The sequence below is a fragment of the Dyella sp. KRB-257 genome (assembly GCF_049445995.1).
In the GTDB taxonomy this organism is placed as follows: domain Bacteria; phylum Pseudomonadota; class Gammaproteobacteria; order Xanthomonadales; family Rhodanobacteraceae; genus Dyella_A.
The window spans coordinates 1-57,671 of sequence record NZ_JBMSDZ010000005.1 but is presented as its reverse complement, the minus strand read 5'-3'; the positions used below and the strand labels follow the sequence as shown (position 1 = coordinate 57,671).

The following is a 57,671-nucleotide window of genomic DNA, read 5'->3' as shown; positions in this document are numbered from 1 at the left end:
CGTCGGACACGTCGAAGCGCGTGGTCAGATCCAGCCCGGTACGGAACAGCCAGCCATCGCGCCCGTCGACCAGCACGCGAAAATCGTTGAGGAACTTGGAGCCGGCATAGACCTGCGGGTTGGAAGCCAGCGGACACAGCTGGCAGCACGGCTGGACCTCGTAGTGCGGCGCTCTGGCGCTCAGCGGCGTCGGCACCGGCACCGGCGTGTTCGCCGGATCGGCTGGCGGCGTGCGCGCGTCGGCCGACGTGCCGGCCGACAGCGCGACCAGGACGGAGAGCAGCGTATGGATCGTCCTGCGCATGGCGCGCCTCAACCGTTGATCCAGATCAGCACCGGACTGCTGCGGGTGCCGGTGACGAACAGACTGTAGGTGCTGCCGCGCGACAAGGTCACCGGCTTGGCATCGGCCAGCTTGCCGGAGCCGTCGTACACGGCCAGGCTGGCCTTGACCGGATTGACCTCGCGCTCGCCGCTGGCATTGGCGGCGACCTGATCGATCACCTTTTGCCCGTCGGCGGTGCGCAGACTCAGCGTACTGCCGTCAATCATGTTGTAGACCGCCACCAGCGCCTTGAGCTGGCTGTTGAAGCACGGCTGGTCGAACAGGTGCACCTGGCTGCCGCCCTCCAGCACGGCGGTATAGCAGTGCGAGCCCTGCAACTGCGCGCCCTGCGAGGCGCCGCCGATCTTCACCGTGTACTGCCCCGGCGGCAGGAACTGGTACGAACTGGCCTCCATCGCCGCAATGCTGCCGAGGTCCTTGCTGCCGACCTGCGCCGTCACCTTCGGCTGGCTGCTCGCGTTGAACACGCGGATGAAGGCCGAGCCCGGCGGTGCCGCGGGCGGATACAGGCCGGCCATGGCAATGGTGACGCTGCCGAGCAGGGTCACGGCGAGCGCGGTGCGGACCAGCCGCGGCGACCGCGAGGGGCGTTCAGGGATTGGCTTGAACATGGCGGGAAGAACCTCCTTCTCCGGCTAAAGGCCGCCGCTGGCGGCCGGGGTCGCCGCATGGACGGCGAACGCGTCCGGCGGCAGGTGATAGGCGGCGAGTGTGGGCTGCGGGAGCGGCAGATAGCGCTCCGGCACTTCCCACACCACCAGTTTCGGCGGCGCGACGCGGAAGTCGGCCGAGCCGAGATAGGCCAGCATCGGCGTGAACGGACCCTCGCCGGCCTTCGCGTAATTGAGCACGTCGGCCTGCAGCGCCTGCTCCAGCGCACCGGCGAAATTCCACTGCGGTTCGGCGCTGTAGCTGGTGCCGACCAGCGCCACTGCGGGCGTCGACGTGCCGCCGAGCAGGCCGCCGCGCGCGTCGGCGATCGTGCGCACCTTCCGCAGTTGGTCCGGCGGCGGCAGCAGCGAGCCGAACCACGGATCCAGCGGCAGGAAGTTGAACAGGTCGCCGCGATGCACCTGCGTGCCGAGCGTCTCGGTGTGGAACGTGCCGGTCGCGTCGACGCTGTCGCTGAGGCGCGCGGCGATCGCCCGCGCCGCCTGCCGTGCGCCGTACGGCGTCCAGTGCGTGTCGGTGCGCAGGAAGGTCGGCTGCTGCCGCTTGCCGTCGAGCAGCACCGGCAACAGGCCCATCGCGGAAACGCCTTCGGCGTGCAGCGTGTCCAGCGCCTGCGCATAGAGCCTGCGATGCAGCGCGGGCGGCTGACGCCGGCCGAGGTGTTCCGGGTACACCCGTGCCTTGGCCGGCACCACCACCACCAACAAGGCGACGTGGCGCTGCGCCAGCGTGCGGCGCACCCAGTCGATCAGCGCGAGATGGCGCACGACCAGCGCCGGCGAGTCGTTGTCGAGCTTGAATTCCTCGTCGGTGTACAGCCAGCCGTCCCGGCCGACGACGACGCCGGGACGGCCTTCGCCGAATAGTTCGTAGTCGGCAGCGGCCCAGAGATTCACGCCGAGGTTCTTCAACGGGAAACGTTTGTCGTAGTGTGTCTCGAAGGCGTGCGCGAGCTTGCCCTTCCATACGTCCGGGTGGTCCTTCGCTCGGAAATCGAGCGAACGCGCCAGCCCGACGATGCCGAGCACCAGCACCAGCGCGAGGAACAGCACAGCGTTCCACGCCAGCACCCGGTGCGCCGGTCCCATCGCATGCAGCCACGCCGCGCGCAGCCGCTGCGCGACGGCGGCGGGCCATGGCAGGCGGCGCGGCTTCGGCCGCGGCCGCGCACGGACGATGTCGAGCGGCGGCCGGTACGACAACGCCTCACGTTCCCCCGTCTGCGGCCTGGTCGCTGGTCTTTGCATCGAATGCCTCGTCCTCGCAGGAAACCTGCGGCGCTAGAACTGGAAGTACAGGAACGGCGAATAGCTCTGCGCCGACAGCTTGAGCACCGCCAGCACGAACACCGGCCACACCAGCCACTGCAGCGCCAGCCGGCCGTGCGCGCGCACCGGCGGCAGCGGCGCCGGCCGCAGGCTGGCCGCGCCGGTGGCCGCGGCTACCACGATCGCCAGCAGCAGGGTCGCCACCTGCAGCGAGGTGATGCTGCCGGCGTAGACGTCGGACAGCCCGGCGCCGTGGAAATCGAACATCGCGCGGTAGATACGCAGCGCGTCACCGACGCCGTTGGCGCGGAACATCACCCAGCCCAGCACCACCAGCAGGAAGGTCAGCGCCCAGCGATGCCAGCGGAACCGTTCCACGCTCGCCTTCACCCCGCGCGCACGCTCCACGCACAGGATCAGCCCGTGCCAGCCGCCCCACAGCAGAAAAGTCCAGTTGGCGCCGTGCCACAGGCCGCCGAGCAGCATGGTCAGCATCAGGTTGCGGTAGGTCTTCACCGTGCCTTTGCGGTTGCCGCCCAGCGCGATGTACAGGTAATCCCGCAACCACGCCGACAGGCTCATGTGCCAGCGCCGCCAGAACTCGGTGATGCTCTGGCTGATGTACGGCTGGTTGAAGTTCTCGACGAAGCGGAAGCCCATCATCAGGCCCAGGCCGATCGCCATGTCACTGTAACCGGAGAAGTCGAAGTACAGCTGCGCGGTGTAGGCCAGCGCGCCCAGCCAGGCGTCGGCGGTGTGCGGATGGGTCAGCGCGAAGGCATCGTTGGCCAGTGGCGCGATCGAGTCGGCGATCAGCACCTTCTTGATGAAACCCTGCATGAAACGGATCGCGCCCTCGCCGAATTTCTGCCAGCTGTGCTCGCGCTGCACGAACTGGTCGGCGAGGTCCTTGTAGCGGAACACCGGGCCGGCGATCAGGTGCGGGAACAGCGCGACGAAGGTGGCGAAATCCACCGGATGATGGGTGGCCTCGGTGTCGCCGCGATACACGTCGGCAATGTAGCTGATCGACTCGAAGATGTAGAACGAGATGCCGATCGGCAGAATCACGTGCAGCCACGACACCTGCCCCGCGCCGGCCATGCCCAGCACCTCGTTGAGGCTGGAGACGCCGAAGTTGGCGTACTTGAAGTAGCACAGCGTCGCCAGGTTGCCGGCCACGCCGAGCACGACCCGCAGGCGCGCCGCGCGGCTGCGCCGCGGCTGCCGCGCGATCGCCAGACCGATCAGGTAGTTCCACACCGTAACCGTGGCGAACAGCAGCAGGAAATCCACCCGCCACCACGCGTAGAACGCGTAGCTGCCAATCAGCACCACCAGATTGCGCGCACGCCCGCGGTTGGGCGTCAGGTAGTACACCGCCAGGAACAGCGGCAAGAACAGGAACAGGAACACATTGGAGGAAAAGACCATGGCACGTCCTCCCTCACGGATCCGCCGAGCTGACGTCGAGCGACACCGGTTTCACCACCACCGGCAATCGCTGGCGCACCAGGATGTCCAGCACCTTCTCCTGGTGCCGGCCGAGCACGCCGCTGAGGTCGATGCCGAGCGCGCGGCGCGGCTCCAGCAGGTCCACGTCGTAGAGCTCCAGGCTCAGTGGCTGGTCGATAGTCACCGGCCCGGAGCCGTTGGACACCAGCTTGCCGCCAACCACGGTGAGCGAAATGCTCGGCTGGAATGGGTCCAGCTTGAGGTTGCGGCCGGTGTCGCTGAGATCCTTGATGTGCCCGTAGATGCCCGACAACTGGTTGCCGACCGCGACGTTGTCGCGCAGTTGCACTTCAATGCTGTTGCGCACGCGGATGCCGTGGCGGTTGTTGGCCAGCACCAGGTTGCGCCAGATCAGCGTGTTCGGGCTCTCGTAGATGGTGATGCCGTCGGAGTGATTGCGGTACGACTTGTTCAGCGCGATCACGTTGCGCACGCTGCTGCGGTCGACCACGATCCCCGACAGGCCGTTGTCGTACGACTTGTTGTCGATGATCCAGCTGTTGGTGACCTCGCGCGAGACGATGATGCCGTGCTTGATTCGCGTGTCGTGCACGGTGTTCTTGGCGATGATCAGCCCGTGCGAGCGATCGTGCGGATCGATGCCGTACTTGATGTTGTGGTGATAGGTGTTGCCACGGATCACCACGTCCCTGGCTTCGTAGCAGTAGAAGCCGAACCAGTTGTCGAAGAACTCCGAATCCAGCAGCCAGCCGGTCGGCTCCCTGCGCTTGAGGATCGGCGCCAGCGACGGGCTGTACTGGCTGATCGAGATGCCGTAGGCCTTGCTCGCCGCGTAGCCCAGGTGCGCCACCGTGCTGTGAACGATGTAGGTACGCGAGCCGCCCCAGGACAGCAGGAACGGCCGGAAATCATCCTCGCTCTCGAACCACGCCGGCTTGTCGTGCGCTTCGTCCCAGCCTTCCAGCCGGCTGTGGGTGATGAACAGGTCGCCGTCGTTGATCAGGAACGCGCCGCGATCCAGCGACAGGCGGAAGTCCTTCGCCTCGCGGTCGATGTGAAGCGTTGCGCCAGGCTCCACATGGATCGGCAGCCGCGCCACGAACACGCCCGGCTGCGTCTGCGCGAAATATTCCTTCGGCAAGGCGCGCGCCATGTCGCTCGGGGTCACGTAGCCGCCGCTGATGAAGATCACCTTGGGCATCGAACGCTGGCGCAGCGCCCACTCGCGCATGCGGCCGTCGCGGCCCATGAAGTTCTTGAAGGCGGGCTGGCCGAACATGCTGCCGACGTGCACCCGCCCGGTAGGCGTGCGCCGCAGCTTCTGCATCACCGCCGCTTCGGTGTAGCCGGAAAGGTCGGGCAGCTTCGGCGGCTTCCAGGCGTCCAGGGGCTTTGCCGAGCCGGCGCTGACGACATAGGATTTCACCCGTGCGGTGGCGGTGGCGGCCTCGTCGACGTCCGCGTCCGGATGATCCTCATCGGAGCCGTCGGTCTGGTCGCTGCCGTCGGCCACGTCGTGGCCATGTGCCGGCTTCGCCTTCGCATGTCCTTGGGCATGCTGCGCCGCGGGCGCTGCCGCCGCCCAGCCCACACCGCCGCCGATCAGCAGCGCGATGGCCAGCACGCTTGCAAACCTCAGCGCCATAGCACCAGCTCCAGCATCACGCGGTATTCATTGCGCGCGTTGGCCGCATAGGCCGCGCCCGGATGAAACACCGAGCCGCGCAGGCGGACCGAGCTGGCCGGCTCGTCGCCGGACAGCAGATCGGAATGCGCCACCTTGCCGCCGAAGAAGCGCGTGAGCATCACGTCGTAGCCCTCGCCCAGCGAGCTGTTGTCATTCACCGGCTCGATGTTGACGGCATCGACGTAGACCGGCGCGCTGCTGTGCACGCGGTTGAAGCGGTTGTAGATCACGCTGGCGTTCCAGCGCCCCAGGTTGACTGAGGCGTACGCAGTGGACACCTTCAGGTTGCCCAGTTCGGCACGATAGGCATCGGTGAAGCGCTGGGTCAGCGAATCGGTACCGGTGAAGCGCGAGTAATTGCTCTGCAGGCCGGTCTGGCTGTACTGGGTGGACAGGTTGTCGCCGCGGCCGCCGCTGCTGTAGACGTAGGCCGCGCCGAGCTGCAGCGGGAATTTCTCGATCGGCAGTCGATAGCGCAGTCCCAGGTCGGTCGCCCAGGCGCGTACATGGCGGTTGCTCATGCCGTCGACCACGCGGGTGACCGGGTCGATCAGTGCCGTGCGCTGGTGGCCGCGGACCCAGTTGAGCGAGGCGTTGTATGCCAGCGGTGGCGCATCGGCGCCGTCGTAGTAGTGGTTGTGAAAGAACAGGCCGACCCACAGCAGGTTGGCCGAGGTCAGCTTGGTGCCGAGGTCGGTCGGCGCGCCCAGCGGCGGCAGTTGTCCGTGATCGTCGACGTAGATGGTGCGCACACCGAAGCGCTGGTAGGCGCGCCACTCGCCGCCGAGCGTGCCGAACACGTAGGTGCGCTGCTTCTGGTCCGGCGGCAGGCCGACGCTGTCGGTGCGGTACGTGCTGAACTCCTTGCCGACGCCGAACTCGGATTGCACCAGGGTGGTGTTGAAGATCCAGCGCACGGCGTCGACGTCCTGGTCCACGTACATCGCGTCGTCCTCGCGCACGCGCTGGCGACCCAGCCGGATCGACTCACCCGGGTAACGGAAGCCGGCGTAGTCGACCCAGGCCTCCTTCAGCCCGAGGAACGTCTGGTCGGTCGGACCGACGTTGTTGTTGTCGTTGGCCCCGGTCTGCACGCGGCCGGTCGGCGCGAACAGGCGCACGCGGACGAACGCGCTCCACGCCGGCGAGAACTGGAAGTGCGCCCACGGCGTGGCGTCCAGGTAGGCCTGCTGCGAATGGCCGCGGCCGAGCAGGCCGAGGTCGCCGTTGGTCCCGTCGACGGCGCCCATGTCGGCCTTCAAGGCGTAGTCGGTCTGCGTGGCCGCGGCGGGAACGGCGGCCAGCGCCAGCAGGACACCACATCCGGTCAATGGAAACGTACGCATGGCGGTCTCCTTCATGGATTCGACGGGCCGGCCTCGGCGAGGCCGGCCTGGGTTGGCAGCAACATCCGTCGCGCCGCCTGTTCTTCGCGCAACAGGCTCTGCGCGGCCTGACGCTGTTGCGCGGTCAGCGCGCCGTTCAACTGGCTGGCGAGCCGGCGAATGCTGCTGCCGCCATTGCGCCCGCCGAGCTGCGCGAACACGTAGGCGTAGACGTGGTTCGGACACACGCCCTTGCCGGACGCATAGAGCCGGGCCAGCGCGCCGTCCGCCGAGACGTAGCCGCGACGCGCCGCATACAGCAGGTGATCGACCGCCTGCCGCGGCGCCACCTCATCGAGATAGCCGAACTGGTACAGCCGGCCGAGGTAGTACTGCGCATCGAGCGCGGTGGCCGGCGTGCGTGCGGCGCGGCGCAGAAGGTCCTGCGCCTTGCGCGGATCGCGGGTGGCGCGGTCGCCTTTCAGGTACAGCTCGCCCAGGTACAGCACGGCGTCCGGCAGGCCGGCCTTTTGCCCAGCCTGCAGCGCGGTCTCGGCGTCGAAATCCGGCGCCAGGAACGGATAGCGCACCACCAGTCCGGCGGCCTCCACACGCGCGTCGACCGAACCATCGGCGAGCCGCGCGACCACGTTCTCGGCCAGGTCGGTCTGCGCGTTGATGGCGGTCGGCGGTAGCTGCGAGGTTTTGTCGTTCCCACCCACCTTGGCGACGTCGACCGGATTCTCCGCACAAGTCCGCGCGGCACCGGTCAGACCGAGCGGCGGCGTTGCCGCGGCGGGTGCCATTTCGTCCGCGTCATTCTCGGGCTGGTCGGATACCGCCACCGGCGCGCCTTCCGCGTCGGCGTCGTCGGGGGTCTCCACCAGCGCACGCACGATGCTCGCCGCCGTCTCTGGCGGCAGCAGACCTTGGCCAAGTTGCGACATCGCCGCAGCGACCATCCGCTGCATGCCCTGCTTGTCGTTGCGCGCGCGCATGTCCCGCAACAGGTCCGCATAGCAGGTCGGTGCCAGGGCCAGCGACTTGCGGCACATCGCCAGCAGGCGCTCGCCGTGTCCCGGCACGTCGCGCGTGTTGCGGTACCAGGCGATCAACGCGCCATTGGTCACCGGCTGGTCGAGCTGCTCGGCCCGGGCGACCAGCATCGGCATGCGTTTGCGCGTGTCGTAAGCGGGGTTGCCCGCGTACAGCTCGATCAGACCGGCCAGCGCTTCCGGATCCTGCCGCTCGTCCCACGCATGGGTGAACAGCTGATCCGCTTCGCCGAGCTGCTCCGGAGCGTCCTGCTGCAGCAGCAGCCGCGCCAGCGGCACCTCGGCCTGCAGCGGCGCCTTCACCGCTGCGGTCCGATACCAGTGGATCGCGTCCTGCACCGACTGCGGGGTGTGCCGACGCGCATACAGGCTGGCCAGCGCCAGCTGCGCCTCGACATAGCCGTGCCGGGCCAGCGGCAGGAAATTGGCCTCCGCCTCGGCGTCGTCGCCGTTGCGCATGGCCAGCTTGCCGCGCGCCAGGTCGGGCATGCCGCCGCCTTCGACCTGCGTGCCGGTTGCACGGGCTGGCACGGTCCGTGCGGTGGCCGGTGCATCCTGCGCACGCGCCGCCGCACCGACCGACAACGCGGCGGCCAGCAGCGTGCAGATGGCGCCCGCGGTTCTCATCGGATGCTGGCGACCAGTTCGCGCACGCGGCGCACACTCTGCCCGACCATGCCGGCGACGTCGTTGCGCGGATCGCCGAGCTGCACGTCGACCGGGCGGTCGATCAGCCCGCGAGGCAACGGATCGTTGGGTTCGATCTGCGTCAGCACGTCGGCGGTGGTGCCGTTCGTAACCAGTCCCTGCATATCATTGGGGCCGCTCTTCTCATCGGCGTTTGGGTTCGGCATCAGGCGTACCTTGCTGATGCGCCCGTAGCGGTCGTGGCTCTCGCCGCTGACGTGGAAGGCGACGGTGCGGCCGATGTGGATGTCGCTCATGGTGTCGAAGTGGAAGCGCGCCAGCACGTACGGCTGGGCGTCGTCCGGCAGCAGCCGTACCAGCGGCTGGTTGCGGTTGACGAACTGCGAGTCCACCACGAACTTCTGCGCCACCGTGCAGTTGCACGGGCTGGACAGCGTGCCCTTGAGGGTTTCGCCCATCAGCTCGGAGAGCTGCTGCGGGGTGAGGTGCAACGAACCTGGGTCGTTCTGCACCACATCCAGCATGGCAGCCTGGAAGGTGCCCAGCGGCTGACCCTTCTTAACCTTGCCGTCCGGTGGGATCAGGCTGAAGTAGGTGCCGTCGCGCGGCATGGTGATGGCGAAGCTGGGCGCGGCTACCTTGCCGGCCACCGCGTGAGTGACGAATATCACGCCATAGAGCTTGGAGAACGCGAACGCGAAGGCGGCCAGGCCGACCAGGAAAAGCAGCCCGGTCATGGTCACTGCGCGCGGCCGCACGCGTTGCGGCTGCCGTCGGGAAATTTCCTTGGCGTTGCGCGGGGTAGAGAAGTTGTTGCGCGACAACGTGGTCAGTACATCGCCAACGCTGACCAGCTCGCCGGCCATGTAGGCATGGATCACCTGCCGCAACAATGCGATCTGGCGGTCGTCCAGATCCTCGAACGCGCAACCAACTCGACCGTGCTGCGGATCGACATTGCAGACACGGAAAGCGATCGGCAGGGTCAGGCCCATCGGGTCCATCGCGAAGCGCAGTGTCGCGCGGTGGATTTGGCCGACGCGGTAGTTTTCGCCGTGCGCATCGAAGCTGAAGCCGCCAGCGGAGATGTCGAACAGCCGATAGCTCTGCTGCTGGCCGCCTGCCTCCATATGCAGGGTGGCAGGTATGCGTACTCTGGGATGCTGGCGCGCGACTTCCGTTTCGTGCACGACTTTGCGGGTTTCGGTGACCATGTTCGGGTTTCCTCGTAGCCTTGGATGGTTGATCGGCCCTACAGGTCGAGCAGGCACATCACCGCCGCGGCGAACACGCTCGCCGCGGAGAAGGTCATGGCCCATGACGACCAGCGGTTGAAACGGTGGTGGAACGCGCTGAGTTCGCGGTTAAGGGTGGTCTTCTGGCGTGTCCAGGACTGCTGGTCGAGACGAAAGAACACGAAGATCTTCACCAGCGAGCCAACCACTTGGTTGTAATAAAGCAGCAGCGGGAACGCCGGCCCGATCCGATGTCCGGAAACCAGCAGAAGCAGCGACATCACCAGCCGCGTGATGCCGACCCAGAGCAGGAAAGTCAGCATGTACACCATGCTGAACTTGATGCTCGCCGCGATCGCCATCGCCAGCCCGAGCAGTCCCGTCCACATCAGCACGCGCTGGTCCAGCAACACGTAATAGGTGAACCAGCCGAGCTGGTGCGGCCCCAGCTGCAGCGCACGACCGTTCTGCCGCAGCGAGTTTCCATACCAGCGGAACATCAGCTTGCGGCTCGCCTTCAGGAAGCGCGGATCGGGTGGGCTTTCCAGCGTACGCACCATGGCATCGGGCACGTAATACGTGTCCCAGCCCAGGCGCATCAGGCTGTACCAGGTGCTCTTGTCGTCGCCGGTGAGAAACTTGAAGCGACCCAGCCGCCAGTGCTCGAGCGCGTCGTTCTGCACGTCGTCAATGAAACTGGGATCGGTGACGATGGAGGCGCGAAACATCGACATGCGCCCGGTCAGCGTCAACACACGCCGGCCCAGCGCCATCGAGCACATGTTCATGTGCCGCTGGGCGAACCGCAGCTTATGCCACTCGCTCATGACGTAGTTGCCAGCCACCTCGCAGTGTTCGTTGGTGGTGAGCCCGCCAACGCTGGGCATCAGCTTGAGGAATGGCGCAGTACGGGCGATTACGCCTTTCTCCAGCACGGTGTCGCCGTCAACCACTGCGACCACTGCCTCCTCGTCAGGCATGTCACGCGAGATGCAGCGGAAGCCCTGTGCCAGCGCATCGCGCTTGCCGGTGCCGGGAATGCGCACCAGCTTCAGGCGTATCCGGTCGGGCGGATCCATGTGCTCCCACAGAGCGAGGATCAATCGCTGGTCGGCCATCTCCACGATCGATGCGACAATCGTTGCCGGTCGGCCGCACTCGATCGCCTCCTCGATCGCCGCCTGATAGACCATGGCAGTGGTGAAAGTCTCGATGCGGAAGCTGGTGATCAGCAGGTAGACATGGGACGGCATCGCTGCATCCCCCATGCGCGCCACCTGGCGACGCGCACGGGGAAATGCCCAGTGCAGGAACAGCATCGCGCGCATGAAGTGCAGCACGCGCAGGCTGTAGCGCCACAGCCCGAGGACGCCAAGCGCAAACACGAAGACGTGCGTGCCCGGAGTAAACGCCTCGCCAGGAAGCATGAGCACCAGCCCTATCAAGGCGCTGATGTAAAGCAGCCATCCGCCAAGGTCGGACAGGAAACGTCTGGCGGCATGCGTCGGCGGACCGCCGGAGAATGCGGACGGATCGAAGAAGCCGCGGGTCGTGTTATGCATGGATGGCACGGCGGCGTTACCAGCAGATGCCTTGCATTTCCGCGGTCGACCGATGCGTCATCAGGCCTACCAGGTCGACCACCTTGCGCTCTCCACGCGAGCCGTTCAGCACCTTCTCGAAGTTGTGGTCGCGCTGACCCACCACCAGCACATCCGAGCCTTCGATGACCTCGTCCAGGTCCGGGTTAAGCAGCGAGGAGATATGCGGAATACGCCCAGTGATGTATTCCCGGTTGGCGCCGTGCACGCGGGCGTACTCGATGTTCTCGTCGAAGATCGACAGCTCGTAGCCCTTGCCGATCAGCATCTCGGCCAGTTCCACCAGCGGGCTCTCGCGCAGGTCGTCGGTCTGTGGCTTGAAGCTCAGGCCGAGCATGCCCACGCGACGGGTGCCGAACGAGGTGACCAGCTCGAAAGCACGCTTGATGTGGACCTCGTTGCTGCGCATCAGCGAGTCGATCAGTGGATGTGGCGCGTCGACCTGGTTGGCGCGGAAATTGAGCGCGCGTACGTCCTTGGGCAGGCACGAGCCACCGAAGGCATAGCCGGGCTTCATGTAGTAACTGGATATGTTGAGCTTGTGATCCTGGCAGATCACGTCCATGACCTCGCGCCCGTCGACGCCGAGCTCCTTGGAGATGTTGCCGATCTCGTTGGCGAAGGCGATCTTGGTGGCATGCCAGACATTGCAGGTGTACTTGACCATCTCGGCGACTTCGACCGGCTTGCGGATCACCGGCGCGGGCAGTTCACCATAGAGCTCCTGCAGAACGTCGCCGGATGCCGCATCCCATTCGCCGATCACGGTCATCGGAGGGGCGTTGTAATCGGCGATGGCCGTGCTCTCACGCAGGAATTCCGGATTCACCGCAAGCCCAAAGTCGCGACCGGCACGCTTGCCCGAGGCGTATTCCAGCAGCGGCGCCACCACGTTCTTCAGCGTGCCGGGAAGCACCGTGCTGCGGACAGCCACGGTATGTCGCCCTGGCTTGTCTCGCATCGCTTCGCCGATCTGCCTGACCACGGTCTGCACGTACTGCAGGTCCAGATCACCGTTCTTCTTGCTGGGCGTGCCGACACAGACCATCGACAGTTCGCTGTCGCGTACCGCCATGGCGGCATCGGTGGTGGCAAGGATGCGACCAGCCTCGACACCGCTGCGAATCAACTCGCCCAGCCCGGGCTCCACAATCGGTGACTCGCCGCGATTGATCAGGTCGACTTTGGTCTGCGCGATGTCCACGCCGATCACGGTGTGGCCGCGGTCGGCCAGACAGGCCGCGCAGACCGCGCCTACATAGCCCATGCCGAAAATGCTGATGCGCATTGCTGATACCTCCAGATCGTGGTCGATGATTGATGGCTATTGCTGTGCTGCGATACGCTCGATTTCACCCGTTCGTCGCCGCATCAGCGCGCTGTCAGCGCGCGCCTCGACGTTCAGGCGCAGCACCGGCTCGGTGTTGGATGCGCGCAGGTTGAAGCGCCAGTCGGCGAATTCCATGCTGAGTCCATCGATCCAGTTCGTTTCCAGCGCGGTGGTCGCGTAGCGATCCGCGACACGCGCCAGCGCAGCATCGATGTCGCGCACCACCATGTTGATCTCGCCGCTGGCCGGATAGGCCTGCATGCGCGCGTCCAGCAGTCGCGAGAGCGGCTGGTCGTTGTCGCTGAGCAACGCGGCGACCAGCAGCCATGGAATGTTTCCGTTGTCGCAATACGCGAAGTCGCGGAAGTAGTGATGCGCACTCATCTCGCCGCCGTAGATGGCGTCCTCGGCGCGCATGCGCTCCTTGATGAAGGCGTGGCCGGTCTTGGACTGGACGGGGATGCCGCCCCCGCGCTCGACGAGCTCGCGCGTGTTCCAGATGAGGCGGGGGTCGTGGATGATCTTCGCGCCGGGATATTGGCGCAGCATCGCCTCGGCCAGCAGGCCGACGATGTAGTAGCCCTCGATGAACCGGCCGTTCTCGTCGAACAGGAAGCAGCGATCGAAATCGCCGTCCCAGGCGATGCCGAAGTCCGCGCCGTGCGCGCGCACGGCCTCGGCGGTTGCCTCGCGGTGCTCCGGCAGCAGCGGGTTGGGCACGCCGTGCGGAAAGGTGCCATCCGGGCGGTCGCGCATGCGCACCAGGCGCAACGGCAGTTGCGGCGCCAGCGCATCGAGCACCAGACCGGCACAGCCGTCGCCGGGATTGGCCACCACCTTCAGCGGACGCAGCCGGTTCACGTCCACGTAGCCGAGCAGGTGTTGCACGTACGCCTCACGGAACGAGGTCGGCGTCATCCGCGCCGCCCCGCCTGGCACCCGCGCGCCGGAACGTTCCACCTCGGCCTGCAGCTCACGCAGGCCGGAATCACCGGAGATCGGCAAGGCGCCGCCACGCACCAGCTTCATGCCATTCCAGTCGGTCGGATTGTGGCTGGCGGTAATCATGATGCCGCCGTCGCAACCGGGCTGGAACGCAGCGAAATAGATCTCTTCGGTGCCGCACAGGCCAAGGTCGAGCACCTCGGCACCGCTCTGCGCCAGGCCGTGCGCCAACGCATTCTGAAGTTCGGGACCGGACAAGCGTGCGTCGCGACCCACGGCAACGCGCTTGGGCGCGAAACGCTTCGCATAAGCCAGTCCCAGGCGATATGCCAGATTGGCATCCAGTTCGCCGGGCACGCGTCCGCGCAGGTCATAGGCCTTGAAGCAGGACGCAGAACGGGCCGGCGTCACCGCCGATTCCAGTACTTGAGCCATGATGATTTTCCCGCGGCCGGATCAGGCGATGGTCATGGTGGTTTCGTCAGACGGCGCGTCGGCGGCTGCGGCCGACTCGATGCGGCCGTAGACATCACTGAAGCGCACGATGTCGTCCTCCCCCAGATACACCCCGGTCTGCACCTCGATCAGCTCCAGCGGAACCTTGCCGGCGTTCTCCAGCCGGTGGGTATTGCCGAGCGGCACATAGGTGGATTGGTCCTCGCTGAGGATGAAAGTCTCGTCTGCCACGGTGACGCGCGCGGTGCCCTTGACGATCACCCAGTGTTCGGCGCGGTGGTAATGCATCTGCAGGCTGAGCTTGTGGCCCGGCTTGACCCGGATGCGCTTGACCTGGAAGCGCTCGCCCTGCGCGATGGTCTCGTACGAGCCCCACGGCCGGTACACGCGACGGTGCGCCTCCACCTCCACGCGCTTGGCCCGCTTGAGTGACTGCACCACCTTCTTGATATCCTGCGCCCGGCTCTTGGGCGCCACCAGCACGGCGTCGTCGGTCTCCACCACCAGGTGATCGTGCATGCCGACCATTGCCACCAGCCGGCTGCTGGCGTGCACCAGGTTTCCGCTGGAATCCTCCAACAGCACATCGCCGTGCGTGCGGTTGTCGTCCGCGTCGCCGCCCGGCATGCGGTCGAGGTAGTCCCAGCAACCGACGTCTTCCCATCCGGCATCCAGCGGCACCAGGGCGATCCGCTGAACTTTCTCCATCACCGCGTAATCGATCGATTCGTTGCGGCAGCGCCCGAACGCGTCTGGATCCAGTTCGTAGAATCCGTTCTCGCGGCGCGCATTTCGCAGGGCAAGTCGTGCCTGCTCGAACGTCTCCGATTCGAGCAGGCGCAACTCGTCGAGGAAGCGCCGGCAGCGAAACAAGAACATGCCGCCGTTCCAGAAATAGCCGCCCGAAGCGAGGAAGCGATTCGCGGTAGCGACGTCGGGCTTCTCGACAAACGCGTCGACTTCGCGCGTGTGACCGACCCCCAGCGGTTCACCGCTGCGGATGTAGCCGTACCCTGTCTCCGGCCGTGTGGGCGTAATGCCGAAAGTGACGATGAAGCCGTCGGCTGCCACCCGCGCCGCCTCCTGCACCGCGCGCTGAAACGCGGCAGGATCCGCAATGTAATGATCAGCCGCCATCAGGAACGCGAGTGCGCCGTCGCCGTGCTCCTTGGCGATGTGGTGTGCCGCGATCGCGGCGGCAGCCAACGTGTTGCGACTTTCCGGTTCAAGCAAGATGGCGGAAGGGTGTACCCCGATGTCATGCAACTGTTCGGCGAGCATGAAGCGATGATCATGCGAGCCGAGCACGATCGGCTTGGCTGCATGCTCGATTCCGGTGATGCGCTGCACCGTTTGCTGGAACAGACTGAGCGGACCTAGCAACGGAAGGAACTGCTTCGGGTACTGCTCGCGCGAGAGCGGCCAGAGCCGCGAACCCGTGCCGCCCGCGAGCAGGACAGGCACAACGGTGGGTATGGGGGCGGAATTCTTCGGCAGCTTGTTTTGGGGTGTGTCCATGCACGCGCCTCTCGATTGGTCGCGGTGGGCCCCCTGTGGCTCCGGCAGATTTTTTTGCAGACATTCCTCGGACGGGAAAAACCGCACCCGTCTTTCCACGATGTCGTCCGTAGCAGAGCGGATGCCATCCGTTGCGGAGCGCCTGCCAGGCGCTCCTCGTTTTAACGCTTTTCCACTGTCTAGCTAACGCTTCTGCGGGCTACATAGAGAAGCCTCGCCGGTGATTTCCAGATGAATTTTTCCTGGGGCGTTGTAGCGATATTCGAGCAGGGTTCAGTGATGTGGAGAATTCGTCTACATGCACCAGCCGGCCCTGGACATTTCCTCAACCGCATTCAGCGCCGTGTCGCGCGACCGAAGAAATGCAGCGCTCGGAAAACCCGCTTCACTGACGGCGCGGCAATGTTCAGCACAGCTCCATCGAAAATTTCCCGATGGATTTCCGTGATCAGGTCGCCTCGAGGACTTGTTGTTGCGCCCCAGGAAGTCGCCACTCAGTTCATCGGCGTGAGCGGCCACGGTCGGCATGGCGGCAGCACGGCAAGTAAAAAGATCGATGCACTGGCCCCGCACCCGCGCTCCGACGCCATGAAGCGCGGGTAACAAGGGTATCGAGCTCGCGATCGCTCAGTGCGCGCGGTTGCGCGAGCGTGTCCGCGCAGCCTTCTTCGCGGCGGCAGAACGACCCGCGGCGCCCTTCGTGCGCGCCGCCTTCTTGGCTGCGTCGCTGCGATCGGCCGCGGAGCGTTTTGACGCTGCCTGATGCCCCTGGCGTGACAGCGCGCGTTTGGAAGCCGCCGCGCTTCCTTCCTTCTTCAGCGCGTCGGTGGCGGCGCGGCTGCGGGTGGCCTTTGTCTCGGACGACTTGCGCGCTGCTGTCTTCCTGGTCGCCGACTTACTGGTGGCGGGCTTCTTTTTTGTTGCTGACTTCTTCGTCGAAGATTTCTTGGTCGCTGCTTTTTCCGCGGCCCTGCCTTTGGCGGGGACATTCACCCCTGCCCTGCGGGCCTCCGACAGGCCGATCGCGATGGCCTGCTTGGCCGATCGCGCACCGTGCTTGCCCTCACGCACGTGCTCGATCTCCTCGCGAACGAACTCCCCCGCCTGCGTGCTGGGCGACTTGCCCTCACGCTTGTCCTTGCGGGCTCGCTGGATGGCGCTCTTGCTCGGCATGGTGCTCCTCCGCGTCGATGGAAGGCACGATGCTGCGACGCGCAGCGTGAACCGTCAGGCAAGAAACACCTCAGGCCGCGCCATGCCAGGCAGGGCGTTCAGGCGTTCGATATAACGACTTTCTGTAATCGATCAGGCCGCGCGGCATGGATGAATACGTATGCAGCCGCTGGTTGTTGCACTGCGATACTGCATACCTTCGGGCGGCTTCGTATCTCCAGGAGAATTCCCATCCGCCCGTCCAGCTCATCCAGCCATGTCCCCGTAACCACGCCAAGCCGGCGCCACCCATGAGGAGCCGGCCCGATCTGTCGTTCAGCCAGATATGGAACATGTGCTTCGGCTTCCTCGGCATCCAGTTCGGCTTTGCGCTGCAGACCGCCAACATCAGCCGCATCTTCCAGACCCTGGGCGCGCCGCTGGAGCAGATTCCCGTGCTGTGGGTGGCCGCGCCGATCACCGGCCTGGTGGTGCAGCCGATCATCGGCTACTGCTCCGACCGCACCTGGACCCGGCTGGGCAGGCGCCGACCCTATTTCCTCGGCGGCGCGCTGCTTGCGACGCTGGCGCTGCTGTGGATGCCGCATGCCGGCACGCTTTGGACGGCTGCCATGCTGCTGTGGCTGATGGACGGCACCTTCAACGTGGCGATGGAGCCCTTCCGCGCCTTCGTCGCCGACCAGCTCCCGGAACGCCAGCGTCCGCAGGGCTACCTGCTGCAGAGCTTCTTCATCGGCGTGGGCGCGGTGATCGCCTCCATGCTGCCGTGGCTGCTCGCACAGGTGGGCGTGAACAACATGGCGTCGGGCGATGGGCTGCCTGACACCCTGAGATACGCGTTCTACACGGGCGCGGCGGTCATGCTCGGCGCCGTGTCGTGGACCGTGCTGCGCACACGGGAGTATGCGCCGGAGGAATTGCAGGCGTTCGACACGGTGCCCGCCATGGCGCTGCCGGATCTGCGCGGCATATGGCGCAACGGCGCCACATGGCTGCTGACCGGCATCGGCGCCGCGTTGGCGATCCACCATCTCGAACTGCGGCAGGAGGCCTATCTGCTCGCCGGCGGCCTCGCCGTCTACGGTCTGCTGCTGATCGGCTACAACGCCGCCCTTGCGCTGCGTCCCGCGCTGCAGTCGCGGCGGGGCATGCTCGGTCACGTGCTGGGCGACCTGCATGTCATGCCCGCGGCAATGCGCCAGCTCGCCTGGGTGCAGCTGTTCTCGTGGTTCGCGCTGTTCTCGATGTGGATCTACGCCACCGCCGCCGTCGCGCAGGTGCAGTACGGCACCACCGATCCGCACTCGGTCACCTTCAATGAGGCCGGCAACTGGGTCGGCGTGCTGTTCGCCGCCTACAACGGCTGCGCCGCGCTGGCTGCCTTCGTCATCCCGCGCATGGTGCGCCGGTGGGGCCTGCGCGCCAGCCACCTGGTGAACCTGTGGCTGGGCGGCGCTGGGCTGGCGTCGTTTGTATTCATTCGCGATCCGGACTGGCTGCTGCTGCCGATGGTGGGCGTGGGCTTCGCCTGGGCGTCGATCCTGGCGCTGCCCTACGCGATGCTCTCGGACAACCTGCCGGCGGCGAAGATGGGCGTGTACATGGGCATCTTCAATTTCTTCATCGTGATCCCGCAACTCGTGGCTGCCAGCGTGCTGGGCGAATTGCTGAAGCGGTGCTTTCACGATGAGCCGGTGTGGGCGCTGGTAGTCGGCGGTGCCAGCCTGTTCGTGGCGGGGCTATGCACGTTGCGGGTGCGGTGCGCGTCGGGCTGATCGCGGTGCAGGAGCCCGCCCTGCGGGCGATAAATGAGGCAACGAAGCGAAGAGCATTCGCGCACAGGGTGCGCTCCTACGGGTCCGGGCGCAGGTCATGAATCCGATAGTTCCCCGTCGCCATTCGACACGCTTTGCCGATGCGCGGCGGGAGCGCGCTTCCTAGCATGGTTCCATCGCGCGGGCCATCGCTCGCCTGGCAGGAATCCCGCATGACCATCGGCCTCGATCGCCCGTATCCGCTCTCCCCGCAGCAGGTCGCCGACTACCGTCGGGACGGCTTCATCAAGCTCAAGAACGTGTTCGACGCCGACGAGCTTCGCCACTACGGCGAGGAGATCACCCGTCTCACCATCGCGCTGAACACGCAGACCAAGCCGCTCGAAGAGCGCAGCACCTACGACCGCGCCTTCCTGCAGGTGATGAACCTGTGGGAGCAGAGCGACACGGTGCGCGAGTTCGTGTTCGGCAAGCGCCTGGCCGGCATCGCCACCGCACTGATGGAAGTGGACGGCGTACGGCTGTACCACGACCAGTCGCTGTACAAGGAGCCGGCCGGCGGCATCACCCCCGCGCACGCCGACCAGTACTACTGGCCGCTGGACAGCGACCGCACCATCACCGCCTGGGTGCCGCTGCAGGCGGTGCCGCAGGACATGGGTCCGCTGGCGTTCTTCGCCGGCAGCCAGCACGTGGAATTCGGCCGCGACCTGGGCATCTCCGACGAGAGCGAGAGAGCGATCACCGCGAACATGGAGGCGCACGGCTTCCGCGTGGTGGACGAGCCGTTCGAACTCGGCGAGGTGAGCTTCCACTCCGGCTGGACCTTCCACCGCGCCGGCCCCAACCGCTCGACCCGGCCGCGCTCGGTGATGACGGTGATCTACATGGATCGCGACATGCGCCTGAAGGCACCGGACAATCACATGCAGCAGGCGGACTGGGAGCGCTGGTGCCCGGGCGCGGTGGTCGGCAAGGTGATCGACACGCCGAAGAATCCTGTGCTGTTTGAAAACGGGCTGCCCGAGCACATCGCATGAGCACCGACGTCGTCCGCGGCCGCGCGATCATCGCCGACGGCGAGGGCCGTTTCGCCATCGACACCATCGAGATCGACCCGCCGGGACCCGGCGAGGTACGCGTGGCGATCACCGCGGCCGGCGTCTGCCACACCGACCACGCGTCGCTGCACTGGCCGGGACCGCTGGTGATGGGCCACGAAGGCGCCGGCTACGCCGAGTCCATCGGCGAGGGTGTGGAAGGTCTGCAGATCGGCCAGCCGGTGCTGCTGAACTGGGCAATCCCCTGCGGCCACTGCTTCCAATGCGAGCGCGGCGCCGCATCGCTGTGCGAGCGCACGCTCGAGCTGGACGTGCCGCGCCTGGGCAGCAGCCGCGCGCATGCCGGCGCCACGCGCTGGCGCGGACGCCCGGTGGAGCGCGCGTTCCACCTCGGCACCTTCGCCCACTACACCCTGGTGCGCGCCGAGGCGGTGACGCCGCTGCCCGCCACGCTGCGGCTGGATGTGGCCTGCATCCTCGGCTGTGCGGTGATGACCGGGGTGGGCTCGGCGGTGAACGTGGCCGCGGTGGCGCCCGGCGACACCGTGGCCATGCTCGGCTGCGGCGGTGTGGGACTGAACGTGATCCAGGGCGCGCGCATCGCCGGCGCCCGCACCATCGTCGCCATCGACCGCGTACCGGCGCGACTGGAACGTGCCCGCGCATTGGGTGCCACGCACACGCTGGCACCGCACGAAGGCGACCACGATCACGCGCGACTCATCGCCGAGGTGCGCGCGCTCGCCGACGGCCACGGCGTCGACCACGCCTTCGAGGCCACCGGCGTGCCGACGCTCGCTTTCCTGCCGCTGAAACTGGCCCGCAACGGCGGCAATGCCCTGCAGCTGAGCGGCGCGCACGGTCCGGCCCCGCTGGAACTCACCGACCTGTTCTGGAACAAGCGCTACCTCGCGCCGCTGTACGGCGGCTGCGTGCCTGCGCGCGACTTCCCGCGGTTGTTCGGCTGGATCGGTGAAGGCCGGCTGGAAGTCGATGCGCTGATCAGCCACCGCTACCCGATGGACGCGCTGGAAAGCGCCTTCGACGACATGCTGCAGGGGCGCAGCACCAAGGGCGTGCTACGCATCGCATGACAAAGTCCATGACAACCCCACCGCCCGGGCCCAGCGCCCGCGAACCTCGCCGAAGCCGCGTAGGGGCGCACCCTGTGCGCGAATGCTCTTGGCCGGATCTTGCGGAAAGCCATTCGCGCACAGGGTGTCCTCCTGCGAAAGCTGGCAGCGCGAGGCCATGAGCGATAACGGTTTCCGCACCATCGAGTGTTCCGATCCCGCCCTCTGCGCCGACGGGCTCGCTTTCGCCACGGCGAAGAGCCCGGCGCTGCAGCGGCGTGCCGACGTCACCCTGTTTGTGCCGCCCGCGGCGCACGGTGTTGCCAACCTGCCGATCGTGGTGTTGCTGCACGGCGTTTTCGGTTCGCATTGGGCCTGGGCGATGAAAGGCGCGGCGCATCGCACGACGGCGCGGCTGATCGACGAGGGTGCACTGCCGCCGGTGGCCCTGCTGATGCCCTCCGACGGCCTGTGGGGTGACGGCTCCGGCTACGTGGCGCACACCGACCACGATGCCGAACGCTGGATCATCGACGAGATCCCCGCGCTGGCGCGCGAGGTGGTCCAGGGCTGCACGAGCGCGTCGCCGCTGCTGGTGGCCGGCCTCAGCATGGGCGGCTTCGGCGCATTGCGGCTGGCCGGCAAGTATCCGCAGCGCATCACCGCGGCCGCAGCGCTGTCGACGGTCACCGAGGCGTGGCAGTTCGATGCGCTGATCGAGGAAAGCCGCCGCGACTGGAGCAGCGCCCACGCCGACCGCAGCGTGCTCGCGGCACTCACCGGCGCACCCGGCCAGCTGCCGCCGCTGCGCATCGACTGCGGCCTGGACGACCCGTACCTGGAATCCAACCGCGCGCTGCACCGTGACCTGCAACGCGCCGGCATCGCCCACCATTACGCCGAAACGCCTGGCGACCACGACTGGGCCTACTGGTCGACCACGCTGGAACACACGCTGCGCTTCTTCGGCCACGTACTGAACGCCCAGAAGGACTCCGCATGACCCTCGCCCGCCCGCTGCTCGGCTGGCTCGCCGGCACCCTGCTCGCCCTGGTCACGCCGCTCGCCGCCGCTGCACCGGCGACTCCGGCCGCACCGGCCGCCGACGGCGGCCAGGTGTTCTACCAGATCTTCTTCCGCAGCTTCCGCGACTCCAACGGCGACCGCATCGGCGACCTCAAGGGACTGACCTCGAAGCTCGGCTATATCCGGCGACTCGGCGTCACCACGATCCTGCTCACGCCGCTGCAGCCCTCGCCGTACTACCACAACTACTTCGCCACCGCGTTCAAGGCCATCGATCCGGGCTACGGCACGCTGGACGACTACTTCGCCTTCATCCGCGCCGCCCACGCGAAGGGGCTGAAGGTCTACCTCGACGAGGAATTCCAGTACGTCGCCGAGGGGCATCCATGGTGGCGCGACTCGATCTGCAAGCCACACGCGAAGTACGCCGGCTACCTGCTGTGGAAAGACGCGCGGCACTGCGTGGCCGAACCCTTCCTCGACCGCGCGACCTGGCGCGGCTACGACGGCCGCGACATCGGCATCGCCATGGTCAACCTGCATGACCCCGCCGTGAAAGCCTACTTCCGCGACCTGCTGCTGTACTGGGCCGACCCGCACGGCGACGGCAGCGGCCGCGACGGCGTGGACGGCTACCGCATCGACCACATGATGGACGACCTCGACCACAAGGGGCTGGACACGCACCTGTTCGCGGATTTCTGGACGCCGATCTTCCACGCGCTGAAGGCGCGGCGGCCCGCGCTGCGCATCCTCGCCGAGCAGGCCGACTGGGGTTACGGCACCAAGTGGTTGATCGACGGCCACGTGGACATGGTGTTCGCCTTCCCGCTGCGCGGCGCGCTGCTGTCGTTCGACAAGGCCGCCATCGTCAAGGCGATCCGCGCCACCGACGCGGCTACGCCGCCGGGCAAGACGCAGGTGGTGTTTCTGGAGAACCACGACGTGGACCGCTTCATGTCGCTGATCCACGGCGACGCTGCCAAGGCACGCGCAGGCGCCGCCATTGCGCTGCTGCTAAAGGGCGATCCGCTGATCTACTACGGCCAGGAACTGGGCATGCGCGGCGCGCAGCCGAAGAACGTCGGCGCCTCCAGCGGCATCCCGCTCACCGACGCCGTCGGCATCCCCTCGCGCGAAGCCTTCCGCTGGCAAGCCGACCTCGACGCGCCCGGCTCAGCCATCTGGTATCGCGGCGACCAGTGGTTCTGGAAAGACCGCTTCAACCGCTCGCACGACGGCGTCTCGCTGCAGGAAGAGGAAGCCCGGCCGGACTCGCTCTACCACTGGTACCGCAGGCTGTTGGCGCTGCGCCATGCGCGTCCGGAAATCGACCACGGCGCGCAGCGCATCCTCTGCGACGACGGCAGCGCGGTGCTGTGCATCCTGCGCGGGGACGGCGCGCGGCGCACGCTGCTGCTGGTGAACCTGGGCAAGACCGACACGAAGCCGCGGCTCGACCCGAGGCTGGTCGCCGGCAACGCCTGGGCCGACCTGCTCGGCAACGGCGCGCCGACCTCGCCCGACGCCACGCTGTACCCCATGCAGGTACGCATCGTGGGCACGCCCGCGCATCCCGGAGACCATTCGCCCTGAGCGTGGGCCCGAAGGGTCGAAGTCGAAGATCCGCCGACAGGCAGCGAGGCGTCTCGACTCCGCCCGCTGCGCGGGCTACGTTCAACGCGAACGGGTGAGGGTAACCAACCGAAGCTTCTCTCTCGAGGACCGAGTCCATCCAATTACCTGGGGGAGACGAGCGAGGGTGGGATTTCGGGCAGGCTCTTATCGGGGCGCCAGCAGGAACGTCAACGGGATGGCCAGCCGCGCGGCCCAGGATTTCTCGCTGTGCTCGGCGCCGGGGAAGACCCGGCTCTGGTAGTGGCTTCCCGTCCAGCCTTTCGACTGCAGCAAACGATCGACGCGTTTCTGGATCGGGTCGTACCAGGCATCCAGAGTCCTGGTGCCGTGGTCGAAGTAGATCCGGTGGCCGGCCGGCGACGGGAAGTCGTGCCGGATGTAATCCACGAAGGCGTCCGGCACGGGGTCGTCGGTGGCGGCTTCCAGCGACAGGTAGGGACCGGGCCAGTGCGTGGACAGGCACGCGGCGCCGGCAAAGGTGCCGGGGTATTCGGACAGCGCATACCAGGCCATCAGGCCGCCCATGCTGGAGCCCATCACAAAGGTCGACGCTGGCTTCGGATCGACATTGAAACGGCGATCGATGGCGGGCTTGAGTTCCTGCGTCACGAACTTCAGGAACGCGTCGGAAAAAGGCGCCACCGGCAGTATCTGGAAATCCCCCAACTGCCGCGAGAATAGCGCCTGCCGCTGCGCGGGCGTCAGTGATTCCCAGGGTTTCTGTGGAAAGTACTCGCTCATCCGCAGGGATTGCGCGTTTGCGATGCCGACGATGACGAACGGCCGCGTCTTGCCCGCGGCGATGAGTTTCGCGGCGGTCGAAGCCGCCTGCCAGCTCGGCAGCTTTGAGCCCGGATGGTCGCCAAACAGGTTCTGCCCGTCGAACATGTACAGCACCGCATACGGCGCCTGCTTCGGATAGCCGGGCGGCAGCCAGACGTCAACGTCGTGCGGCGCCACGTATTGCGAGGGAACCCGTGCCATGTGCACGATCTGTCCCGCGGGAACGCTGGGCGGCGCCGGCTCGGCGCTGCGCGAGCGCGCGCTGAAACCCAGCGCGGCGAGGCCGGGGAGGAGGATGGCGAAGATCGATCGGAAGGAGCGCAATGCGCGGTGCATGGGCTTGTCGCCTGTAGGTTGGCCAATAGCGTGTTGCTGGTTCATGCGAAACGATGATGGGGCGTCATCCCGGCGCAGGCGAGCATCCAGTGGCGACTGTTGAAAAGCGCCTCCGGCCTGCGCCGGAATGACGAGCAAAGAGCATGGCATCAGGCACCGGCGACGGCCTCGGCAACCTGTATGTCAGCCGGCTGTAGCGCGTCGATGTCGGCGAAGAACGCACTGTAGCCGGGTAGGTGAACCCGTCCGCCTTCGAGGCGTCCGCACGGCAGGCCATGGTCGTCGTGGACGCGCACGCCGCTGGCCGGCAGCGGCAGCGCCATGGCCGTAGCGCCCAAGTTGAACACGGTCAGCAGGGTCTCGCCGCGGAACGTGCGCACGAAAGCCAGCAGCGGTTCCGGTGCATCGAGGAAGCGGATCTCGCCCCACTTCAGCGCGGGCCGCGACCGCCGCCATTGCATGAAGCGGCGGAACCGCTGCAGCGGCGAACCTGGCTGGACTTCCTGGACGTCCACGCTGAGCTCGCGGTTGCGGTCGTCGAGCGGCAGCCACGGCGTGCCGGTGGTGAAGGCGCCGTGCCCGGCGGCGCCCCACGGCATCGGCGTGCGGCAACCGTCGCGGCCCTTCGATTTTGGCCAGAAGGCGATGCCGTAGGGATCGCGCAGCGCATGGTAGGAAACCTCGGCCTCGGGCAGGCCCAGTTCCTCGCCCTGGTAAACGCACACCGAGCCGCGCAGGGCGCAAGCCATCGCAGTGAACAGGCTGGCGGCGTGCTCGGGCGCGTCGGGTGCGGCCCAGCGCGAACGCACCCGCACGGAGTCGTGGTTGGAGATGGCCCAGCAGGGCCAGCCGTGCGGCATCTGGCGCTCCAGTGCCTCAACGGTGCCGCGGACGTGCCGCGCCGAGCCGTCGTCGGTCAGCAGCTCGAAGCTGTAGCTCATGTGCAGGCGCCCGTCGCCGGTGTACTCGGCCATGGTCGCCAGCGAATCGTCGGACGACACCTCGCCCAGCGCGACGGCGCCCGGATAGTAGTCGAGCAAGCGGCGCAGCCCGGCCAAGAAAGCCAGGTTTTCCGGCTGCGTGTTGTTGAAGCGGTGGTACTGGTAGGCGTAGGGGCTGTCCGACGAGAAGCCGCGACCCACGCGCTGGTCGGCGGGCCGGGCCGGGTTGTCGCGCAGCAGGCGGTCGTGGAAGCAGAAGTTGATCGAGTCCAGGCGGAAGCCGTCGACGCCGCGGTCGAGCCAGAAGCGCAGGTGGTCGAGCGCGGCATCAGGCACCTCGGGATGGTGGAAATTGAGGTCGGGCTGCGCCGCAAGGAAGTTGTGCAGGTAGTACTGTCCGCGGCGCGGCTCCCATTGCCAGGCCGGGCCGCCGAAGATGGACAGCCAGTTGTTGGGCGGCGTGCCGTCCTCGCGCGGGTCGGCCCACACGTACCAGTCGGCCCTGGGGTTGTCGCGGCCCTGGCGGCTTTCCTGGAACCAGGGGTGCTCGATGGATGTGTGGCTGGGCACTTGGTCGATCAGCACCTTCAGGCCCAGCGCATGCGCCTTCCGCAACAGCGCATCGAAATCGGCCAGCGTGCCGAACACCGGGTCGACGTCGCGGAAGTCGACGATGTCGTAGCCGAAGTCGGCCATCGGCGACTTGAAGAACGGCGAGATCCAGATGGCATCGACGCCGAGGCTGACGACGTAGTCCAGGCGCGCAGTGATGCCCGGCAGGTCGCCGATGCCGTCGCCGTTGCTGTCCTGGAAGCTGCGCGGATAGATCTGGTAGATGACTGCGCCGCGCCACCAGGGGGCTTCGTTCATGTCGCGTCTCCGGCATGGGGCATGCGCCGCCGGGCGGCGCATGCGGAAATCAGAAAGGTCGGAATACACCCCGATGTCCCAAGCTTGAGAACCGTCATTCCAGCGAAAGCTGGAATCCAGCGCCTTTAGCTGCATGTCATAAAGCCGGATCCCGGTTTTCACCGGGGTGACGGGCGCAACAACCGCTTGAGTTCCAGGCATTGGAATGCACCCATGCGCCCAAGCCTACGCGGCCCGAATACGCAATAGGAGAGACCGCAAACGTATTCACCAAGAAAATCCGGTTCGCATGCATGCCGCTCGCAAAAGGGCCGATGAAAGACGCATGCCGAACGATCGGTCGCGGTGCTGCACTGCACCAAATAAAAGCGGCTACGCCGCATAAATGACTGACCGTCAAGTAGCGCGGAATCTATTGCAATGCGAAACCGCCCGCCGACGGCACCGCCGCGGCCATGGCAGGGATTTCCCGCGGCTTGCCCGCCGATGGAACCAGGGCCGTCATCCCGAACGGTTTTCACATACGTATTCGTTGATCGCATACGTATGCGGAAGTTGTCCGTGTCCAAAACGCCTGCCTAGTATCCCTGCCAGGAAACAGTCATGGCATGCCTTCCCTGAAAAGGCGTGTCATTCCAAAAAAACAATGGCCTGACGAATGGCCACTCGGGGAGGACGGGATCATGAGTTTCAAGCGGAATCTGCTCGCACTGGCGATGGCCTCGGCAGGCATCGGCCTGTTTTGCGAAGCCCACGCCTCCGGCCCCGGGCAGGATCTGCAACCGCCCGCCTCCGACCATGCCGCCGCGTCACCTCAGGGCACGCGGAACGGCGAGGCAACCGCCGGGAAGAAAGCGGCAGGCGACGCCAAGCCAAAACAAAAGAGCGACAAGGACAAGCTGGTCCAGACCCTCGGCACGATCACCGTGACCGGGTTCAGCCGCAGCCTCGAATCGTCGATCGACTACCAGCGCTACTCGGACAAGATCGAAAACGTGGTCACCGCGGCCGACATCGGCGGCCTGCCGGACCAGTCCATTGCCGACGCCCTGACCCGGCTGCCAGGCGTCGCCGCGCAGCGCATCGGCGGCGAAGCCTCGCAGATCAACATTCGCGGACTCACCGGCAACTTCATCCAGACCACGCTAGACGGCCGCGTGCAGCCGTCCACGAGCGGCAGCAATTACATCCAGTTCGACGACTACCCGTCCGAGCTGATCCATCAGGTCTCGGTCTACAAGTCCTCGCAGGCCGACCTCATCGAGGGCGGCGTAGGCGGCACCATCGCGATGGAGACGGCCAACCCGCTGGAGAACCCCAAGGACCAGAGCTTCAACGTGGACGCCCGCGGCAGCTACAACTCGCGGGCCAACCAGGTGTACGGCGCCAACCCGCGCGCCTTCCGCCTCAGCGCGGCCTACCAGGGCAAATTCCTCCACGACACCTTGGGCGTCGGCCTGGGCTTTGCGGAGCTTTCCCAGCCGCATGTGGCCGAGCAGTACGTCAACGAGTCGTACTCGAACACGCCAGCGACCCTGGGTGGCCGGCCGGTCTACGTCAACACCGGCGTGCAGATCAACCAGGACGGCGGGTCGGAGCGCCGCCACGGCTACATGGGCACCGTCGTCTGGCAGCCCGACGAACATTTCACGCTGACCGGCACGGGGTTCTACTCGAAGTTCCACGCCGGCTCCTTTCAGCATGGCCTGCGCGCGCAGTTGTTCACCAACGGCGGCGCGGTCATCACCGACCCGGTGGTGTCGCCCGGCGGTGCGCTGATCGGCGGCACCGCGAGCAGCATTCCCGGCGGCTTCTTCGGCATCCCTGGCCTGCAGGCGTTCTCTGTCGCGACCACCGCCAACGACCAGTCCAACGATGCCAACGTGTTCTCAGGCGGCCTCAACGCCAAGTGGCACGACGGCCCGTGGACTGTGACGGCGGACTTCTCGGCCTCGCATGCCGCCAGCCGCACGGTGGGCTCCGACGTGACGGCCGACCCGTACGACGGCCTGGGCTCGGGGCTGCCGCTGATCGCGGACCAGTCGATGTCGTTCGCCCTGCACGGTCTCGGCGTGGGCGACTTCTCGGTGGCCAACCCGGGCATGTATACCGACCTCGGTCGCATGGCGCTATCCAGCTACGGCGTCTACCCGACCATCTACCACGACCGGATGAAGGCCTTCCGCACCACGGTGAAGTACGAGCTGGCCGACAACCCGGTGTTCTACGCCATCGAGGGCGGTATCTACCTCAACAACCATGACTACAGCGCCGACCGCAAGGTCTGGCTGTACGGCTCCGCCTGGGGCCAGTACTGGCTGTCGACGCCGAACCAGCCGCCGCTGGCGCTGGACGGCTCCACCGCGGTGAAGACCTGCTGGAAGGGCAGCCAATTCGGCAAGTTCCCCTGCTTCCTCGCGCTGGACGCCAACGCGATCCTGGCTGCGAACGGCATCGTGCCCAATCCGCAGAAGGATTGGTCGCAGAACTGGACCGAGACTCAGAGTGGCGGCGTCAACGTCAAGGTGAGGGACGCTTTCCTGCAAGGCGATATCGACACCACCGTGTTCGACCGTGAGCTGACCGGCAACGTCGGCCTGCGCGTGGTGCACACCTCGCAGTACAGCCCCGGCCTGCAGCAGGTCGGCAATGGCGCGGGCGAGCCGATCGCCGACGGGCGCGGCGTGATCAGCACCGACTACATCCGCGTCAATCCGGGGCAGACTTACACCGACTACCTGCCGTCGCTGAACCTCAACCTGCACTTGGATGACGACAACCAGGTCCGCTTCGCGGCCGCGAAAGTGATGTCGCGCCCACCGATCGACCTGCTCAAGTCCGGCGTCGCCTCGTTCATCCTCAACGGCACCTACAACCTCAGCAGCGGCACCAATCCACTGCTCGACCCGATGTACGCAACACAATACGACCTGACCTTCGAACACTACTTCCCGGATTCCAGCGGCGCCTTCGTGGCCGACGTGTTCTACAAGCACATCGACTCGTTCGTGCAGACGATCACCGACTACAACTACGACTTCGCCGCCCACGGCTACACCGTGCCCACCAATCCACAGACAGGCAAGCCCTATCTGAACGGCGAATACCAGACCGCCTACAACAACACCAAGGGTGGCTACGTGCGCGGCGCCGAGCTGCAATTCATGAAGACGCACTTCCTGCCCGGGGTCTGGTCGGGACTGGGCGTGGCCATCAACTACGCCTATACCCAGAGCGGCACCAAGGTGGAGTCCGACCTGGGCGGCTTCCCGCAGAAGCAGAACCTGCCGGGACTGTCGAAGAGCGTGGCCAGCGCCGCGCTGTTCTTCGACCACGACAAGTTTTCCACGCGACTGGCGGCGAATTACCGCTCGCCGTTCGTGTCCGCAGCGCAGGTGTCCTTCACCTACCAGACCGTCTATTTCGCCGCCGAGAAAGTGTTCGACTACCAGGCGGCCTACCACTTCAACGACCACGTGAGCGCGCTGTTCCAGGTGCTCAACCTGACCGACCAGCCGACCCGCACCTACTTCGGCAACGCCACCCAGACCAGCACGATCCAGTACTTCGGCCGCACCCTCTACGCGGGCGTCGGGCTCTCGTTCTGAGCGATGTTGTCCAGCCAACTTCGCAAAGTTAGGAGCCTCGCGGGCGATGCTTTCACCATGGCATCCAGAAAGCCAAAACATCGTGGCTAAAGCCGCTCCAACAGGTGAAGCGACCGCAAGCATGACAGACGGGAAAATACGAAAGACCCCGGTTCGGCGGCAACCACAGACAGGCTCCAGTCCGGCTCCAGTCCGGATGCCGGCCACGTGAACACATGGCCGACCGATCAGATTCGCAGAGGACGTTTCATGACACACGCGTTCCGCAACCGCCTCATGAGCCTGCTGGCTCTGGGCATGCTCGCCCTGCTTGCCACCATCGCCGCATCGGCCGCATCCACCGCGCCGGATGGCCCGACGACAATCCACGTGAACGTGGATGCGCAGGCCAAGGGCAACGCCTTCCCGCACTTCTGGGAACAGATGTTCGGCTCCGGCCGGGCGGCGCTGGCCCTGCGCGCCAGCTATAGGCGCGACATGCGCATGGTGAAACAGGCCACCGGCTTCTCCTACGTGCGCGCCCACGGCATCCTCGACGAGGACGTCGGCGTGTTCACCTTGGACAAGCAGGGCCGGCCGGTCTACAACTTCTCCTACGTCGACCAGATCTACGACGGCCTGCTCGAGCTGGGCGTCAAGCCCTACATCGAGCTGAGCTTCATGCCGCCGGACCTGGACAGCCATCCCGACGCCGCCAAGCCGTTCTTCTACAAGCTGCGCGCCTCGCCGCCGAAGAGCTACGCGCTGTGGGACGACCTGATCAAGTCGTTCGCGCGGCACCTGGTCGAACGCTACGGCATCGACGAGGTGTCGAGCTGGTACTTCGAGGTCTGGAACGAACCGGACATCGCGTTCTGGAACGGCACGCCGGCGCAGGCCACCTACTTCAAGCTCTACGACCACACCGCGCGCGACCTGAAATCGATCAGCCCACGGCTGCGGGTAGGCGGCCCTTCGACGTCCGCCGTGGCCTGGATACCGGATTTCCTGCGGCACGTGCACGAGCAGCGCGTGCCGGTGGACTTCGTCAGCACGCACGCCTATGGCAACGTCTGTCCCGACGTGGCGAAGGTGCACCGGCAGATCGCCGAGTCGCCGTATCCGCACCTGCCGTTCATCCTCAGCGAATTCAACGCCTCGGCCTTCAACCGCCCCGCCATTACCGATACGTCCTACATGGGTCCCTATCTGGCCAGGACAATCCGTGACTGCGACGGCAATGTGGACCTGATGAGCTTCTGGGCGTTTTCCGATGTGTTCGAGGAACAGGGCGTGGTGAAAACGCCGTTCTACGGCGGCTTCGGCCTGGTCGCCGAACGCGGCATCCCGAAGCCGGCGTTCAACGCCTTCGCCATGCTGCACGAGCTGGGCGATACCCGCCTGCCGGCCGGCGACGGCCCGGTGCTGGTCACCCGGCGCGGCGATGGCAGCCTGGTTCTGGCGCTGTGGAACTACGCGCCGCCGGTGAGCACCGGGACGTCCTACGTGCCCGGCAAGCCCAAAGGCGAGACCCGTCGTTTCGAGGTGGACGTCGCCCATCTCGCCGGTACCCGTCAGGCCGCGGTCTGGCGGCTGGACCGCGATCACGGCGACGTCATCCCGACGTTCGACGCGATGGGCCGGCCAGCCTACCCCAGCCGGAAACAGATCCAGACGCTGCGGCAGGCCGGCCGCATGGCGCCACCGGAACACATGGCGGTGCAGGACGGCCGGTTCAGCGTGGAGATTCCGCCGCAGGGGCTGGTAGTGGTGCGGTTGCCATAGCATCCCCCCCCTGGCGGCACCGGAGGACGGTGAAGGAGCGCGCTTGCCCGCGATGCTCTTGGTCGTTGACCAGCGTCCGAAAAATCAGGGGGCAAAGGCATCGCGAGCAAGCTCGCCCCTACCTGCCGGCCAGCATCGGGGAAAGGCGAAGGCCCGCCCGCTCAGGCCGCCGCGGATCCCGCCGCGGCGCTGGAATGCCGCACGATCAGGTGCGTGGGCAGGCGAGCGCTGTGCACGGGCTTGCCTTCGATCAGGTTGATCAGCGCCTCCACCAGCAGTCGGCCGGCGCGGCGCGTGTCCTGCACCACCGTGGTCAGCGACGGGGTGACGCTGCGGGCCATGGCGATGTCGTCGAAGCCGACCACCGCCACGTCGCCGGGCACGCGCAGCCCCCGCTCGGCCAGCGCGCCCATCGCACCGATGGCGATCAGGTCGCTGGCGCCGAAGGCGGCGTCGAAGGCCACGCCATGCTCGAGCAGCGACAGCACGGCATCGTGACCGGACTGCTCGGTGGTCTCCGCGTCGATGCGCAGCACCGGGTCGATGGCGATACCGGCGGTGCGCAGCGCCGCCTCGTAGCCGCGATAGCGCTCCATCACCTCCGGCGAATGCTCCGGTGCGCCCAGGAAGGCGATGCGGCGGCGCCCCTGCGCGACCAGGTGCTCGGTCACCATGCGGCCGCCCTGCAGGTTGTCGCTGCCGATGGACAGGCCGAACGGCTCCGGCAACATCGGTCCCCAGCGCACGAAGCGGGTGCCCGATCGGACCAGCGCCTCGAGCTTGCCCTGGTAGGTGATGAAATCGCCATAGCCCAGCAGGATCAGCCCGTCCGCCTTGTGGCTACCGGTGTATTCGGCATGCCAATTGCGCGACATCTGCTGGAACGAGACCAGCAGGTCGTAGCCGCGCTCGGAGCACACACGCGCGATCGAGCCCTGCATCGACAGGAAGAACGGGTTGATATTCGACTCGTCGCAGGTCGGGTCCTCGAAGAACAGCAGCGCCAACGTGTGGGTCTGCTGCAGGCGCAGGTTGGAGGCGTTCTTATCAACCTTGTAGTCGAGCTGGCGGGCGATGTCGCGCACCCGGTCGCGGGTCTTCGCGCTGACCATCGGGTCGCCGCGCAGCGCGCGCGAGACCGTGGACTGCGAGACTCCGGCCAGTTGGGCAATGTCCAGCGAAGTAGCCATTCGCATGTTCTCCGTGCCTGCCGTGTACAGGCAGTCCCTCGCGGCAGTGTAAGAGGGCCGTCACGGGGTCAGCTCACGAAACGGAAAAAATCGTACGTTAGGAGTGAGACGATGCCGGAATCCAGCGATACAGCGTGGGCACCGATACTCCGAGGTTCCTGGCCACGTCGCGTGGCGGAATGCCTTCGGCCAGCAGCTTTCTCGCTGACCGGATCTTGCTCTCGGTCATCTGTCGTTTGCGGCCACCCGTGCGACCCAATTGGCGCGCCACCTCCAAACCCGCGCGCGTGCGCTCCACGGTCAGTTCCCGCTCCATTTCGGCGAGGCTGGCCATAACATGAAAGAAAAACCGCCCCGACGGCGTGCTGGTGTCGATGGCGTCCGTGAGGCTTCGGAATTGGACCTCGCGTGCGTGCAACTCGCCAACCAGATCGACCAGGTGCTTCACGCTACGGCCGAGTCGATCGAGCTTCCAGATGACCAGCGTGTCGCCCTCGCGCAGCATCTCCAGCGCCTTGGCCAGCCCCGGGCGATCGGCACGGCTGCCGCTGAGCTTGTCCTCGAAGACTTTCTTGCAACCAGCTTTGCGCAGCGCCTCGATCTGAAGATCCAGGTTCTGGTCCTGCGTGGAAACACGGGCATAGCCGATCAGCATGGCGCCGCACTCGGGGTCATGACGCCGGCTTCAGCGCGACGCGATCGCGAGTCAGGTCCAGATAGCGGATGGCGCTCTTGCATACCCAGTTGAGCACCAAGCCGGGTGGTTCGGGATCCCGAGCAAACTGGGCCAACGCAGATAGATATTGTATTTCGGTGGTGGTGGAGCCTTGGAGACGGTCGTAGTTATCGGTTAATCCCATCAAGAGATCGCGTTCGATGTCGGAGCGGAAGGTGGTGACGCCGCCGGCGGGACCCAGAGCCAAGAAGAAGTAGTCGCCGCTTCCCGTCATGTTGGCCAAGACGGTCTGAACGATCGGGTTGTTCGGATTGACCAGCGCGTGGTACGTGGCGAATCCATAGAAGTGGAACGAGAACTGGATGACTTCATACGAAGCCGTGCCGAGGACGGCGTGACCGAAGCTAAAGCCCGTTTCGGTGACCCCGGGTGGAATCTCCTCCGGTGGTCGCAACGCCAGGCACGCATAGGACTGCCCGTGCTCTTCAATCAACCCCAGTGCAAAGCACGGGCCGGGCGCGTCGACGAATTCACGGATCCAACCGCCGTGAAGGGTCAGCACGGGCAAAGCAGGCATGGGACGACTCATGGGTGAGAAGCGTCGTCGTTGTTGCGCACGGTGCTCAGTAACTGCAACAAGTTGGGGAGCGCGGTTTGTACCGTCTCCCACACCACATCGAGGTTGATGTCGAAGTAGCCGTGGGCGATGCGATTACGCATCCCGCGCATGCTCCGCCATGGTACGTCGGGATGGTCCTGGGTGAACACAGCGTAGCCATCCATGACTTTGGTGGCGGCCTCACCGATGATGATGAGGCTCATGACCACCGCCTGCTGGGTGCGCTTATCGGCAAGGAAGTCGTCCTTGTTCAAGCCGTCCACAAACCGACACGCATCGGTCGCTGCCTGTCGCATGTGATCCAGGTAGTCATCCAGGCGGTGATCGCTCATACCGGCTGCGCTTCCGCGAGCACCTGGGCACGGAAAGAGGCCGGCAGATCACTGGGCGTCAGGAGATCGACGGGGATGCCGAGCAAGGATTCCAACTCGACCTGCAAACCACCCAAGTCGAACAGCGTCGCGCCTGGCAGCGCGTCGACCAGCAAATCCAGATCGCTATCCTCCTGATCCGTGCCGCGCAGCACCGAACCGAATATGCGTGGGTTCGCCGTGCGAAAGCGGCTGGCCGCCTCGCGCACGGCACTTCGCTTGAGATCGAGCACGATCGACGGGCGCATCTGGCATTCTCCTTTATCGAAACTCATGGCTAGGGTAGTCGTGCGAGAATTGGGTTTCAAGAACTGTTTTTGAGAATCGCAAGGCCTTGAGCCACGGTACCGGGCGCGATCCCCGCCCGGGTTATCACAAACCTGCGTTTTCAAGAGGAGCTTCGCTATGCCCCGTCGCTCGATCTTGTCCGGCGCCGAGCGCGACAGCGTGCTGGCGTTACCGGGCTCCGATGATGCATTGATTCAGCACTACACCTTCAGCGATGCCGATCTGGCGGCCATCCGGCAACGCCGTGGCCATCACAACCGACTCGGCTTCGCGGTGCAGTTGTGCTACCTGCTCCATCCCGGTTTCGCGTTGCCGCCCGATGGCGAGCCGCCCGCGGCGTTGCTGATGCACGTCGGTCGACAGTTGCGCATCGAGCCGGCGGTGTGGCCGCAGTATGCACAGCGGCCGGAAACTCGGCGCGAGCATCTGGCCGAACTGCAGACGTGGCTCAACCTGAGACCGTTCTCGGCGGCCGACTATCGCCGCGTGGTCCACCAGCTCAGCGAGCTCGCCCAGCAGACCGACCGTGGCATGGTGCTGGTCGAGGCGCTGATCGACTCGCTGCGGCAACAACGAGTCATTTTACCGACGGTCGATGTCATTGAGCGGGTCTGTAGTGAAGCCCTGACACGCGGCACACGTCGCGTGCATGAAGCGCTGACGTCGCCCTTGGCGGATCAGCACCGTCGCGCTCTGGATGGTTTGCTGACCATGCGCGAAGGCAGTAAAGGCAGTGGTTTGATCTGACTGCGACAGCCGCCCGGTCCACCGAAACCCAAACACATCCTGGCGCATCTAGCGCGGTTGAAGGTTCTACGCGAGCTGTGGCTACCGGACGGATTGGAGCACGCCATCCATCAGAACCGCCTGTTAAAGCTCGCCCGTGAGGGCGGCCAAATGACCGCCCAGCATCTGCGCGACCTGGAGCCCCGTCGTCGCTACGCGACGCTAGTGGCCGTGATCCTGGATACCCGCGCCACGTTGATCGACGAGATCATCGACCTGCACGACCGCTTCATGGGCGCGTTGTTTAGCCGGGCCAAGCGGCATCACGCCGATCGCTTCCAGGAGGCGGGCAAGGCGATCAACGACAAGGTGCGCTTGTACTCGCGCATCGGCCGCGCCCTACTCGATGCCAAACAATCGGGCGGTGATCCGTTCGCTGCTATCGAGGCGATCATCCCGTGGGAGGTGTTCCGCGAAAGCATTGTCGAAGCCGAACAACTGGCGCGGCCGGCCGACTTCGATTTCCTCGCTCTGGTGGGTGACAGTCTTCATCAACTTCGGCGCTATACACCGGCGCTGTTGGAAGCATTGACCTTGCGCGCTGCACCGGTGGCGCGCGACCTGCTCGCTGCGGTCGAGTTGCTCAAGGACATGAACCGCCGTCAAGCACGCAAGGTACCGGACGACGTGCCCGCCTCGTTTGTGCGCAAGCGTTGGGAGCCGTTGGTCTGTACGAACGAAGGGATGAACCGGCCGTTCTACGAGTTGTGTGTGCTGGCCGAACTGAAGAACGCGCTGCGCTCGGGTGACATCTGGGTGCAGGGCTCCCGTCAATTCAAGGATTTTGAGGACTACCTGTTGCCGCCACCCCGCTTCGCGGCACAGCGCGACCAGCGCGAGCTGGGTCTGGCCATCGAGACGGACGGTGAGCAATTCCTCGCCTCGCGCCTGGCCGTACTGGAGCGCGAGTTGGCGACGGTGGAGCAGCTCGCCGCCGCCAACGAGCTTCCCGACGCCGCAATCACCGCGACGGGCCATCTGAAGCTCTCGCCGCTGGACAATGCCGTGCCGGAGGCAGCCGAAGCATTGATGCAGCAGGCTTATAGCCGCCTGCCACACCTGAAGATTACCGAGCTGCTGCTGGAGGTCGACGACTGGACCGGATTCACGCGGCACTTCAAGCATCTGAAGAGCGGTGCGGCCGCCGAAGATCGTCATCTGCTTCTGACCGCCATCCTGTCTGACGCGATCAACCTGGGCCTCTCCAAGATGGCGGAATCCTGCCCCGGCACCACCTACGCCAAACTGACCTGGTTGCAGGCGTGGCACATCCGCGACGACACCTACGCGATGGCATTGGCCGAACTGGTGAATGCGCAGTTTCACCAGCCGTTCGCATCATATTGGGGCGACGGCACCACGTCGTCGTCGGATGGCCAGAACTTCAGGGCGGGTGGCCATGGGCACGCCGCTGCCCAGGTGAACCTGAAGTATGGTCAGGAACCGGGTGTGCAGTTTTACACCCACATCTCGGACCAGTACGCACCGTTCCACACCAAGGTGATCAATGCGACGGTGCGGGATGCCACCCACGTATTGGACGGTTTGCTCTACCACGAATCGGATCTGCGCATCGAGGAGCACTACACCGACACGGCCGGCTTCACGGATCACGTGTTCGCCCTGATGCACTTGCTCGGTTTTCGCTTCGCACCGCGCATCCGCGACCTCGCTGACAAACGCCTATACATCCACGGCGATGCCAAGTCGTACCCGACACTCGCTGCCCTGATCGGTGGCAACGTCAATGTGAAACACATCCGGGCACACTGGGAGGACATCCTTCGCCTTGCGGCCTCAATCAAACAGGGCACCGTCACCGCATCGCTGATGCTGCGCAAGCTGGGGAGTTACACCAGACAGAACGGCCTGGCTATCGCGCTGCGTGAACTCGGTCGCATCGAGCGTACGCTGTTCGTGCTCGATTGGATCCAGCACGTCGAGCTGCGCCGCCGCGTGCAGATCGGCTTGAACAAGGGCGAGGCCAAGAACGCGCTTGCCCGTGCAGTGTTTCTCAACCGGCTTGGCGAGATCCGCGATCGCAGTTTTGAAAACCAGCGCTACCGGGCGAGTGGTCTCAATCTGGTGGTGGCCGCGATTGTGCTGTGGAACACCGTGTACCTGGAACGGGCGATTCAAGCACTCCGCGATGGCGGCCACGTCGTTGACGAGACGTTGCTGCCGCATCTGTCACCGTTGGGATGGGAGCATATCAACCTGACTGGCGACTATATCTGGCGTCAGAGCCGGCTGCTCGGGCAAGGCAAGTTCCGACCCTTGCGCACTCCAGGCGAGCTGCGTATTCCAGTCTGATTGACCGCTCGTTCCGGTAATCGCTGGCCACTGTACCGGTGTCGACCACTTAGCAACCCCAAGTGCCCGATCAAGCCGGTCGTGGCAACTGTCACTATCAACCCTAAGCTGACGGCCGCTACTATTTTACTGAAGCAGCATTCGCGCGTTGCTTCGTCAGTTGTGCCTCGAAACTTTCGCGTGCATCTGTCGCGTAAGCGCGGCATCCCGTGGGATCTATCAGCGCATCCGCATCACCTTGTTTACGCTTGGTCACACGTTCCCAAAAATTCACCATGCCCGGATGCGGAGCGAGCGGGATGTCGCAAGGCAACGCCGCGACCACTCCGAAACTGTGCTCGAAGTCCTTCACGATATTCGGGTACTTCGGATTCCCGATCAATTTGAACCCGGGTGTCGACAGGCTGCCGACATCAACCATGTGTAGACAGCGTTTGCCCTCGCATGACATCCACGTCCACGACGTGTTGCCTTTGGTGTGTCCGGGTGTCGAGTGTGCGGTCAGCAACAGATCACCCAAGTGCAACTTCTCGCCATCGGTCACAGTGCGCGCCACATGCACTGGCGGAAACGGAAATCTGCCGCCGTACTCCGGGTCGTCGTGACCGCCGCTTTCCAGCAACGTGGCGCCCGCAGCACCCGCGATCACCTGCGCACCCGTGGCATGCGCGAGTTGCGCCATGCCGCCGGCATGGTCGGAATGTTCATGCGAAAGGAGAATCCATTTGATGTCGCGCAGATTGATGCCGAGATCTCGGATATTCGCTTCGATCAGTGAAGCGTCTCCCGGCACACCGCCGTCAATCAGAATATCGCCAGTACGCGCGGTGATAAGGAAGACGCCGAGGCCTTGAGGCCCGACATACCATGTGTTGCCATAGATGCGAAACGGTTTCTGCGGAGCCGTCCATGAGGGATTGTTTGCAATGTTTTCTCGCTCGGATGCTGGCATGCGGAACGGTTTTTGCAGATCCGTCCACGAGGGGTGATTCGCGGTGTTCTTTTGTCCCGATGCCGGCACCTGGGCACGCGCGCTCTGCCCGACTAAACCGCAAAGGAGCATTGCAGCTATCAACAAGCGCATATGGAACTCCGATCTGGGGAAAGGCGTAGGTTGAACGTCCCACATGACACGTCGCGGGCACAACCATGAAATTTTGCGGGCCGAGGCAGCTGGTCGCCATGATAATGCCGGATGTAGCGGCGCGATTTGAACCGCAACGAACGGTTTTTGGCCGATCTCGACTCTCAGCCAAACAACGTAGAACCTGGTTAACTCCAGAGCCGCGATCGCTCGTTGCCATTAACTCCAAACTACCCGTAAGACTGAGGCAGCCACGCACCAGACGACAACGGCCAGTGCGGACCAACGCGCGGCCACGAGCAGCGTGAACGCGATCAGCGCGATGGCAAAATCCTGGGCGTCATGCACGGCGTTGACCCACACCGGATTGTAAAGCGCGGCCGCCAACAGGCCGACCACCGCCGCATTGACACCCGCCAGCATGCGGGCGGCGCCGTCGCGGTTACCCAGCGTCCGCCAGAACGGCAACGCGCCGGCGACCAGCAGCAGTCCCGGCAGAAAGATCGCCAACAGGCTGACGGTGGCACCGAGCGCACCGCCCTGACCGCCCTGCAGACGTTCGCCGAGAAACGCGGACAGCGTGAACATGGGGCCCGGCACGGCCTGCGCCGCGCCATAGCCGGCCAGGAACGTATTGCTGCTGATCCAGCCCGGATCGACCACCGCTTGCTTCAACAGCGGAAGCACGACGTGCCCGCCACCGAACACGAGCGCGCCAGCGCGATAGAACGCACCAGCCACCTGTGCCAGCGGCGGGAGGCCCGGCGCCACGAACAGCGCCGTCGCCAGCAACGCGCCAAAGATCAGTAACAAGACGCCGCCGGTGCGCCGACCGTAGTGCAGCGCGAACGACTCCCCACGCTTCGCCGCGACCTGTCGGCACAGCCACGGCCCCAGCGCGGCGCCGATGGCCACCACCAGTAATTGCATCAAGGCACTGCCGCTGATCGCAATCAGTCCCGCCGCCGCGGCAGCCATCAAGGCGCGGTTGCGATCAGGCGTCAGCGTGCGTGCCATGCCGAGCACACCTTGGGCGACCACCGCCACAGCGACCAGCTTGAGACCGTGCACCGCGCTCTGACCTAACGGCCCGGCCAGATAGCTACTCATCGCGGCAAACGCGAACAACAGCAACGCCGAAGGCAGGGTGAAGCCGAGGAACGCCGCGATCGCACCCCGCCATCCGGCACGCAACAGACCGAGCGAAAAGCCAAGCTGGCTGCTGGCCGGCCCGGGCAGGAACTGGCACAGCGCGAGCAACTGGCCGAAATGCTCCTCGTCCAGCCAGCGACGTCGCTCCACGAACTCGCGATGGAAATAGCCCAGATGGGCGATCGGGCCGCCGAATGACGATACGCCGAGTTTCAGGAACGCGGCGCCGACCTCCAGCGTACTTCCACGCGGCTCATGATTGGACGCGACACTTGCCCTGGTCGGCACCGGTTCCTGTTCGCTCATGCGCAATCGAACAGCACCATGAAGCCGTAATCCATGTGCAGTTGCGAATGGCAGTGGAACAGCGTCAGCCCCGGCTGATCCGCCGTGAAGTCCAGATCCATGCTCTGGTAGCCGCCCAGCAGCGCGACGTCCTTGATGACACCGGCGGTCGCATGGCCGGCAATGCGCGTCAGCTCGAAGCTGTGCCGATGCAAGTGCACCGGATGGATGTCGTCGGTGGTGTTGTGCAGGCGCAAACGGTAGCGCCGGCCGAGTGACAGTTTTCGGGTGACTGGCATGGTGTGCATGTCATAGGCGATGCCGTTGACCGTCCAGCGGTTGAAGCCGTGATCGGCGGCGTTGTCCTTGGCGAAGGTCATCTCGATGACTTCGTCCGGCTCCGGGACGTGTGCTTCCGGCTTCCCGAACATCCGGTAATCCCAGCGCGAGGCCGGTGGCTTTTCCCAGCGTGGCGTGCCCTTGGCCCCGGCGTATTCGACGACGATGCCCATGCCGTTGCCGCGATCATCGTCGGAAAGATCGCCTAGCACCCAGACACCCGGCCGATTCATCGTCACGATCGCCGACACCCGCTCGGCCGTGCCCAACCAGAGCACGGGCACCGGCGCTGGCGTGGGCACGGGATTGCCGTCCAGCGCGACCACGGTGAACGTGTGACCCGGTAGAGCGAGGCTGCGGATTTCGGTCGCGCTGCCGTTGACCACATGAAACAGTACGCGCTCGCCTTGCTTGACCCGGATCGGCTCACCGTGACCCAGCATCTTGCCGTTGATGGTGAACACGCGGTAGCCGACCTCGTAGCCGTGCGGCATCCCCTTGGCCAGCGACGCCTTCATCGCCGCTTCGCCCACGGCTTTCAGCGCCGGATCGACATCCGTGGGGGTGAGAAAATCCTGCGCCATGTCGCCACCCTGACTGAAGGACGGCTCGAACTCCTTGAGCACCAGGAAGACCTCGCGATCGTACGACCCCGGATCGTTCTTCGGTTCGATGTAGACCGCGCCCACCTGGCCGTTGTATTGGCCACGACTCAAGTCGCTGCCGGCGCGCAAATGCGTATGGTAGAAACGCAAGCCCGACGGTCCCGGCACGAACACTTCACGCCGCAGGCCATGGGCGGTGATGTACGGCGTGCGCTCCTCCGCCGCGCCATCAATGGCATCAGGAACAAACTGGCCATGCCAATGCAGTTGTTCGGGGGTATCGGTGTCGTTGCGTATGTCCACGATCACCTTCCGGCCCGCCTTGAAGCGCAGCAAGGGACCGGGGAACTGCCCGTTGTACGTGGTCGTCGAAATGATCCGGCCCGGCGCCACCTCGACCAGGCCGGTACCGATGGTCAGCGCCACGTCAGCCTTTGTTTGCGGCAGGACCGCCACAGGCGGCTCGTCAGTGGCATACCCGATACTCGGCAGGCTGCTCGCGAGCGCCGTGAATCCGCTGAGCTTGAGAAAGTCGCGACGATCGATCGGCATGATCCTTACTCCCGAAGAGATGATGGGATAGTGGTGAGCGAAGTCGGCCGACGGCGACAAAGCCACCCATCCACCGACCAGCGGCCGCCCCCGGTGATGAGCAAAAACAGCGCACCCAGCAGCATGCACAAGTCGGTGCGCGCCTCGTGCGCCATGCCCCAGAATCCGTAGCGGGCGCCGCTCGGCACATGGAAGATCCACACATCGTGCCCGAGCATGAGCGGCAGTTTGGTCGAGACAAGCGCCACGATCATCACGATGATCAGGGGTATGGCCGCGAAACGGGTCAGCAGCCCCAGGACGATCAACAAGCCGCACACGGTCTCGACCACACCCACAAAAGGGCCCATGACCTCGGGCCACGGAATGCCGATCTTGACGAAACGGCCGGCGCCGAGGATGGCCGGGAAAAGAAGCTTCTGCAGCCCCTCGGGAAAGAACACCACACCGCCGACCAGCAGGCGTATCAGCACCGTCCAACCGGTGGTCCGCGTATCGAGCCAACGTGAAATCATCATGGGCGTTTTGCCTTGGTGTTCTCATGGAAAAGTTCGCCGAACAGCTCCTGGACCTTGCGCTTGGCGCCGGTCAGGGCACGTCGCCCCAGCGGCGTGATGCGATAGAAGCGTCGATTCATCTTGCCGGCCTGGATCTGCGTCGACGTCAGGTAGCCCTTCTTCTCAAGCCCATGCAGAATCGGGTAGAGCGTGCCAGGGCTGAGCTGGTAACCGTGATGGGCCAGCTCGTCGATCATCGACTGGCCGTAGATCGGCGCCTCGGCGGCGTGGTGCAGCAAGTGAAGGCGCACAAGACCCGCATAGAGATCGCGATCATCCATCACTGTAACCTCGGCGGCGCGAACCATTATCGAAACTCGATAACGTATGCCGATAGGATGGACTTGGCAAGTCGTGGGCGGTCAGTGGCAAGCAATGACGCGGGACGATCAGACTTTCAGATAGTCATCACAAGCGGCGATGAGCTGCTGTACGTCGGGGTTGGCCACGTCGGGACGAGCGACCAAGATGGCGCGCAATTCGGCAATCTGTGCGTTGTCTGGGATCAACTCGGATGGACTTTCCCACATCCAGTCGATCACGATCGGGTAAAGCACGGCAGCGGAGCACGTCGCCACTTCGTTTCGGGTCGGCACATACATGCCCGTACGAAATACCGGACTATCGACGCCGTGACTTTCGCGCGCCGCCTGGAATGCACTGGCGGGCATGCCGAAACGATCATCAGGATCGATCATGACGCATCTCCGTTCTGCTGAACTTGGCCTTGAGCATCGATTCGTGACCTCGGCTCGACCATCTTAACGTACGGTTTTGTCCGTTTCGTGAGCTGACCCCGTCACCGGCATGGATAGCCGCGCTTGGGCCGTCGCAATCGGGGCAACGAAATCGGGGCAGCGCCATCGACCCGCATCGAGCGCGCACATCAGCGCGATGCGGCACCTGATCAGCGACAATCCGGACTTACCGCAACAGCGCAAGCAACAGCATGGCACTGCCCCACCTCGATCGCCCGATCAGCGAACCGGTCGAACTGGCCCCCGGCGCGCCATTGCGTGCCGAGCGCATCCGCCAGGGCCGCGAGGTTGCCGCCAGTGAACCGTTCGTGCACTTCCACGACGTCCACGAGCTGGTGCTGTTCGGCCAGGTCGCCGGACACTTCGACACCGAGGATCGCCGCCATGCGCTGGCCCCGCACAGCCTCGTCTTCGTCCCGTCGCTGCACCAGCACGACTTCGCCCTCGCCCCCGGCCCACGCGACTGGATCCTGCTGCAGATCGACGCCGCCGCGGGTGACCCGCTGCTGGCCGCGCCCGGCCTGGAACGCCTGCGCCAGCCGTTCTGCGCGCAACCCGACCCGGACCTCCATCGCCGGCTGAGCCAGCTCGCCGACTGGCTGGTCGGCCTGGTGCCGGATGATCCGCTGGCCCTGCCGCTGGCCGGACTGCTGCTGCGTGCCATCGTTCGCGCGCCGGCTGTCGAAGGCGAGAAACTCGCCGCCGACACCCACGGCCTGCACCGTCTGCGCCCCGCCATCGACCGCCTGCGCCGACATCCCGCCGACGCCCCCGGCGCCGAGCAGGCCGCCGCGCTGTGCGCGCTGTCGCCCGCGTATTTCAGCCGACGCTTCAAGCAGCAGGTCGGCATGAGCTGGAGCGACTACGTCCGCACCCATCGCCTGCACCTCGCCAGCCGCCGCCTGCTCGACACCAGCCAGAGCATCGCGGCGATCGCCAGCGAACTGGGTTTCGCCACCGCCTCGCATTTCGGGGATCTGTTTCATCGGCGGTTCGGGATGACGCCGGGGGAATACCGGCAGGCCGGGCAGTCGAAGCACCTGGATGCCTGACGCGTGGCCAAGGTCGTGCGTGCGGCGAAAACACCGGCCACACCTGGCGCAGGTAGAGCACCGGTAGAAGCGCCCCACCTGCGGCGGCGGCATGGCGTCCGACGGGCGCCGGCGGACGCCTGAAGGATCCTGCATGTGGCCGGCAGGGCGACGGCACAACCTGCGCGGCGCGAGACCCTGCAGGAGGCCACCCTGTGGCCGACCGCATGGCGCCGCGCATCGACAGGCCGGTCGCGCATACCAGGCCGGTCGCGCACAGGGTGCGCTCCTACCGGGGGCGGTGATCGCGACGGGAAGCCAGCCGGTCGGCCAGCCGCGTCGGCTCGGGCAGCTTGTAGCCGCGGCCACAGGCGAGCACGCGCGCCACCGCCGTGGCGTGGCTCACGCGGTGGCCGGGGGAGACGATCAGCGGATGGATGTCGTGCTTGCTGCGCAGCGCGGTGCCGATCATCCGTCCACGGTGCATCAGTGGCGCGCGCTCGCCGCGCGAGGGTCCGACGGGGTCGTGGGCACCGGCGAGGATCTTCTTCGCCACGCCGATGGTGGGCAGATCGGTGATCACGCCCAGATGGGCGGCGATGCCGAGCCCGCGCGGATGCGCTACGCCGTGGCCATCGACGAGGATCAGCTCCGGCACGTGGGGCAGCTGCGCCAGCGCCGCCAGCACGGCGGGCAGTTCGCGGAACGAGAGCAGCCCGGGGATGTACGGCATGCGCGTGGGCCGCCGCACCACCACCTCGGCCAGCGGCTGCATGGTGGCGGCGTCGAGCAGCACGGCGGCGGCGCGGGTGATGGCGCCGCCTTCCTCGAAGCCCACGTCCACGCCGGCGACACGGTGCGGCTCCGGGGCATCATCGTGCAGCCGCACGCGTGCGGCCAGCTCGCTCTGCAGGCGGCGGGCGCGGGGCACATCGCCGTCCCAGGCGAGCAGTTCGGGCGACACGTCGAACGGCGAGGTCATCCAAACAGCCTGAACGCGCGCCACTGAACACCTCGTCAAGACCCCTGCCGCGATTGACCGCCCGCAAGGCGGCTCCGATCATGCCCGGATGCCTCGCCTCGCCCGCCTCCTGCTTGTCCTCCTGCTTGCCTTTGGCAGCAGCACCGCCCACGCCCGCCAGGACACCGCAGCCGGCGCGCCACCGCCCACGCTGGCTGCGCAACTGGACCAGTTGCGCAGCCAGCTGAACGGCCTCAAGAAGGCGCTCGCCGCCCAGCCTTCCGATTCTCAACTGGGCGATCTGCGCATGCAGGCGCTGGCCGTGCAGGACCAGGCCGGCCAGCTCGCCACCAGCCTCGCGCCACAGGTGCAGAGCGTGCAGGCGCAGTTGGCCGTGCTGGGGCCGGCGCCGGTCAAGGGCGCGCCGCCCGAAGCGCCGGAAGTGAGCGCGCAGCGGCGCAAGCTGGACAAGGCGCAGGCCGACGCCGACGCGCAGGTGAAGCAGGCGCAACTGATGGGTCAGGAGGCGGCGCAGCTCGCCGCGCAGCTGTCCGACCAGCGCCGCAACGAATTCCAGGCGCGCCTGGCCGAGCGCACGGCCACGCCATTCAGTGCCGCGTTCTGGTCGGACCCGATGCGCAGCCTGCCGTCGGACCTGCGCCGCCTGCGCGCACTCGGCGACGACCTGGGCACGGCCATCCACGACGCCTGGCAACCGTCCAACCGCATGCCCTTCGTGACCTGCCTGCTCGCCGCGGCGTTGCTGCTGGGCGTAGGCCGCTGGCTGCTGGAGCGTCAGCTGCTGCGCCTCACCCGGAACCGCATGGCCGCGAGCCGCCTGCGGCGCAGCGCGCTGGCGCTGGCGATCGCGGTGCTTACCGCGCTCAACACCGGGCTGGCCGCCCAGCTGGTGTACTGGTCGGTGAACTGGAACGGCCTGCTTGACGACGACCTCGCCACGCTCGCCCACCAGATGGTGCGACTGGTACTGCTCTGCGCCTATGTCGCCGGGCTTGGGCGCGCCCTGCTCTCGGCGGTGCGCCCAAGCTGGCGTCTGCCCGAGCTCACCGATACCGAGGCGCAGGCGCTGCGCCCGTTCCCGTGGCTGCTGGCGATGGCGTTCGCGGTGCTCGGCACGGTGGAACTGGTGAACCACGCGATCAGCGCCAGCCTGCCGGCCAGCGTGGCCACGCGCGGCCTGATCGCCCTGGTGACGGCCGCGTTGATCGGCGCGGCGCTGCTGCGCCAGGGCCGCGCGCGGCGCGCGCTGGCGGCCACGGGCGAGCCGCCGCCGAGCCGCTCGCTGTGGATCGGCGTGTGCCTGGGTGCGTTGCTGCTGGCCTCGGCGGTCTGCGTGCTGGCGGTGGCGACGGGCTACATCGCGCTGGCGTTCTTCCTGGCGATCAACGCGGTGTGGATCAGCGTGGCGTTCGCTTCGCTGTATCTGTTCATGCATGCACTCAACGACACCTGGGCGCTGCTGCTGTCGCCCAAGGGGCACACCGGACAGCGGCTGCAGGCGGCATTCGATCTGGCGCCCGGGCCGCTGGAACAGGCACGCGCCGTGCTCTCCGGCGTGACCCGCGCACTGGCCGTGCTGCTCGGCATCAGTACGGTGGTGTCGCGCCTGGGCGCCAGCCCGGAAGACCTCACCTCCAGTGTTGGCACCCTGCTGGGCGGACTCACTTTCGGCGAAATGACGCTGGCCCCGCGCGATGTGATCAAGGCCATGCTGGTGCTGGTGGTGGGGCTGGGCGTGGTGCGCATCGTCAAGCGCTGGCTCGATCAGGAGCTGCTGCCCAACACCCGGCTCGACGCCGGCATGCGCATGTCGATGCTCACCCTGCTCGGCTACGTCGGCGGCGTGCTGGTGGTGGTGATGGCGCTGGCCACGTTGAAGGTGAGCCTGCAGAACATCGCCTGGATCGCCAGCGCGCTGTCGGTGGGCATCGGCTTCGGCCTGCAGGCGATCGTGTCCAACTTCATCTCCGGGCTGATCCTGCTGGCCGAGCGCCCGGTGAAGGTGGGCGACTGGGTGAGCCTCAACGGCGTGGAGGGCGACATCCGCCGCATCAACGTGCGCGCCACCGAGATCCAGCTGTGGGACCGCTCCACGGTGATCGTGCCGAACTCGCAGCTGATCACCCAGAACGTGCGCAACGTGACCCTGGCCGACGCGCTGGGACGGGTGAAGTTCAGCGTGCCGATGCCGCTGGACACCGACGCGGCGCGCGCGCGCGACCTCATCCTGGAAACGCTCAACGCGCACCCGCTGACGCTGGACACGCCCGCGCCGTTCGTGCAGCTGGACAGCATCGACGCGGGCAATCTGGTGCTCAGCGCCTACGCCTACACGCGCAACCCGCGCGACGCCGCCACCGTGAAAAGTGATCTGCTGTTCGCCGTGCTGGCGAAGCTGCGCGAACAGAACCTGCCGCTGATCCGCGCGCAAGACATGGTGATACGCACCGTGCGCCCGCCGCGCGAGCAACCCGCAACGGACGGCGGGAATGCCACCCCGCTCCCTCGGCCCTGAAGGGCTGGTTCGTTAGGGGAGAGGGAGCACTCGCTCGATCGAAGCCCTATCTCCAGCGTGGAGGGAGCACAAACTCGCGCGACCGAGGCTCTCGTTCGAGCCGGCTCGGGAGAGAGGGCTCAAGCGTGTGGCTTCGGGGGGGGGATGCCGGAGATGCCGCTTTGCTCCCCGGCGCGTGTCAAGTTAATTGTCGCCTCAGAGGCTGAGTGTTGGCCTCCATCTCCTGCGCGCCCCAGTTGGCGCCTGCGCCCGGATAACCGTGACCGAAATCGAACTGCCAATGCGCTGAGGCCTGCAACTGCCCCGCCGCAGCGCTGAAATCGTCGGCAAACTGCAGCGTCCAACCCGCGCGCTGCGGTACCTCGGCGCGGATCGCACCGCCGTCGTGGCGGCCCGATCGTGCGCGGCAGGTACCATCGGGCGATGTCCGCCTCCGGCCTCCTCATCTCATGAGCGTACCCAGCACGCACCGCACCGCCGAAATCCCGCGCGCCTCGATGGTGGTGGCGGCGCTCTCGACCGTGGTGGAGTGGTACGACTTCACGCTGTACCTGTATTTCGCCACGGTGCTGTCGCGGGTGTTCTTCGGCGGCGACCGCCATTCGCTCCTGGCCACGCTGGCCGGGTTTGCCGTGTCGTACGCCATGCGGCCGCTGGGGGCGATGGCGTTCGGCCACATCGGCGACCGGCTCGGGCGCCAGCGCACCTTGTTGCTGTCGATGATGCTGATGACGGCGGCGATGCTCGCCACCGCGCTGCTGCCGGACTACGCCGCGATCGGCCCCGCCGCCGGCGCCCTGCTGCTGGTGCTGCGCTGCCTCATGGCGTTCTCGGTGGGCGGCGAATATACCGGCGTGGTGGCGTACCTGCTGGAAGGCGCGCGGGCGGAGCGACGCGGCCTGATCACCTCGCTCGCCGCCGCCGCCAGCGAGGTCGGCGCGCTGCTGGCGGTGGCAGTGGCCGCGCTCACCGTGGGCATGATGAGCGAGGCGCAGCTCGCCGCGTGGGGCTGGCGGATTCCGTTCTTCGTCGGCGCAGCGCTGGCCGGCAGCGTGTGGATCGCCCGCTCCACCATGCAGGAGTCGCCGGAGTTCCTGCGCCAGCTCGAACAACACACGGTGCCGGACTCGCCGCTGCGCCACACGCTGGCCCACCATCGGCCCGCGCTGCTGCGCACCTTCGCGATTTCCGCGCTGGGCTCGATCACCTACTACGTGGGCATCACCTACGTGCCGGCGTTCCTCAGCTCCTCGGGCATCCTCGCCGAGGGCCGCTCGCTGGGGCTGTCGACGCTGGCCGCAGTGGCGGTGATCGTGGTGACGCCGTTCGCCGGCGCGCTGTCGGACCGGGTCGGACGCAAGCCGGTGCTGGTCGCGCTGGGGGTGGCGGCGATGCTGCTGCCGCTGTCGATGTTCGGCCTGATGGCAAACGGCGGCGGCGGTACGTGGTCGATCGCCGGCGGGGCGATCGTGCTGGCGTGCCTGGCCGGCGGCGTCAGTGCGGTGGGCGCGCCGGCCACCGCGGAGCAGTTTCCCGGCGAAGGGCGCCTGAGCGGACTGGCGCTCGGCGTCACCGTGGCCACCGCGCTGTTCGGCGGCCTCACGCCGTTCCTCGCCGAACTGCTGGTGCAGCGCACCGGCTGGAGCGCCGTGCCCGGCGCCATGATCGCCGCCGTCGCGCTGGCCGTGCTGCCGGTGCTGCTGACGATGCCGGAGACCTGCCCGGCCGTGGCCGGGCACCGCTTTCGCCGGGCGGTGCCACAACGCGACCACGGTTGAGTCGCGTTGACTGGATCGTGTGGCGACTCGATCGAGTGCTGTGCTGATCGAAGGATCGGCGGCGAGGCACCGTCGATGCCTGCAAACCCCGCCTCACTGCACTCACTTGCGCGCGGCGATGATCTCGCTCAGGTAGTCGGGCGTGCCCGGCACGCGCACCAGATGCGGGTACTGCAGACCGCCGTGGTAATCCACCGGCACCGTGCGATAGCCGCCCTGGAACTTCAGCAGCAGCCGGATCGGCGCCTGGTCCGACTTGGCCGCGGCAATCGCGCTCTTCAGCACCTCGTCGCTGTAATCCTGGCCGTTCACCGCCATCACGGTGGCGCCGGTGCTCACCCCCGCCCTGAACGCCGGGCCGTCCCAGCGCACGTCGTTGACCCTGCCCTTGTCCGCCATGGTCAGGCCGATCGACCAGGTGAAGTTGTACAGGTGGCGCGGGGATTCGGGGCGGCTGTTGTACTGCTTCTCGAAGTCGCTCTCGCGGTCGATATAGACCAGCTTCCAGCCGGAGCCTTCGAGGCCGTCCAGCAGCGGCGGATCGAGCGCATCGACGCGCGCGTGCAGGTAGCTGGCCCAGTCGTACTTCGCCACGCCGTCCAGCGCCGCCACCACGTCGTCGAAGGTGTAGGTCTTCGTCACGTAGCTGCCGTTGTCGACGCCGAAGAACGCGCGGGCGAAATCGTCCAGCGACTTGCGGTCGTGGGTGAGCGCGCGGATCCTGGCATCCACCGCCAGCCACATCATCTGGCCGGCGCTGTAGTACTCCTCGCTCATCTGCCAGCTGCGGTACGGCAGGCCGGAGCGGCGCGCGGCGGTGGGATCGTTGGTGGTGTCGGCGAGGGTGCGCCAGGCGAACCCTTCGCGGTTGCGGTCGTAGTTGGCCGCCGTCATCGCCAGCGCGTCGCGGAACTGCTCGGCCGACCACAGGCCGGCGCGCGCGGTGAGCACGTAGCCCCAGTACTGCGTCTGCCCCTCGTACACCCACAGCAGCGAGTCGCCCATCGGCACGTTGAAGTTGGGCGTCCACAGGTCGGCCGGGCGGCGGAACTTGCCGTTCCACGAATGGGTGTACTCGTGCGCCAGCAGGTCGCGGCCGGGCGCGGCGTCCTTCCAGGCGGTGAAGTAGTCGGCGCCCAGACCGTCCTCGCTGGACTGGTGATGCTCGGTGCCGTTGCCGCTGAGCTGGTCGGACAGCGAGAACAGGAAGTCGTAGTGGTCGTAGTGATGCGAGCCGAACAGCGTGGTCGCCTGCGTGGCAAGGTTGCGATGCGCCTGCAGCTGCTCGGGGGTGATCTCAAGGTACTTCGGCGCATCGGCCACGATGTCCATGTGCACCGGCACGCCACCCGGCGGCGTGAGGTCCACGCGCCTGAAGTACTGGCCGGCGTACACCGGCGAGTCGACCAGGTTGTTGAAGGTCACCGGCTTGAAGGTGGTGGTGTCGCCGGACGTCGAGGCCGGCTCCAGTGCCGTGCCGAACCGCCAGCCGTGCGGCAGCGTGAGGCTGGGCGCGAAGGTGATGCCGTGCGTGTAGTGCCCGGCCGGATACAGCGCCAGCTTGCTCCACTCCATGTCCATCATGCGGTCGGTGATCTCGTAGCCGCCGTCGCGCGGCGACAGGTACTGGAACTGCGCCTCGATGCTGGCCACGCCCGCCGGCACGTCCAGATGGAAGGCGTAGACGTTGTACTTGTCGCGCGTCCACTTCAGCGGCTGGCCGTTGGCGCTGAGGCGGAGCCCGGCGAGCATGGCGATCGGGCCGGTCGGCGAGTGGTCGCCGGGAATCCATTGCGGGTACAGCAGCGTGAGCGCGCCAGCCTGCACCGGAATCGACTCGCGCACGCGGAAGATGCCCTGCGCCGTATCGCTGGCATCCACCCGCAGCGTCACCGTGCCGGGATACGGCGTGTCCCGCGGGGCTGGCACGCTGTCCGTCCACGCCGGCTGCGCGCTTGCCGTGGCGGCGGCGAGCCCCATCGAGACGGCAAGGGCGAGGCGTGAAATCCTGCGACGGGTCGCGATCGATGAAGCAGGGGAAAGGGCACGGGACATGGGCGACTCCAGCGAACGGAAAAGAGGCGCCGACGTGTCTACGTGCGCCGGGTGTTCACTGTGGTAAAGCGACGCAGTGCGAGCTGTGTTCTCCACGTCGCAGGGCGTTCCACGCCCGGGCGTTGCCAAGCTTGCCTGCGTGAATCGAAGCTCATGCATCATGCCTGATCGGCCCCCCACGACGCGACCAGCATGCCCTCGGATGGCGCTGCTGAGCCAAGGCATGGCCAAACCTCGGCAGCGTGAGTGACGCTTGGACTGCACCGGCATCGCGCACCACGAATCGCTCAGCGGAACCACTGATAGTCACGGCACATCGCCTCCATTGATCTGCTTGATTTCATTCTTCACTTCGTGGTCGCTAGTCTGGCTGCACGACGTCTCCTCCACACGAAAAGGACACCCGCCATGAGCCTGAAACTCGGCGACACCGCACCAAACTTCCAGATCGCAACCACCACTGGCGATATCGACTTCCACCAGTGGGCTGGCGACTCCTGGGTATTTTTCTTCAGCCACCCCGCCGACTTCACCCCGGTCTGCACCACCGAAATGGGCCGTACCGCGCAATTGGCCCCGGAGTTTACCAAGCGGAACGTGAAGCCGCTGGGCCTGTCTACCGATACCGTCCAGGAACACCTGAAGTGGATCGAGGACGTGGACGATACCCAACGCACCACGCTGGAGTTTCCCATCGTCGCCGACTCCGAAAGGAAGATCGCCGAGATGTACGGCATGATCCACCCAGATCAGAGCAGCACGGCTGCGGTGCGTTCGGTCTTCATTATCGACCCGGCCAAGAAGATCCGCCTGACCATGACCTATCCGATGTCGGTAGGCCGCAACTTCGACGAGATCCTGCGCGTCATCGATGCCCTGCAGACTGGTGACAAATACCGCATCGTCACGCCTGCCGACTGGCGCCCGGGTGAAAAGGTGATCATCCCGCCGTCGATCAAGAACGACGAGGCCAAAGGCCTGTTCCCGCAGGGCTGGGATGAGGTTCGCCCTTACCTGCGCCTGACCCGGCTCTAGTCGCGGTCCTGTTCGCCATCCTCCCGGCCCGTACTCTTGTCGGGCCGGTCCTTGCCGCCGTTCCTGCCCGTACCGAGTGGCAATTGCCTGCACCCAGGTCTGGACACGAACACCGCTCACACCAAGACGGGATGCAGGTATCGCATGCGTGAGAGCGACCGACTGTCCCGCCCCGCTCTTCCGCCATTGCATCGGCCACGACTCAAGTGTGGCTCGCCGCGGCCGATAGCTGGACGCACTGTACGGAACCCGAGGGTGCTTGCGAGGTGTCGTTCGCAGACGCGATCGCCCCCGGGACGGATGCGCGGGCGCAGGAATCGACGAGATACGGATTGGCCAGCACATGACCTCGCCGCTGAAGAAAATCCCCGTCGCCCGCGTCGCCCGCGGCATGTACGTGCACAAGATCTGCGGCAACTGGCTGGACCACCCGTTCTGGCGCGGCTCGTTCCTGGTGGAGGACGAAACCACCCTCGCCACGTTGCGGGCACTGGGCAACCAGGAAGTCTGGATCGACACCGACAAGGGCCTGGATCTCCCGTCCTCCCCCGTCCGCGCGCCATCCGCGCCGGCGCCCGCCCCGGCCGCTGTCGAGCGGGAATCCGAACCGCCGCGCACGGTATTCGGCAATGACGTGGCGCGTGCCGAAGAGCTGCGCGATCGTGCCAAGGTGGCGGCCAAGGCACTGTTCCACGACGCGCGGATGGGCCATGCGCTGCGCATGGAAACCGCAGCCAGCATCGTCGACGAGGTGGACGATGCGATCGCCCGCAATCCCGCCGCCATGCTCAGCGTGCTGCGGCTGAAGAACAAGGACGACTACACCTACCTGCATTCGGTGGCGGTCGCCGCATTGATGATGGCGCTGGGGCGGCGGCTCGGATACGAAGGCGCCGCGCTCAAGGAACTGGGCCTGGCCGGCCTGCTGCACGACATCGGCAAGGTCGGCGTGCCCGACGCGGTGCTCAACAAGCCCGGCAAGCTCAGCCCGCTGGAGATGACCTCGGTGCGCCAGCACCCGCAGATCGGCTGGGACATCCTGCGCCGCGAGGCGGCGGCCGGCCCGGTGGCGCTGGACGTGTGCCTGCACCATCACGAGAAGATCGACGGCAACGGCTATCCGGAAAAGCTTCCCGCCCACGCCATCAGCCGTGCCGCCCGCATGGGCGCGATCTGCGACGTGTACGACGCGATCACTTCCGACCGCCCCTACAAGCGCGGCTGGGAGCCGGTCGAAGCGATCCGCCGCATGGCCGAGTGGCAGGACGGCCACTTCGACCGCGACATCTTCCACGCCTTCGTCAAGCTCGTCGGCATCTACCCCACCGGCACCCTGGTACGGCTCGCCTCCGAACGGCTGGCCGTGGTGCTGGTGCAGGGCGAAGGCAGCTCGCTCAAGCCCGTCGTGCGCCTGATCTGCGCGCTGCCCGACCGCGAACCGCTGGCACCGGAAACGCTGGACCTGCACGCGTCGGACGATCGCATCGTGGAGATCGAGGATCCGGTGGCGTGGGGCATCCATATTCCGCGCGTGCTGCGGGAGTGAGATCTGGCGCGCTGCTGAGCCGAACCACTTCCCTCGTACGTATCTGCGTCAGGTAGAAGAGGCCGTCGGTGACTGGATCGTCTATTACGAACCACGGCGGACATCAGGCCCGGACAGCGCCACCGGGCGTCAGGCATATTTCGCCACTGCCCAAGTCGTGGACGTGGTCGCCGACCCGGCCCGCGCCGATCATTTCTACGCGCGCATGCGCGGGTACGGCGATTTCGACCACCCGGTACCCTTCCGCGACGCGACCGGTTACCGCGAATCCATGCTTCAGCGCGAAGACAGCAAAACCAACAAGGGTGCGTTCAGACGCACTGTCCGCTTGATCTCCCGCGGGGAGTTCGACGGCATCATCCAGCGCGGCATCAGCACGCGACCGGACCCGTGGGAACTGCCGCTGCAGGCCGTGGCCGAGGAAACACCGGAATACGTCATCCGCCCCGTCATCGAGACCCTGACCACCAGAAAGGTCCGCGATGCCGCATTTCGACGGCAGGTGCGCACGGCCTATAGCAACACCTGCGCAGTCACCGGGCTGCGCCTGATCAACGGCGGCGGACGCCCGGAAGTGCAGGCGGCGCATATCCGACCAGTCGAAGCTGATGGACCCGATGCCGTGCGCAACGGCATTGCACTGACTGACACCGCCCATTGGTTGTTCGATCGTGGACTGATGACCTTCAGCGACGATTTCCGCGTTTTGCTATTCCCGCACGGCGTACCGGATGATCTGGACAAACTGGTCCGCCCGGACCGTAGGCTCGCCGTACCCGACGCGCCCGATCTGCGGCCGCATCCAACCTATCTGCGATGGCATCGAGAAAACTGCTTCAAGGCCTGAATCCAGGACTGGCCCATGGGCGCTCAACGTTGGGCGGCGCCAGCTCCCACCCGTCATCCCAGCGCACGCTGGGATCCAGTGCCTCCGACCTCCGAAACACCGGGGCGCTGGATTCCTGCTTTCGCAGGAATGACGAACGCGCGAGCGATGGCTCTGACAGAGAGCCTGGAGACGCATCCGCTTTGTATGCCGTTTTCTCGGTCAGAGCGCACTCTCTCAAGTCGAGGGTGATCAACCCAGTCATGCGCATGCCGCACCCCGCCTTGCCAAACCCGCCCCGCCGTTTTCATAGTGACGATGGCGCCGCCCTGCCGGGCCGCTGCCGTTTTCCATCCAGAGGACCCCACCCATGAAGCAAGCCGCCCTGGCTTCGGCGATCGTCTCGCTGATCTGCCTCGCCTGCGCCACCGCATTCGCCGCACCGCCGATGGGCCAGCCGGCGGCGCAGGTGACTCCCGACATGATCCAGACCGGCTCGGACATCCCGGCCAAATGGGTGCAGCCGCAGGGCAACTTCGACTACGTCAAGCGCGAGGTGATGATCCCGATGCGCGACGGCGTGAAGCTGCACACGGTGATCATGATCCCGAAGGGCGCGCACGACCTGCCGATGCTGCTCGAGCGCACGCCGTACAACGCCAGCGGCATGATGCCCGGCAACAGCCCGAAGATGGCCGACGCGGTGTGGTCGGGCGACAAGGACTGGGCCGACGGCAGCACCATCCTGGTGTGGCAGGACATTCGCGGCAAATACGGCTCGCAGGGCAAATACATCATGACGCGCCCGCCGATGGGCCCGCTCAACCCCACCAGAACCGACGACACCACCGACGCCTGGGACACCATCGACTGGCTGGTGAAGCACATCACCGAGTCCAACGGCAAGGTCGGCATGATCGGCTCGTCCTACGACGGCTGGACGGTGGCCATGGCCCTGCTCCACCCGCATCCCGCGCTCAAGGTGGCCGCGCCGGAAAGCCCGATGATCGACGGCTGGATGGGCGACGACTGGTACCACTACGGCGCGCTGCGCCAGGTCAACCTGGACTACTTCACCGGCCAGATGACCAAGGCGGGCAAAGGCCAGCCAGTGCCGCGCAGCAACTACGACGACTACACCAACTTCCTCGACGCCGGCTCGCCCGGCGCCTGGGCCGAGGCGCACGGGTTCAAGCAGCTGCCGTGGTGGAACCGCTTCGCCGCGCATCCGGCCTACGACGCGTTCTGGCAACTGCAGGCGCTGGACAAGCTGCTCGCGGCGCATCCCTCCAGCGTGCCGACCATGTGGCTGCAAGGCCTGTGGGACCAGGAGGACATTTACGGCGCCGTGCACGCGTGGGAGGCGCTCACCGAGGCCGGCCACGGCAGCAACAATCATCTGGTGATGGGCCCGTGGTGGCACAGCCAGATCAACCGCGACGGCTGGAACATCGGCCCGCTGAAGTGGCCGGGTAACACCACCGCGCAGTTCCGCCGGACCGTACTCATCCCGTGGTTCAACCACTACCTGCGCGGCACGCCGATGCCCAGGCCGCTGCCCACCGCGATGATCTACAACCCGGTCGCGCAGCAGTGGGACAGCTTCGAGCACTGGAAGCCGGCCAGCGAGCAGCAGCTCACCCCGCTCTACCTGCAGGCGAACTTCGGGCTGGGCTTTGGCGCCCCGGGCGGCAGCGGCGACAGCTACGTCTCCGACCCGGCCAAGCCGGTGCCCTACCTGCCGCGCCCGATCCCGCAGAAGAACGACCGCTGGCGCACCTGGCTGGTGCAGGATCAGCGCTTCGTGGTCGATCGCCCGGACGTGCTCTCGTACGTCACGCCGGTGCTGACCCAGACCGTGACCGTGCAGGGTGCGCCGATCGCCGACCTGTTCGCCAAGACCACCGGCACCGACGGCGACTTCGTGGTGAAGCTGATCGACGTCTACCCCGGTACGGTGCCGAGCGATCCGACCATGGGCGGCTACGAGCTGCCGGTGTCGCTGGATATCTTCCGCGGCCGCTACCGCAAGAGCTTTGCCGATCCGTCGCCGATCCCGGCGAACCAGGTGCAGGAATACAGGTTCCGTCTGCCCACGGTGAACTACGCGTTCCAGCCCGGTCACCGCATCATGGTGCAGATCCAGTCCACCCTGTTCCCGCTGTACGACCGCAACCCGCAGACGTATGTGCCCAACATCCTGTTCGCCAAGCCGGCCGACTACCGGAAGGCCACGGTGACCATCGAGCACGGGGTGGACGGCAAGAGCGCCGTGCTGCTGCCGGTGGTGGCCAACAAGTAACGCCTTCAGCCAGCCGCCACCTCTCGCGGCGGCTGGCGCTTGCGTAGGCCAGCGTAGGCAGGGCACCTTGCTGCACGTCCCCCCGCCCCGGATCGGCTCCGGGGCGGGCGCGACTCGGCGCGCTGACCCGTACCAACCGCGCGTGAATGCGGCCGGCGGTCGGCCCATTGGCGAAGGCCTGCGCCCTGTCCGGACGGTGAATGTGAGCCATTCCGCGCCCTGCCCCGTGGACGCCCCCTCGATGAGGAAGCACCAAATTCGCGCGATCAAAGCCCTCTCCCCCTCGGGGCTGTCTCTTGATCACATTTGGTATTGAAAATACGCTGCAAGCCCTTGATCCTTCATGGTGGCCTCACGCATGTTTCCCACGGACGCGAAAGCTTGGGCGCAGGAAATCTTTGGCGAATGTGAGTTGG

General features: G+C 66.2%; 42 protein-coding genes and 1 pseudogene (1 of these 43 running past the window's edge). 15 read left to right on the top strand and 28 right to left on the bottom strand.

The features are described from left to right. From ACO2Q2_RS05225 to ACO2Q2_RS05165, 13 genes are all read right to left on the bottom strand, one after another. Window positions 1-304 carry the beginning of an alginate O-acetyltransferase gene (locus ACO2Q2_RS05225; protein ID WP_423254724.1) on the bottom strand. It extends 1,181 nt beyond the left edge of the window, so 304 of the gene's 1,485 nt are visible here — the first part of the coding sequence; the start codon lies at window positions 302-304; the stop codon falls past the left edge of the window. A gap of 8 nt (window positions 305-312) precedes the next feature. Continuing rightward, the gene (locus tag ACO2Q2_RS05220; protein WP_423254723.1) at window positions 313-957 is read right to left on the bottom strand and encodes an alginate O-acetyltransferase AlgF; all 645 of its coding nucleotides are present in this window, start codon (window positions 955-957) and stop codon (window positions 313-315) included. Between the two features lie 24 nt (window positions 958-981). Further along, window positions 982-2,265: an alginate O-acetyltransferase AlgX-related protein gene (locus ACO2Q2_RS05215; protein WP_423254722.1), complete on the bottom strand. Its 1,284-nt coding sequence runs from the start codon at window positions 2,263-2,265 to the stop codon at window positions 982-984. Between the two features lie 33 nt (window positions 2,266-2,298). Continuing rightward, on the bottom strand, window positions 2,299-3,720 hold the full coding sequence (locus ACO2Q2_RS05210) for an MBOAT family O-acyltransferase (protein WP_423254721.1): 1,422 nt from the start codon (window positions 3,718-3,720) through the stop codon (window positions 2,299-2,301). Window positions 3,721-3,733: 13 nt separating this feature from the next. Continuing rightward, window positions 3,734-5,407, bottom strand: coding sequence for a mannuronan 5-epimerase AlgG (algG, locus tag ACO2Q2_RS05205; RefSeq protein WP_423254720.1), 1,674 nt, complete (start codon window positions 5,405-5,407; stop codon window positions 3,734-3,736). Then, on the bottom strand, window positions 5,398-6,795 hold the full coding sequence (locus ACO2Q2_RS05200; protein ID WP_423254719.1) for an alginate export family protein: 1,398 nt from the start codon (window positions 6,793-6,795) through the stop codon (window positions 5,398-5,400). The genes algG and ACO2Q2_RS05200 overlap by 10 nt, the downstream gene beginning before the upstream one ends. Before the next feature lie 11 nt (window positions 6,796-6,806). Further along, a complete protein-coding gene (locus tag ACO2Q2_RS05195) occupies window positions 6,807-8,456 on the bottom strand; it encodes a hypothetical protein (RefSeq protein ID WP_423254718.1) in 1,650 nt (549 codons plus the stop codon). Next, window positions 8,453-9,691: a PilZ domain-containing protein gene (locus ACO2Q2_RS05190; RefSeq protein WP_423254717.1), complete on the bottom strand. Its 1,239-nt coding sequence runs from the start codon at window positions 9,689-9,691 to the stop codon at window positions 8,453-8,455. Before ACO2Q2_RS05190 ends, ACO2Q2_RS05195 begins: the two co-directional genes overlap by 4 nt. 38 nt (window positions 9,692-9,729) lie before the next feature. After that, window positions 9,730-11,274, bottom strand: a complete 1,545-nt coding sequence (locus ACO2Q2_RS05185) for a glycosyltransferase family 2 protein (RefSeq protein ID WP_423254716.1) — start codon at window positions 11,272-11,274, stop codon at window positions 9,730-9,732. 16 nt (window positions 11,275-11,290) lie between these two features. Beyond that, window positions 11,291-12,601, bottom strand: a complete 1,311-nt coding sequence (locus tag ACO2Q2_RS05180) for a nucleotide sugar dehydrogenase (RefSeq protein WP_423254715.1) — start codon at window positions 12,599-12,601, stop codon at window positions 11,291-11,293. A gap of 36 nt (window positions 12,602-12,637) precedes the next feature. Next, window positions 12,638-14,023: a phosphomannomutase gene (locus ACO2Q2_RS05175; protein ID WP_423254714.1), complete on the bottom strand. Its 1,386-nt coding sequence runs from the start codon at window positions 14,021-14,023 to the stop codon at window positions 12,638-12,640. A 21-nt stretch (window positions 14,024-14,044) separates the two neighbouring features. After that, on the bottom strand, window positions 14,045-15,520 hold the full coding sequence (locus tag ACO2Q2_RS05170; RefSeq protein WP_423254875.1) for a mannose-1-phosphate guanylyltransferase/mannose-6-phosphate isomerase: 1,476 nt from the start codon (window positions 15,518-15,520) through the stop codon (window positions 14,045-14,047). A gap of 669 nt (window positions 15,521-16,189) precedes the next feature. Continuing rightward, on the bottom strand, window positions 16,190-16,735 hold the full coding sequence (locus ACO2Q2_RS05165; protein WP_423254713.1) for a DUF6496 domain-containing protein: 546 nt from the start codon (window positions 16,733-16,735) through the stop codon (window positions 16,190-16,192). A 290-nt stretch (window positions 16,736-17,025) separates the two neighbouring features. Between ACO2Q2_RS05165 and ACO2Q2_RS05160 the strand changes: the two genes are divergently transcribed. From ACO2Q2_RS05160 to ACO2Q2_RS05140, 5 genes are all read left to right on the top strand, one after another. Next, complete coding sequence (locus tag ACO2Q2_RS05160) at window positions 17,026-18,510, top strand: MFS transporter (protein ID WP_423254712.1); 1,485 nt, start codon at window positions 17,026-17,028, stop codon at window positions 18,508-18,510. 212 nt (window positions 18,511-18,722) lie between these two features. Then, window positions 18,723-19,550, top strand: a complete 828-nt coding sequence (locus tag ACO2Q2_RS05155) for a phytanoyl-CoA dioxygenase family protein (protein WP_423254711.1) — start codon at window positions 18,723-18,725, stop codon at window positions 19,548-19,550. After that, window positions 19,547-20,665: an alcohol dehydrogenase catalytic domain-containing protein gene (locus ACO2Q2_RS05150; protein WP_423254710.1), complete on the top strand. Its 1,119-nt coding sequence runs from the start codon at window positions 19,547-19,549 to the stop codon at window positions 20,663-20,665. Before ACO2Q2_RS05155 ends, ACO2Q2_RS05150 begins: the two co-directional genes overlap by 4 nt. A 157-nt stretch (window positions 20,666-20,822) precedes the next feature. After that, window positions 20,823-21,647 carry an alpha/beta hydrolase gene (locus ACO2Q2_RS05145; protein WP_423254709.1) on the top strand — a complete coding sequence of 275 codons (825 nt, stop codon included), beginning with the start codon at window positions 20,823-20,825 and terminating at the stop codon, window positions 21,645-21,647. After that, entirely contained in the window at window positions 21,644-23,266 is a 1,623-nt protein-coding gene (locus ACO2Q2_RS05140) for an alpha-amylase family glycosyl hydrolase (RefSeq protein WP_423254708.1), read from the top strand. Before ACO2Q2_RS05145 ends, ACO2Q2_RS05140 begins: the two co-directional genes overlap by 4 nt. 186 nt (window positions 23,267-23,452) lie before the next feature. Here the strand turns inward: ACO2Q2_RS05140 and ACO2Q2_RS05135 are convergent, their stop codons facing one another. Together ACO2Q2_RS05135 and ACO2Q2_RS05130 are read right to left on the bottom strand one after the other, a co-directional pair. Next, entirely contained in the window at window positions 23,453-24,472 is a 1,020-nt protein-coding gene (locus tag ACO2Q2_RS05135; RefSeq protein ID WP_423254707.1) for an alpha/beta hydrolase, read from the bottom strand. A gap of 104 nt (window positions 24,473-24,576) precedes the next feature. Continuing rightward, window positions 24,577-26,238 carry an alpha-glucosidase gene (locus ACO2Q2_RS05130; protein ID WP_423254706.1) on the bottom strand — a complete coding sequence of 554 codons (1,662 nt, stop codon included), beginning with the start codon at window positions 26,236-26,238 and terminating at the stop codon, window positions 24,577-24,579. Between the two features lie 683 nt (window positions 26,239-26,921). On the opposite strand from ACO2Q2_RS05130, the gene ACO2Q2_RS05125 reads away from it, so the two are divergent. Beyond that, window positions 26,922-29,846: a TonB-dependent receptor gene (locus ACO2Q2_RS05125; protein WP_423254705.1), complete on the top strand. Its 2,925-nt coding sequence runs from the start codon at window positions 26,922-26,924 to the stop codon at window positions 29,844-29,846. Window positions 29,847-30,095: 249 nt separating this feature from the next. Next, a complete protein-coding gene (locus ACO2Q2_RS05120) occupies window positions 30,096-31,610 on the top strand; it encodes a GH39 family glycosyl hydrolase (protein ID WP_423254704.1) in 1,515 nt (504 codons plus the stop codon). Between the two features lie 161 nt (window positions 31,611-31,771). Here ACO2Q2_RS05120 and ACO2Q2_RS05115 read toward each other — a convergent pair whose 3' ends face one another. The 5 genes from ACO2Q2_RS05115 to ACO2Q2_RS05095 all read right to left on the bottom strand — a co-directional run bounded on the left by ACO2Q2_RS05115 (window position 31,772) and on the right by ACO2Q2_RS05095 (window position 34,714). Then, complete coding sequence (locus tag ACO2Q2_RS05115) at window positions 31,772-32,800, bottom strand: LacI family DNA-binding transcriptional regulator (protein ID WP_423254703.1); 1,029 nt, start codon at window positions 32,798-32,800, stop codon at window positions 31,772-31,774. Window positions 32,801-32,897: 97 nt separating this feature from the next. Further along, the gene (locus ACO2Q2_RS05110; protein WP_423254702.1) at window positions 32,898-33,455 is read right to left on the bottom strand and encodes a recombinase family protein; all 558 of its coding nucleotides are present in this window, start codon (window positions 33,453-33,455) and stop codon (window positions 32,898-32,900) included. Between the two features lie 16 nt (window positions 33,456-33,471). Next, window positions 33,472-34,053 carry a hypothetical protein gene (locus tag ACO2Q2_RS05105; protein ID WP_423254701.1) on the bottom strand — a complete coding sequence of 194 codons (582 nt, stop codon included), beginning with the start codon at window positions 34,051-34,053 and terminating at the stop codon, window positions 33,472-33,474. Between the two features lie 8 nt (window positions 34,054-34,061). Next, window positions 34,062-34,427: a DUF86 domain-containing protein gene (locus tag ACO2Q2_RS05100; RefSeq protein WP_423254700.1), complete on the bottom strand. Its 366-nt coding sequence runs from the start codon at window positions 34,425-34,427 to the stop codon at window positions 34,062-34,064. Continuing rightward, the gene (locus tag ACO2Q2_RS05095; protein ID WP_423254874.1) at window positions 34,424-34,714 is read right to left on the bottom strand and encodes a nucleotidyltransferase family protein; all 291 of its coding nucleotides are present in this window, start codon (window positions 34,712-34,714) and stop codon (window positions 34,424-34,426) included. Before ACO2Q2_RS05095 ends, ACO2Q2_RS05100 begins: the two co-directional genes overlap by 4 nt. Before the next feature lie 157 nt (window positions 34,715-34,871). On the opposite strand from ACO2Q2_RS05095, the pseudogene ACO2Q2_RS05090 reads away from it, so the two are divergent. After that, window positions 34,872-37,853 (top strand): annotated as a pseudogene (locus ACO2Q2_RS05090) (Tn3 family transposase). 121 nt (window positions 37,854-37,974) lie between these two features. Here ACO2Q2_RS05090 and bla read toward each other — a convergent pair. The 6 genes from bla to ACO2Q2_RS05060 form a co-directional block, all read right to left on the bottom strand. Continuing rightward, window positions 37,975-38,937 carry a subclass B3 metallo-beta-lactamase gene (gene bla / locus ACO2Q2_RS05085; RefSeq protein ID WP_423254699.1) on the bottom strand — a complete coding sequence of 321 codons (963 nt, stop codon included), beginning with the start codon at window positions 38,935-38,937 and terminating at the stop codon, window positions 37,975-37,977. A gap of 219 nt (window positions 38,938-39,156) precedes the next feature. Then, window positions 39,157-40,395: a chromate efflux transporter gene (gene chrA, locus ACO2Q2_RS05080; protein WP_423254698.1), complete on the bottom strand. Its 1,239-nt coding sequence runs from the start codon at window positions 40,393-40,395 to the stop codon at window positions 39,157-39,159. After that, a complete protein-coding gene (locus ACO2Q2_RS05075; protein ID WP_423254697.1) occupies window positions 40,392-41,870 on the bottom strand; it encodes a multicopper oxidase family protein in 1,479 nt (492 codons plus the stop codon). Before ACO2Q2_RS05075 ends, chrA begins: the two co-directional genes overlap by 4 nt. Before the next feature lie 5 nt (window positions 41,871-41,875). Beyond that, window positions 41,876-42,388 (bottom strand): DoxX family protein, encoded by a 513-nt coding sequence (locus tag ACO2Q2_RS05070; protein WP_423254696.1) that lies wholly within the window; start codon window positions 42,386-42,388, stop codon window positions 41,876-41,878. Next, window positions 42,385-42,708, bottom strand: a complete 324-nt coding sequence (locus tag ACO2Q2_RS05065; RefSeq protein WP_423254695.1) for a PadR family transcriptional regulator — start codon at window positions 42,706-42,708, stop codon at window positions 42,385-42,387. The genes ACO2Q2_RS05070 and ACO2Q2_RS05065 overlap by 4 nt, the downstream gene beginning before the upstream one ends. A 108-nt stretch (window positions 42,709-42,816) precedes the next feature. After that, on the bottom strand, window positions 42,817-43,125 hold the full coding sequence (locus ACO2Q2_RS05060; RefSeq protein ID WP_423254694.1) for a hypothetical protein: 309 nt from the start codon (window positions 43,123-43,125) through the stop codon (window positions 42,817-42,819). A 251-nt stretch (window positions 43,126-43,376) separates the two neighbouring features. Between ACO2Q2_RS05060 and ACO2Q2_RS05055 the strand changes: the two genes are divergently transcribed. Next, window positions 43,377-44,237: a helix-turn-helix transcriptional regulator gene (locus ACO2Q2_RS05055; RefSeq protein WP_423254693.1), complete on the top strand. Its 861-nt coding sequence runs from the start codon at window positions 43,377-43,379 to the stop codon at window positions 44,235-44,237. A 268-nt stretch (window positions 44,238-44,505) separates the two neighbouring features. Here ACO2Q2_RS05055 and nfi read toward each other — a convergent pair whose 3' ends face one another. Further along, window positions 44,506-45,198, bottom strand: coding sequence for a deoxyribonuclease V (gene nfi / locus ACO2Q2_RS05050; protein ID WP_423254692.1), 693 nt, complete (start codon window positions 45,196-45,198; stop codon window positions 44,506-44,508). 88 nt (window positions 45,199-45,286) lie between these two features. Here nfi and ACO2Q2_RS05045 point away from each other — a divergent pair, with 88 nt between their 5' ends. Both ACO2Q2_RS05045 and ACO2Q2_RS05040 read left to right on the top strand, forming a co-directional pair. Continuing rightward, window positions 45,287-47,713 (top strand): DUF3772 domain-containing protein, encoded by a 2,427-nt coding sequence (locus ACO2Q2_RS05045; RefSeq protein WP_423254691.1) that lies wholly within the window; start codon window positions 45,287-45,289, stop codon window positions 47,711-47,713. A gap of 449 nt (window positions 47,714-48,162) precedes the next feature. After that, window positions 48,163-49,491 carry an MFS transporter gene (locus tag ACO2Q2_RS05040; RefSeq protein WP_423254690.1) on the top strand — a complete coding sequence of 443 codons (1,329 nt, stop codon included), beginning with the start codon at window positions 48,163-48,165 and terminating at the stop codon, window positions 49,489-49,491. A gap of 102 nt (window positions 49,492-49,593) precedes the next feature. Here the strand turns inward: ACO2Q2_RS05040 and ACO2Q2_RS05035 are convergent, their stop codons facing one another. Beyond that, the gene (locus ACO2Q2_RS05035) at window positions 49,594-51,546 is read right to left on the bottom strand and encodes a M61 family metallopeptidase (RefSeq protein WP_423254689.1); all 1,953 of its coding nucleotides are present in this window, start codon (window positions 51,544-51,546) and stop codon (window positions 49,594-49,596) included. A 408-nt stretch (window positions 51,547-51,954) separates the two neighbouring features. Here ACO2Q2_RS05035 and ACO2Q2_RS05030 point away from each other — a divergent pair, with 408 nt between their 5' ends. From ACO2Q2_RS05030 to ACO2Q2_RS05015, 4 genes are all read left to right on the top strand, one after another. Then, complete coding sequence (locus tag ACO2Q2_RS05030; RefSeq protein ID WP_423254688.1) at window positions 51,955-52,581, top strand: peroxiredoxin; 627 nt, start codon at window positions 51,955-51,957, stop codon at window positions 52,579-52,581. A gap of 343 nt (window positions 52,582-52,924) precedes the next feature. Beyond that, window positions 52,925-54,127: an HD-GYP domain-containing protein gene (locus ACO2Q2_RS05025; RefSeq protein WP_423254687.1), complete on the top strand. Its 1,203-nt coding sequence runs from the start codon at window positions 52,925-52,927 to the stop codon at window positions 54,125-54,127. 157 nt (window positions 54,128-54,284) lie between these two features. Then, window positions 54,285-54,974 (top strand): HNH endonuclease, encoded by a 690-nt coding sequence (locus ACO2Q2_RS05020; RefSeq protein ID WP_423254686.1) that lies wholly within the window; start codon window positions 54,285-54,287, stop codon window positions 54,972-54,974. A gap of 349 nt (window positions 54,975-55,323) precedes the next feature. Beyond that, complete coding sequence (locus tag ACO2Q2_RS05015) at window positions 55,324-57,255, top strand: CocE/NonD family hydrolase (protein WP_423254685.1); 1,932 nt, start codon at window positions 55,324-55,326, stop codon at window positions 57,253-57,255. Window positions 57,256-57,671: the final 416 nt, after the last annotated feature.

Coding starts and splice junctions, on each gene's coding strand:
- ACO2Q2_RS05220 (WP_423254723.1), bottom strand. CDS start 957: ATGTTCAAGCCAATCCCTGAACGCCCCTCGCGGTCGCCGCGGCTGGTC.
- ACO2Q2_RS05215 (WP_423254722.1), bottom strand. CDS start 2,265: ATGCAAAGACCAGCGACCAGGCCGCAGACGGGGGAACGTGAGGCGTTG.
- ACO2Q2_RS05210 (WP_423254721.1), bottom strand. CDS start 3,720: ATGGTCTTTTCCTCCAATGTGTTCCTGTTCCTGTTCTTGCCGCTGTTC.
- algG (WP_423254720.1), bottom strand. CDS start 5,407: ATGGCGCTGAGGTTTGCAAGCGTGCTGGCCATCGCGCTGCTGATCGGC.
- ACO2Q2_RS05200 (WP_423254719.1), bottom strand. CDS start 6,795: ATGCGTACGTTTCCATTGACCGGATGTGGTGTCCTGCTGGCGCTGGCC.
- ACO2Q2_RS05195 (WP_423254718.1), bottom strand. CDS start 8,456: ATGAGAACCGCGGGCGCCATCTGCACGCTGCTGGCCGCCGCGTTGTCG.
- ACO2Q2_RS05190 (WP_423254717.1), bottom strand. CDS start 9,691: ATGGTCACCGAAACCCGCAAAGTCGTGCACGAAACGGAAGTCGCGCGC.
- ACO2Q2_RS05185 (WP_423254716.1), bottom strand. CDS start 11,274: ATGCATAACACGACCCGCGGCTTCTTCGATCCGTCCGCATTCTCCGGC.
- ACO2Q2_RS05180 (WP_423254715.1), bottom strand. CDS start 12,601: ATGCGCATCAGCATTTTCGGCATGGGCTATGTAGGCGCGGTCTGCGCG.
- ACO2Q2_RS05175 (WP_423254714.1), bottom strand. CDS start 14,023: ATGGCTCAAGTACTGGAATCGGCGGTGACGCCGGCCCGTTCTGCGTCC.
- ACO2Q2_RS05165 (WP_423254713.1), bottom strand. CDS start 16,735: ATGCCGAGCAAGAGCGCCATCCAGCGAGCCCGCAAGGACAAGCGTGAG.
- ACO2Q2_RS05160 (WP_423254712.1), top strand. CDS start 17,026: ATGAGGAGCCGGCCCGATCTGTCGTTCAGCCAGATATGGAACATGTGC.
- ACO2Q2_RS05155 (WP_423254711.1), top strand. CDS start 18,723: ATGACCATCGGCCTCGATCGCCCGTATCCGCTCTCCCCGCAGCAGGTC.
- ACO2Q2_RS05150 (WP_423254710.1), top strand. CDS start 19,547: ATGAGCACCGACGTCGTCCGCGGCCGCGCGATCATCGCCGACGGCGAG.
- ACO2Q2_RS05145 (WP_423254709.1), top strand. CDS start 20,823: ATGAGCGATAACGGTTTCCGCACCATCGAGTGTTCCGATCCCGCCCTC.
- ACO2Q2_RS05140 (WP_423254708.1), top strand. CDS start 21,644: ATGACCCTCGCCCGCCCGCTGCTCGGCTGGCTCGCCGGCACCCTGCTC.
- ACO2Q2_RS05135 (WP_423254707.1), bottom strand. CDS start 24,472: ATGAACCAGCAACACGCTATTGGCCAACCTACAGGCGACAAGCCCATG.
- ACO2Q2_RS05130 (WP_423254706.1), bottom strand. CDS start 26,238: ATGAACGAAGCCCCCTGGTGGCGCGGCGCAGTCATCTACCAGATCTAT.
- ACO2Q2_RS05125 (WP_423254705.1), top strand. CDS start 26,922: ATGAGTTTCAAGCGGAATCTGCTCGCACTGGCGATGGCCTCGGCAGGC.
- ACO2Q2_RS05120 (WP_423254704.1), top strand. CDS start 30,096: ATGACACACGCGTTCCGCAACCGCCTCATGAGCCTGCTGGCTCTGGGC.
- ACO2Q2_RS05115 (WP_423254703.1), bottom strand. CDS start 32,800: ATGGCTACTTCGCTGGACATTGCCCAACTGGCCGGAGTCTCGCAGTCC.
- ACO2Q2_RS05110 (WP_423254702.1), bottom strand. CDS start 33,455: ATGCTGATCGGCTATGCCCGTGTTTCCACGCAGGACCAGAACCTGGAT.
- ACO2Q2_RS05105 (WP_423254701.1), bottom strand. CDS start 34,053: ATGCCTGCTTTGCCCGTGCTGACCCTTCACGGCGGTTGGATCCGTGAA.
- ACO2Q2_RS05100 (WP_423254700.1), bottom strand. CDS start 34,427: ATGAGCGATCACCGCCTGGATGACTACCTGGATCACATGCGACAGGCA.
- ACO2Q2_RS05095 (WP_423254874.1), bottom strand. CDS start 34,714: ATGCGCCCGTCGATCGTGCTCGATCTCAAGCGAAGTGCCGTGCGCGAG.
- bla (WP_423254699.1), bottom strand. CDS start 38,937: ATGCGCTTGTTGATAGCTGCAATGCTCCTTTGCGGTTTAGTCGGGCAG.
- chrA (WP_423254698.1), bottom strand. CDS start 40,395: ATGAGCGAACAGGAACCGGTGCCGACCAGGGCAAGTGTCGCGTCCAAT.
- ACO2Q2_RS05075 (WP_423254697.1), bottom strand. CDS start 41,870: ATGCCGATCGATCGTCGCGACTTTCTCAAGCTCAGCGGATTCACGGCG.
- ACO2Q2_RS05070 (WP_423254696.1), bottom strand. CDS start 42,388: ATGATGATTTCACGTTGGCTCGATACGCGGACCACCGGTTGGACGGTG.
- ACO2Q2_RS05065 (WP_423254695.1), bottom strand. CDS start 42,708: ATGGATGATCGCGATCTCTATGCGGGTCTTGTGCGCCTTCACTTGCTG.
- ACO2Q2_RS05060 (WP_423254694.1), bottom strand. CDS start 43,125: ATGATCGATCCTGATGATCGTTTCGGCATGCCCGCCAGTGCATTCCAG.
- ACO2Q2_RS05055 (WP_423254693.1), top strand. CDS start 43,377: ATGGCACTGCCCCACCTCGATCGCCCGATCAGCGAACCGGTCGAACTG.
- nfi (WP_423254692.1), bottom strand. CDS start 45,198: ATGACCTCGCCGTTCGACGTGTCGCCCGAACTGCTCGCCTGGGACGGC.
- ACO2Q2_RS05045 (WP_423254691.1), top strand. CDS start 45,287: ATGCCTCGCCTCGCCCGCCTCCTGCTTGTCCTCCTGCTTGCCTTTGGC.
- ACO2Q2_RS05040 (WP_423254690.1), top strand. CDS start 48,163: ATGAGCGTACCCAGCACGCACCGCACCGCCGAAATCCCGCGCGCCTCG.
- ACO2Q2_RS05035 (WP_423254689.1), bottom strand. CDS start 51,546: ATGTCCCGTGCCCTTTCCCCTGCTTCATCGATCGCGACCCGTCGCAGG.
- ACO2Q2_RS05030 (WP_423254688.1), top strand. CDS start 51,955: ATGAGCCTGAAACTCGGCGACACCGCACCAAACTTCCAGATCGCAACC.
- ACO2Q2_RS05025 (WP_423254687.1), top strand. CDS start 52,925: ATGACCTCGCCGCTGAAGAAAATCCCCGTCGCCCGCGTCGCCCGCGGC.
- ACO2Q2_RS05015 (WP_423254685.1), top strand. CDS start 55,324: ATGAAGCAAGCCGCCCTGGCTTCGGCGATCGTCTCGCTGATCTGCCTC.